Below are 44,482 nucleotides of genomic sequence, written 5' to 3' on the forward strand. Positions count from 1 at the left end.
TTGTTAGTTCGGTTTGTTCCGAACCAATATTAATTTTGCACCTTCAAAAATCCATCTATGGAAAAAACGAAGGAAGAAATAATAGAAACTTTAGGGCTTCATTTAGAGAAGGAACACAACTTGCCTCCCCTGGCCGCCCGCATATATGCAATACTCATTTTAACCGATGAGGACGGAATCACCTTTGAGGATTGTTTGGAAAAACGGGGTGCAAGCAAAAGCTCTACCTCTACCTCTTTGAACCTTTTATTAAACATGGGCCTGGTTACCTACTTTACCAAACCCAGTGATAGAAGAAGGTATTTCACCACTGCCAAGAAAAAGAACTTCTTTCTTTCTAAGCTTCAACAAAACTTGAGTCGTATGGAAACCGAAAAAAGTATAATCACCTTGGTTTTGGGCTATCATAAAAAAAATAGCCCTAAAAAATATGAAGAAGGTCAAGTAAGAACCAAAGTGTATCTGGATTATGTAAGCGATAACGAAAAAATCCTTAAAAAATCCATCAAAAAATTAGAATCCATTATAGATGAGTAATCTCTCCAACAGTCATAAACCCAACAATAACCCTAACAACCTTAGTTTGTTCATGAAAACAAAAACAATCAAATCAATAATAGTAGCAACAGGTGTGCTCTTGTTCATGTCCTGTGGGGGTAAAAACCAACAGCAAGCCACTGTGCCGCAAGCGCCCTCGCTCAAAGTGAGTACGCTTAAAAAACAGGATATTACAATATATAATTCGTATTCCACCAATATTCAAGGTCTACAAAATGTAGAAATCTGGCCAAAGGTTGCTGGATTTGTTCAAAACATATATGTAGAAGAAGGACAAAAAGTAAAAAAAGGGCAGTTGCTCTTTAAACTGGAAACACAAACGCTTTCCCAAGATGCCGAAGCTGCAAAAGCGGCGGTAAATTTGGCACAGGTGGAAGTGGACAAGCTGGTTCCCTTGGTTGAGAAAAACATTATTAGCGAGGTGCAATTGGAAACCGCTAAAGCTCAATTGGAACAGGCAAAAAGCAACTATAACAGTATTGCCGCCAACATCGGCTATTCCAATATAGTGAGCCCGGTAAACGGGTACATTGGTGAGATTCCCTATAAAGTGGGCGCTTTGGTAAGCAGCACTATGGGGGAGCCACTTAGCGTGGTATCCGACATTAGTAGCATTCGTGCATACTTTTCCATGACCGAGAAACAATTGTTACAAATGAAGAGTGAAATGGCAGATAAAGGAGCTCCCATTTCATCTGAAAATACTCCGGAAGTAGAGCTTGTGATGGTCAATGGTGAAACCTATCCGCAAAAGGGAAAAATTGCCATGGTGAACAACATTATCAACCCAACCACAGGAAGTGTAACCCTTAGGGCGGATTTTGACAACCCCAACCAATTGTTGAGCTCTGGCAGTACGGGAACCATAAAGGTGCCGTCTACCTACGAAAATACTTTTGTTATCCCTCAATTTGCCACGGTTGACCTCCAAGGAACCAAAATGGTATTTATATTGAATGATGACAACTCGGTAAATACAAAACCATTGAACATTGTCGCACAAACCGATAAGGAGTTCATCGTAAACGAAGGTTTGGAAGAAGGAAGCACCATCGTAACCGAAGGAGTGTCCAAACTAAAAGATGGTCAAACCATCAATCCCGTAAAACAATAATTGCCATCAATCATTTATAGAACAAATTATATATGTTCCAAAAATTTATAGATCGTCCTGTACTTTCCACTGTAATATCCGTAATTATTATGATATTGGGTATTCTGGGGCTTAGTACTTTACCCGTAGAACAGTATCCGGAGATTGCTCCGCCAACCGTTCAGGTTAACGCCAATTATACCGGAGCAAATGCCGAAACAGTACTAAAAAGTGTAGTGATTCCACTTGAAGAGCAGATCAACGGTGTGGAGGGCATGACCTACATGACCTCATCCGCCAGTAACGATGGGGCAGCCAACATCAGCGTATTTTTTGAACTTGGCGTTGACCCCGACATTGCAGCGGTAAATGTTCAAAACCGAGTTGCAAGGGCCAACAGCTTGTTGCCGCAAGAAGTTATAAACACAGGGGTAACTACCCAAAAGGCCCAAAACAGTGCATTGCTATTTTTCTCCATTTACTCTGAAAATGAGGATTACGATGCCACCTTTGTGGAGAACTACGCCAAAATAAACCTGGTTCCGCAATTACAACGGATCAAAGGAGTTGGTAACGTTAACGTATTTGGGGCCAAAGATTATTCCATGCGGATATGGATCTCTCCTGATAAAATGGCTGCATACAATTTGGTGCCAGCCGATATCCAAGCGGCATTAAGAGAACAGAATACCGAAGCGGCAACCGGTAAAATTGGAGAAAATGCTGATGGTATTTTTGAATATGTGATGAAATACAAAGGACGGCTCTCCGAAGTAAAAGAATATGAAAACATTATTCTAAAAACTACTGAAGACGGAGGGTTTCTTCGCTTAAAAGATGTTGCCGAAATCGAGTTGGGAGCACTAAGCTACGTTAGAAAAAACTCCGGTATGGGAAACCCCGGTGTTGCTGTGGGGGTTTACCAAACATCTGGATCCAATGCAAAGGAAATCATCGACGAAATTGAAACCATCTTGGAAGAATCCAAAGCAGATTTTCCAAAAGGGTTGGATTATGTAATCCCCTTCAACTCCAAAGATTTCTTGGATGCCTCCATCGATCACGTTGTAAAAACATTGATCGAGGCATTTATCTTGGTGTTTATTGTGGTGTTCCTCTTCCTTCAGGATTTTAGATCTACACTTATTCCCGCCATTGCGGTGCCCGTGGCCATTGTGGGTACTTTTTTCTTCCTGCAATTGTTCGGATACTCCATCAATATGCTCACTCTTTTTGCTATGATTTTGGCCATTGGTATTGTGGTGGATGATGCCATTGTGGTGGTCGAGGCGGTACACGCTAAGTTGGAAGAAGGAGCCGACTCTGCGAAAACCGCAACCAAAAATGCCATGAGCGAGATATCTGGGGCCATTATCTCCATTACCTTGGTAATGTCGGCGGTATTCATCCCGGTTTCCTTTATCAAAGGGTCTTCAGGTGTTTTCTACCAACAGTTTGGTATTACCCTTGCCGTTGCTATTTTAATATCAGCCGTTAATGCGTTGACATTGAGTCCTGCCTTGGCGGCATTGTTCCTAAAGCCCCATAATCCAGAAAAAGGTAAAAAATCCAATTTCTTGAACCGTTTTTTTAAGGCTTTCAACATTGGTTTTACGGCCATGACAAATAAATACACCAATACCATTGGTACTTTGGTGAAAAGAAAATGGATAACCCTTGCTCTCTTACTTGGTTTTAGTGCACTGGCCATATTCCTGTTCAAATCAACCCCCTCTGGTTTTGTGCCAGATGAAGACCGTGGGATGATCTTTGTTAATGTGAGCATGCCTCCGGGAACAACCATTGAAAAAACAGAGGAGACCATCATGAAGCTGGATTCCATTTATGAATCCATGGACGTGATCGACGCTAGAATGAGTGTGGCCGGGTTTAGTTTATTGAACCGAGTAAGTGCTGGGTCTTATGCATTCTCTATCATGAAGCTGAAAGATTGGAGCGAAAGAGATGCAGATTCTTTGTCCGTTAATGCGACCATGCAAAAGCTGTACGGAATTACGGCAGGTTTCAATGATGCCGAGATCATTTACTTTACGCCTCCAAGTATTCAAGGTTTTGGTACCAGTTCCGGTTTTGAGGTACAGCTTCAGAGCAAAACGGGCGAAGACTGGAATTCCATCAACGATGTAAAAAACCAATTTTTGGGAGCACTCAATGCCAGACCGGAAATTCAGTATGCCATTTCGCAGTTCGACCCCGGTTTTCCACAGTACAATTTGGACATTGACATGGAGAAGGTGAAAATGGCCGGGTTGACAGCAACCGATATTTTCAATTCGCTCCAAGGTTATTTTGGAGGTATTTATGCTACCGATTTCAACAAATTTGGTAAGCAGTACCGTGTTATGATCCAGGCCAAACCCGAAGATCGGGCCAACGAGAACTCTTTGAACCATATTTTTGTTAGGAATGCCAATGGCGAATCCGTCGCTGTAAGCCAGTTTGTGGACCTAAAGAAAATTTATGGTCCCGAGGTTGTGCAACGATTCAACTTGTTGAGTTCCGTAAGCATAACAGGAGTTCCCAATCCGGGCTACAGTACCGGTGATGCCATTACCGCTATTGAAGAAGTGGCCGCCCAAGTATTGCCAACTACCTACACCTACGATTACTCCGGCCTTACAAGGGAAGAAAGCAATGCCGGTTCACAGACCATCCTCATATTTATATTGAGTTTGGTGTTTGTTTATTTCTTGCTGAGTGCACAATACGAAAGTTATATACTACCGCTTTCCATTTTGTTGTCGCTGCCCTTTGGTATTGCAGGAGCCATTCTTTTCATCAACTTGGCAGGCTTGCAGAACAATATCTATTTCCAGATTGCCCTGATCATGTTGATTGGTCTGTTGGCCAAAAACGCCATTTTGATCGTGGAGTTTGCCCTGCAACGTAGACGGGCAGGACTATCCCTTTTTGATGCTGCCGCAGATGGGGCACGTGCCAGGCTCCGCCCAATTTTGATGACATCTTTCGCCTTCATATTTGGTCTATTGCCATTGGCACTTTCATCAGGAATCGGAGCCGTAGGAAACCAATCCATAGGTGTAAGTGCTGTTGGGGGTATGCTGGTCGGAACCATTTTGGGAGTTTTTGCGGTACCTGTGCTCTTTGTAGTGTTCCAAGCGCTGCAAGAACGCATATCGGGAAAACCGGAATCCATCAAAGTAAACAATGCTTAATTACAAAGCTTAAAAAACATGAAAATAAAATCCATATATAAATTCATCCTGTTACTCTCGGTACCGTTATTGCTACAATCTTGTTTTGTGGCAAAAAACTACGCTAGACCAGAGGTAGAAACTGAGAATCTATACAGAACGGACAATCTGCCGCAGGACAGTGTTTCCATGGCAGATGTGTCTTGGAGAGACTTGTTCAATGATGAACAGTTGAAATCGTATATTGAAGAAGGGTTAGAGAATAATATTGACATTAGGATTGCCCTGCAAAACGTAATGGCCGCCGAAGCTTACCTTAAACAAGGAAAAGCCGGATATTATCCAACCCTTTCAGGAACGGCCAGCTTCACACGGACAAAAAACTCGCGAAACAGTCAGTTTGGTAGCTTTTTTACAAGTGCCCTGGAGCAGTACGAACTCTCCGGCGCCCTCTCGTGGGAAGCCGATGTTTGGGGCAAGATCAGAAGTAATAAAAGAGCTTTTGGTGCGGCCTATCTACAGGGCGTTACCGCGCATCAAGCCGTAAAAACGGAATTGGTGGCGAACATAGCCAGCACCTACTATCAATTAATGGCATTGGATAAACAATTGGAAGTTGCCAAACAAACCTTGGAAGCCAGAAAAAACAGTCTGGAAACCACCATCGCCCTAAAAGATGCCGGTCAGGTGACCGAAGTTGCGGTAAAACAGACCGAAGCACAAGTCCATACCACCGAAATTATTGTAATCGATCTGGAGAACAACATCAAACTTTTGGAAAACGCCTTTAGTATGCTATTAGGTGAAGGACCACAAAAAATACAGCGTGGCGACTTGGACAATCAAACCATTGATACAGAATTGAGCACCGGGGTACCTTACTTGTTACTTGCCAATCGGCCCGATGTGATGCAGGCAGAATATGGCCTCATTAATGCATTTGAATTGACCAATGTGGCCAAAAGTAGTCTATATCCCTCTTTGAGTTTATCCGCTTCGGGAGGTTTTCAGAGTTTGGAGTTTGATAATTGGTTGGATGCGAGCTCACTCTTTTCAACTTTGGTAGGTTCTTTGACACAACCCCTCTTTAACGGAAGACGGTTGCGCACCCAAGTGGAAGTTGCCAAGGCCCAACAAGAACAAGCATTGTTGAGCTATAAACAAGCATTGCTCACGGCAGGAAGAGAAGTGAGCGACGCCCTTTATACTTATAAAGCGGAAACCCAAAAAATGGAGGCCCGTTCCAAAGAACTCGAAGCCTATTCAACAGCCGAAGATTATTCCGAAGAGCTTTTGAACAATGGTCTCGCGAATTATTTGGAAGTATTGACCGCACGTCAAAATGCATTGAACTCCGAACTCAATTACGTAGATACACAATACGCCCAACTTAGCGCCATTGTGGAACTGTACAGGGCCCTTGGGGGAGGCTGGAAATAAAAACGTTTACATTGGGGGACAAAAAGGACATATTGGCCTATGCCATTGAAAACTTCACAAAGTTTGGGAGCAAAAGGTTCTCCATGGATGAACTGGCCAAAAATCTGGGTATTTCCAAAAAAACCCTCTACAAACATTTCAACAGCAAAGAAAAGCTGGTAAAGGAAAGTCTTGGGTATTACTTAGACAACATTCGGGCCAATGTGGACAATTACATGCTCGAAAATCCCAACGAGGACCAACCCCTTACCACGGTAATATTTATATATAAGCAAGGGTTGATCACCTTTCAGGAAATCAACCCCGCTTTTCTGCACGGGCTCCACAAATATTATCCCAAGGCTTATGAAATATACGCCCAAGTAAAAAAGGACATTGTATGGAATATTGTATGCCCCCTTTTAAAAAAAGCCCAAGAATTGGGGCAAGTCAGAAACAATGTCAATGTTGAATTGGTCTGTACATTATTTTTGTCCCGAATGGAGGAGACCGTGTATTCAAAGGCCAATCTATTCGATGAATATAGCATCCACGAGTTGCTGGACCATATCATTATCAACAATCTACGGGGTATTCTCACATTGGAATATCTTCAAAAAAGCCCCTTACAATAGTACTCCTTCCTATCAATTTTCTAAATAAACCCCCTCAATTTTAAGATATCCCTCTTTAAATGACTGATTTTTAAGTTTTTAGCATTGATTTTGCCAAAATCATAGTCTAATTTTAAGTTCTTCTAAAAACTAAAAACCAATGGGGACTACAACTAACATCAACAGACGCGATTGGATAAGAAAAAGTGTGCTCACCACAGGTGGTGCAATGGCCTTACCCTATATTGGATTGGCCGAAACGCCAAAGGCTCCATTAACCTTGGACGTCGAGGGCAACGCAATCTATAGTCCATTCTTTAAAGAATATTTGCCAAAACCTGAAGCTGTCTTGCCAGAATTGGCAGCAAAATTAAATGCCAACGAGAACCCCTACGGTCCATCCCCTATGGCACTGGAAGCATTTAAGGATTCAGCTTCGGGAGGAAATAGATATGCATGGAAGGAATTGTTCCAACTAGTGGACAAAATTGCCAACTTTGAAGGTGTTGAGAGCAAAAACATAATGATGGGACCCGGCTCTTCCGATTTATTGGAAAAAACGGCCATGGTGCTCTTTATGAACGGTGGGAACGTTGTCTCTGCAGACCCAGCTTATATGTCGCTCATTAGAGTGGCCGAATCTGTTGGTGCTTCATGGAAGCCCGTTCCATTAAAAGATGACTGGTCGCACGACCTTAAGGCCATGGAGGAAGCTATTGACGACCAAACCAAATTGGTTTATATATGTAACCCGAACAACCCCACAGGTTCCTTGACAGATCATAAGGAACTGGTGGATTTCTGTTCCAGAGTATCGGAAAAAGTTCCCGTTTTTGTTGATGAAGCCTACTTATGGTTCTTGGATGAAGGAGCCAAAAAGAGTATGGTCTCCTTGGTAAATGAAGGTAAAGACGTGATTATTGCCAGGACTTTCTCCAAAATACATGGAATGGCCGGCCTACGTATTGGATACATTGTTGCCCTGGAGGAAACTTTGGGAAGATTACAAAAAATAACTAGAGGAGGCATGGGAATTACATTGCCCTCTGTTTACGCCGCCATGGCCGCCATGGACGATACTGAGTTTATAGATAAATCTCGTACCCTGAACGCTGATTGCAGGGAATATGTTTACCAAAGCCTCAAAAAATTGGGCATCACTTCCTATGTCCCCTCTTCAACAAGTTTTATCATTTTCCCTATTGAAATGGAGGGCAGGGCGTTTTTGGAACAAATGACCGAGCTAAAAGTGGGGGTTCGCGCTTTCCAATTTATGGACCAAAACTGGTGCCGTGTTAGTATGGGAACCATGAACGAAATGAAAACCTTTACCGCAGCACTCAATAAAGTGTTGGCATAGTGGAGGTAGGAATTCAAAAAACCATTGTATTTCTTTTTTTCATCTTTATTGGGGTTTTACTAAAAGTAAAATTCAAGTCCAAAGAAGAGATTACAGGAATAAAAAAGGTAATTCTAAACCTTGCGCTGCCCGCTACCATTTTTATCGCGTTGTTGGGGGTAAAGGTAGAGTTGCATCTATTAATATTGCCCCTGTTAGCGCTTGGACTTAACCTATTGTTGTTTTTTGCCATGCCCCTTATTTTGCCCCTAATGGGCATCGGCAAAGGAACATCGGAGTTCAGAACTGCAAAACTATTGGTTCCCTCGCTTGCGCCAGGTCTATCCTCTTTCCCCTTTATTTTGGAGTTTTTAGGAGAGGAGTATTTGGCAAAGGCCGCCATGTCCGACCTTGGAAACAAGGTTTTTGTACTCTTCTTTCTGTACTTGGTCGCCATGAACTGGCACTACAACCTTCAATCCACCCAGAAAAAGAATGGTGGAACCAAACTAAAGCCCTTGATCAAAGCAATGGTTTCGGAACCTGTAAACATCTTTATTGGAGCAGCTTTGGTTTTGTTGGTCTTTGGGGTCAGCATGAATTCGCTTCCCTTTTTCTTAAGCGAGACCCTTGAAAAGCTAAGTCTGATCATGACGCCTTTGGTGCTCTTATTTATTGGATTGGCGGTCAAAATCAAAAGAAAACAGTTCTTCCAGATTTTTTCCCTGTTGTGTATCCGCGCAGGATTGGTTTTATTGATTTCATGGATTTTCATGACCATAACAGGAATTGAAGCTCGAAATGAAATTTTGTTGACCATAGCCTTTGGCCTAAGTGCCTGTAGTTTTTGGCCCTACGCACATATCGCTGCAGTAGATAGTATGGAGGTGGACAAAAAATCCAAGAAAAAAACATTCAGCAGTGATTTTGGTGTGGCCATATTGGCATTGTCATTCCCATTGTCCACCATCTTGATCTTGGCAACTTTAAATAGCGGTTCTTTCTTTATGAATCCATTAAATTTTTTCATGATGGGCGTTGTGCTCATAACAGTTGGTTTTGTGATTCCATTGATCAGTGGTGTAAGCAAAAAAAAATGGTCCGAGCAAAAATTAATCGATCATGAAATAAATTCTGCTTCCACAGAAAAAGCTGCCTAGGTTTTCTGAAAAAAGTTATTTTTAAATCCCTAACTTTCAAAAAATCAGGAAACCATGAAAGTACTGCTCACTAATATTTTAGCCCTTTTTGTCGTTGGAGTGCTATCTGCTCAGCAACCAAAAGTCAATCAACACCGACTAGAAAAGAGAATATTTAATCTTGCTGAATTTGGACTGCAGGAAAATGGAGAAACGGAGCGTGTTGCCTTTAGTGATGCGGATATCGATGCCCGAAATTGGGTGATCAAAACCCTAAAGGGTTTTGGTATGAGGGTGAAGGTTGATGCTGCAGGAAACATTATTGGAACAAGGCAAGGAACAGATTCCTCAAAAAAGCCAATTGCTTTTGGCTCCCATATTGATAGGGTGCCCAATGGTGGGAATTATGATGGCTGTTTGGGTTCTATGGCGGCTTTGGAAGTGATTGAAACCCTTAACGAGAACAATATAGAAACCAACCACCCGCTGGAAGTAATCATTTTTCCGAATGAAGAAGGTGGTGTGATGGGGAGCAGAGCCATGGCAGGAAACCTTGGGAAATCGGCCCTTTCGGTGGTAAATTCTACGGGATATTCCATGGGTGATGGCATTATGCGCATTGGGGGAGATACCACGAATCTGGAAGAGGCCAAACGCAAAAAAGGTAGCCTAGCAGCCTTCTTGGAACTTCATATTGAGCAAGGAGGCAAACTCGAAAAAGAAAAATTGGATATTGGCATTGTCGAAGGTATTGTTGGCCTTAATTGGTGGGATGTTGTCTTTACAGGCTTTGCCAATCACGCAGGCACCACGCCCATGGATGCGAGGCAAGATGCACTGCTGGCGGCAGCCAAATATATTGTGGCCGTAAATGAGGTCACCAATAGTTTTGAAGGTTCTCAAGTAGGCACAGTGGGTCGGATTAAGGCCGAGCCAGGTGCTCCAAACGTAATACCTGATAAGGTCATTGCAAGTTTAGAGATACGTGACCTATCCTCCGAAGTGATTCAAAAGGTATACGAGGCTATCAAGGAAAAAACGGAGAAGATAGCCAAAGCTTCCAATGTGTCCGTGGAATTTTTGCCCTTGGACACAACAGCGGAACCTGCCTTGACCAATACAAGCATTCAAAAGGAAATCGAGGCATCAGCAAAGACCCTTGGATTAACCTATAAATATATGCCCAGTGGCGCTGGCCATGACGCTCAAGACATATCAAGATTCGCACCTGTTGGGATGATTTTTGTGCCGAGCAAGGGAGGTATCAGCCACTCGCCCAAAGAGTTTACTTCGGCAGAAGATATGGCGAATGGTGCCAATGTGCTTCTGCATTCCATTTTGTCCTTGGACAAGAAGTTAGATTGATTTGTTCAGTCTTCTGTTCTTAAAACTATTTGGCGAGTAGCGTTTGCAATCAAACCGATGCTTAACCAATAAGTAGCCAAAATCAATGGTCCCGATAGGTAAAACGGGGCCTTGAACTTGGCAAAAGCCAATAGAGTGTCCGAAAGCATAAAAAACAATACCCCCATGGCCATACATGCATGCGTATTGTTCCTTTCACGCAGGTACAAACCCACCCCTTGCAATGCCATAAACGTGATTATCCCCACATAAATGGAAACGGGCAGTAGCAAATCTCCCAAACCTGGCCTTAACCAGAAGAACAATACCCCGCCTATGCCAAAGAGTATCAAAGAGGGAATCCAATTTTTGTAAAATCCCTTATACTGGATAAATGCCACAGAGAAAAAGATATGGGCCAATAAAAATGCAACAAGGCCCAACAAGAAATAGTCTTCAAAGAGCAACAGAAGATCCCCTAACAAACATAAAACCAAGGCAATAGTTACCATTCTGCCCAATGGTACGTAACTCTTTTTTGGGGTAAAGAATAGTAAAGTCATCATCAAAATCGTGGTCAACGGCTTGAATAGCATAAAAAGTTGCTTGTGTTCGTAAAGACCAAAGTAAATGGCCAAAACGGCACTAATTACAATCAATATATTGATTGTTCCTGCTGCTATTCGGGATCCGGTTACCATTCCCTAAATGGTTTCTTACTTAACTGGGAATTGTAGTATTGGATTTGACCGGTTACTTCCTCGCCCAACCATTCGGGCTTTTCAAAACGTTCGTCTTCATGGTTGAGTTCCACTTCTGCCAAAATTAGGCCTTTGTTCTCGCTCAAAAACTCATCCACTTCATACAAATGGTTTCCAAAGGGCACCTCAAAACGTATTTTTTCCAAAATGCCTGCTTCGCACAGATCAATGAGGTTGGTCGCTTCCGCAGCAGTAATTTCCGTTTCCCATTCAAATCTTGTGGTTCCCGATTCGTTGCTGGCCCCTTTTACGGTTAAAAAACCTTTGTCTCCCCTAATCCTTACCCTTACTGTCCTATCAGGGTCTGTATTCAAGAATCCCTGCACTATTCGGGTTTGGGATGTGGCCTTCTGCTTAAACTCATCAGATTTAACTAAAAACTTTCGTTCTATTTCCAAATGTTCCATCAAACTAAATATACCCTAAATTTGAAAATGGACTTCGATTTTCCGTTAAGAAAAATTATTCATGTGGACATGGATGCTTTTTACGCATCTGTAGAACAGCACGACAACCCGGAACTAAAAGGGAAACCCATTGCCGTTGGTGGAGGTTCCAAACGCGGTGTGGTATCGGCCGCGAGCTATGAAGCCAGAAAGTTTGGGGTGCGAAGTGCCATGGCGGGTACCATTGCCCGAAGAAATTGCCCTGAACTTATTTTTGTAAAACCCCGTTTTGATCGCTACAAAGAGGTTTCAAAGCAAATTAGGAACATCTTTTTTGAATATACGGATTTAGTGGAACCCCTCTCTTTGGATGAGGCTTATTTGGACGTTACCGAGAACAAAAAAGGAAATCCATCGGCCACCCTGATCGCGCAAGAAATACGTAACAAAATCTTTGACAAAACAGGATTAACGGCTTCGGCTGGAATCTCTATAAACAAGTTTATAGCCAAAGTTGCCAGCGATTACAACAAGCCCAATGGGCAGAAAACGGTAAACCCCGAGGAAGCCCTTGTATTCTTGGAAAACCTGGACATCCGAAAGTTTTATGGTGTGGGCAAGGTAACTGCCGAAAAAATGTACCGCTTGGGCATTTTTACCGGACTGGACCTAAAGCAAAAGCCCGTGGAGTTTTTAGAAAAGCATTTTGGCAAAAGCGGCAGCTATTACTACAATGTGGTACGGGGAATACACTTGAGCAGTGTAAAGCCCCATCGGATTCCAAAATCGGTTGGTGCCGAACGCACGTTTTTTGAAAATCTGAGCAGTGAAATCTTTATGCTGGAAAAATTGGGGCATATAGCCTCGGAGCTGGAAAGAAGACTTCAAAAATCGAAAATAGCGGGCAAAACAATCACCCTAAAAATTAAGTATAGCGATTTTACCTTACAGACCCGCAGCAAAACACTGCCCTATTTTATTGCAAGCAAAGACCTTATTTTGGAAACTGCCAAAGAGCTGTTGTACCAATCATCTTTAGAAAATTCCGTGCGCTTGTTGGGCATTTCTTTGGCCAACCTGAATACGGAAAAGAAAAAAGAGAGTGAGAAAAAGGAGTCGGTACTCGTTCAGCTCAAATTTGATTTTTAAAAAAGAAGCTGTCTAAAAGGTCAAAAAAAATGACAACCTAAAGCTTTCAGACAGCCTCCTCTACAATTTAATTTTTAATATCCGTATCCACGGGTTTTACCGCTGGCTTTTTGGGATTGCCATCGGCATCAATTTCTATGATGTTATCAAAACCTAGTTCATCCAATTTGTCTATAATTTCAGTCCTATCACCCACCATAAACCAATTGACCTTTTCTGGTTGTACCACTTTATTGCTCACTTTTATGATATCGTCCACAGATAAATTTCTCACATTTTGATCATACTTCTGGTAATAATCGTCCGGTAAACCATATCGGACCAAATTCCTGATCGAACTGTTGACCGAGCTGTTGGTTTCCCATTGCCCGGGCAATTTCAACACCTGATTGGTTTTTACTTTTTCGAGTTCTTCACTGGTTGCGGGTCGTGTAGAGGTAAATTCGGATATTTCCTTTCTTATCTCGGTCACGGATTCAGCCGTTTTATCCGTTTGAACCGGGGCATACACAATAAATGGGCGCTCTTCTTTGGAACCAATCACAAAACCTCCGGCTCCGTAGGACCAGTGTTTATCTTCCCTTAAATTCATATTGATTCGGGACGTAAAATCACCTCCAAGAATATTTACCATTTGCTCCAAGGCTATCTCGGAAACATCCCCGTATTTTTCGGTTAAATGCCCTGCAAGGATTACGGATTGCTGCGACTCTGGTCTGTTCATCAAGTACAGGGTATTTTTTGTATTGGTCTTTGGCTCGTTAAAAACAATGTTGGGCACATCTCCCTTTTTCCATTTGCCCAGCGTTTTTTCCAATTTGGACTTCAACTCGTTCATCTCCACATCCCCGGTAACAATTAAGGTGGAATTATTGGGTTTAAACCAAGTATTGTAGAACGCTACAACATCTTCCCTGGTCAATTTGGAAACCGTATCCTCGTAACCTGTACCGGTATATGGGCTGCTGTACGGATGATCTTCCCCATAAAGGTATTTGTTCATTACCCGTAAGGCCATGGAGATGGGTTGTGATTTTTCTTGTTTTATATCATTGATCTGCTCTTTTTGAAGCCGTTCAAATTCCTTTTGCGGGAAAACGGGGTTGAGCACAACATCCATAAATAGATCCAAACTGGCATCAAAGCTCGGCTTTAATGTGCTCATGTATACGTTTGATTCATCTTGGCTGGAAAACGTGTTCAAAGATGCTCCTAGCAACTGGAGCTGTTCATTGATTTCCAAGGCATCCTTGTCTTTGGTTCCCTCATCCATCAAATTCATGGCCAACTTGGCCGTTCCGGGGCTGGATAAGTGATCGGTCTTGTAACCTGCATCGGCCACCAAGTTTATCACTATGGTCGGTACTCCATCGCGCTGGGCCAAAACCACATTGAGTCCGTTGGATAATTGGGTGCGTTGCAGTTCTGGGAATTTTGAGCTTTCTGGCGCTCCCAGTTCTGGCAATTTGCTTCTGTCCACTGAAGACGCTACGACATCGTATTCCGGAAATGGTTTGCACACCAAAATGTGCTTTCCTTTGGTAAGCCATTTGGCCGCGGTTTTCTTTAAATCTTCAATGGTCGCTTCTTCCACATACTTCAACTTGGTTTTATAATAGGATGCATCGCCATGGTAGGTTTGATTGGATGCCAGGATATCCGAAACCCCTCCGAAGCCTCCTATACGCTCCAAACCTTTGATAAAATTGGCAAAGTAATTCGCCTTTACCCTTTTGAGTTCTTCTTCTGTTGGACCCTCTTTAATAAATTTATCGATTTCGGCCTCAAGTTCTTGCTCCAGTTTTTGGGGATCCTCTCCTTCTTTTACATTTAAATACGTAATAAATCTACTCGCTATCTCACTCGAGGCCTGAAAAGAAACGGCGGCACTTGCCGATTGATCTTGATAAATGAATTTTTGATATAATCTTGAGTTTTTTCCACTGGTAAGAATGGCGGAAATTAAATCAAAGTGAAGGTCTTCCTTAAATCCGAACGGAGGTGTATTCCAAGCAAAGAGCACCCTAGTCTCAGGAACACGGTCTTCATATTCCTGACGGGAATCGTATATTTTGTTTGGAATATTGACCTCTTGGCGTTCCACAGTCGGGCCAGATGGAATATCTCCAAAATATTTGATTACTTTTTGATGAACCTCCTCAGCATCAACATCACCAGCTATGGCAACCACTGCATTGGCTGCACCGTAGTAAGATTTGAACCATTCCTGGACATCCTCCAGAGAAGCGGCATTAAGGTCTTCCATTTCCCCGATTACGGTCCATGAATAGGGGTGCCCTTTTGGATACATGGCTTTGGTCAAATAATCCCACTGCATGCCGTAGGGTTGATTTTCCCCTTGTCTCTTTTCGTTTTGCACCACACCTCTTTGTTCATCCAACTTTTCTTGGTCAATGGCCCCCAATAAATGTCCCATCCGGTCAGATTCCAGAAACAACACTTGATCTAAGGCAGAAACAGGTACGTTTTGAAAGTAATTTGTCCTATCCGTGTTGGTGGTACCGTTTAGGTCGGTCCCGCCAATACTTTCCAACGCTTGGAAATAATCGGTGTTGTAGTTTTCGCTTCCATTGAACATCAAATGCTCAAATAAGTGGGCAAAACCACTTTTCCCGGGTTTTTCATTTTTAGACCCTACATGATACCACACATTTACGGCAGCGATAGGGGCTTTATGGTCTTCGTAAACCAAAAGTGTAAGGCCGTTTTTTAAGGTGTACTTTTTGTAATCGATGTCAATATCATCTGCTTTGAACTGAAAACCCTGCCCATAGTTCATGGGAGCGAAGAGTAGGCCAACAATAAGGGCCAGAAGTAACTTTTTCATTTTAGGTAGTGTTTTAATTATTTGATTGATAAAATTGTATATACAATATAGGAAAATATTCACAATCAGCTCCATATTAAATAGTTAGCATTTGTTTAGGTTTTTAATAAAGCTAAGATTGCTAACTTAAACCCATATAATATTTTACGGTGGAACTGTAGTTTACATAATTTCTTTATTAATTTGTAAAAGCATCCCCGTTAAAACAACCATTACATCTTTTCTATGCAGCGAAGCGATTTGCACCAACATATTATTACCACGGCGGGCAATCTTTTTTATTACCAAGGATACAATTCAACAGGCATCAACGAGATCATATCAAAATGTGATATTGCCAAAGCAACGCTGTACAGCCATTTTAAATCCAAGGAGGATATTTGTGTTGCTTACCTTAAACAGCGGCATGGTGCCTTTATGAACAGTTTAAAAGACTACGTGAACCAACGAACAGAAAGTAAAAACCAACTGCTGGCCATTTTTGACCTTTTGAGGGATATGTACCTAGAAGAAAATTTTCAGGGGTGTTGGGGCATTAAAACGCTTGGGGAACTTTCCCCTGATCAAACCACTATTTTAGGAGTGATTCAACAACAAAAAAAGGAATTGTTGCTGTATTTAGGAGAGGTCGTCGGAGGTAACATTGCCAATCTATCCAAAGCGGAAACGGAAAAAATATCGAGCGGTCTTTATCTTTTGTACGAAAGTGCCGTTACCGAGAGCCACCTGTTCAAAAACGATTGGCCCATTTTTATGGCCAAAAGCATTGCTCCCTTGCTTATTACAGACATGGATTTAAAATAATCTGCAAAAAAAGAGTAGTGCGCAATGTTTCCACTGCGCACCCTTAAGTTTGTTGATCAATACTATTTAGAAATTACAGTTTTCTATTTCGGTTACACGCAAGGTGTTTACCATACCTTTTTCTTTGATCGGCATTGCCGCTAGGCTCACTAGCATATCCCCAACATCCAAAAATCCTTTTTTACAAGCTATTTGGTTTACATCCTCAATGGTCTGATCGGTAGATACAAATTTGTCGTAATAAAATGCTTTTACTCCCCAAAGTAGATTCAACTGTGTCAAAATCCTTTTGTTGGATGTAAAAACAAGAATGTGCGCAGCAGGCCTCCAAGCTGAAATTTGGAATGCGGTATACCCGCTATTGGTCAATGTGGAAATGGCCTTGGCCGAAATTTCGTTGGCCATCAGTGCTGCATGGTAGCAAACAGATTTTGTAATGTATCTATTGGTACGAATGTGAGGTGGATTCTGGGGTACTTTGATCAAGCTAGAGCCTTCCACACTGGTTACTATACTTGCCATTTTCTCAATAACCTGAACCGGATAGTTCCCTACCGATGTTTCACCAGAAAGCATTACGGCATCGGCACCGTCCATTACCGAGTTGGCCACATCGTTCACTTCCGCACGAGTTGGTGTTAAACTGGTAATCATGGTTTCCATCATCTGGGTGGCAATTATTACCGGTATTCTTCCTTTTTTGGCACTTAGTACCAATTGTTTCTGAATCAATGGAACTTCCTGTGCCGGAATTTCCACACCTAAATCCCCACGTGCGACCATAAGTCCATCGGAAGCCTTCACAATCTCCTCTATATTTTCAAGGGCTTCAGGTTTTTCTATTTTAGAAATAACCGGGATTTTGTGTTCGGTGTGTTCCTTGATCAAGTTATGAAGGTCGTATATGTCTTGAGCGTGTCTCACAAAGGACAAAGCCATCCAGTCCACATCTTGACTTATTGCAAAAATGGCATCTTTAATGTCTTTCTTTGTTAGGGCTGGCAAAGAAATATCTGTATTGGGCAGGTTTACTCCTTTCTTGGATTTTAATGGTCCCCCTTGTATTACCGTTGCTACGACTTCATCCTCTCCATTGGTAGACTTTACTTCAAAAATAAGTTTGCCATCATCCAATAGAATACGCTCTCCCGCTTTTACATCCTTTGGAAAGCTTTTGTAGTTCATGTAAACCCTTTCGGCTGTTCCTTCAAAAGGCTCACCTGTTGCAAAAGTTACTTCATCACCGGGGGAAACAATTACTTCTCCGCCCATTACCCCCACTCTTAGTTTGGGCCCTTGTAGGTCGGCAAGTATGGCGGTGTTGATTTCCAACTCCTCATTAAGTTCCCTTATCATTTTAATTCGCTCAGCAACATCTTCGTAGGCGGCGTGGGAAAAGTTAATTCTAAAAACATCCACTCCTGCCAGGATCATTTCCCTTAGGGTCTCCTTTTTACTGGTGGCAGGGCCAAGGGTTGCTACAATTTTAGTCTTCTTTCTAGTTGGCATTGTTAAAAGATTAAATTTCTTTTTGATTTTAAGTTTTGTGTTTCTAATGGATACGCTGTTATCACCTTGGTTATTTGGTTGATTGATTTTAATTTTTCCGAAAAAAAGATTTCTTCATCTGCTGCATCAACTTTTAGAAAATAATCCACATCTTTCCGCTCTTTCACCAAATAATCTGTTCTTCTTGAAATGTTGTTCCCAAACAAACCCTCCGAAGGCATCACTTCTTCAATTTCGCACTTGTTCGAAATCAGTGTCCAATACACATCGTTCATTTCATCGTCCCAATCGAATATGGAGAAAGACATATTTTCATTGAGATGAAGGTCTTTTTTCATCCGTTTCAAATATAGCCCACAGGTGGAATTTATGGCATAGGTAATGGCATAATCTTCCAAATCACAGTGTATGGCGATGAGCGAAAAACTGTCATCATATAGATCAGCTGATATCTTGTGCGTTGTTAACATGCCCATAACACGAACGGTAAATATAGGCTTAATCCTAATGAATGCCTAGTTAATACAAAACAATACACTTACAAAAACGAGCGAAAACGTTTGAGTTTACCTTTATTTAAAATTACTGGTTCTCTATCTTGCTCTGCAATGCAAAATAGGCTCGTTTGGATGCCTTTTCTTCTGCCTTTTTCTTGGATGTGGCCCTAGCTTTTGCCAACATTCTATCCCCAATGGTAAGTTTTACGGCAAAGTGTTTGAGCTCATCGTTACCTGTATCCTCGTACACATTGTAATTAAAGGGTTTCTTTTCTTTTTGGCACCACTCGATCACCAAACTCTTGTAACTGATTACCTTGCCTTCGAGCTGCTCAATATCCACATAAGGCTCTATCACCCTTTCATCAATAAATTTTTCGCAGTAATTGTATCCTTTGTCCAAATATATGGCCCCTATCAGTGCTTCAAAAACATTCCCATGGATATTTTCGCCAAAATGCGCTTTGGGAATCCTGCTTTCCACAAATTTTAATAGTCCCAGGTCTTTTCCTAATTCGTTCAGGTGCTTTCGGCTCACTACTTTGGATCGCATTTTTGTGAGATAGCCCTCATCGCCCTCGGGTACTTCGTTGTACAAATATTTTGAAATGATGGTACCCAACATGGAGTCTCCCAAAAACTCCAAACGTTCATAGTTGACAGGATTTCCATTGCCGTCCTTTTGGTTCATGGAACGATGAAGGAACGCAGTCTTGTAAATCTCTATGTTCTTGGGCTTAAATCCAAGAATTCTTTTGATTCCCAAAAAAAAATCCCCATCCGCGTTTGGATGGGAATTGAATATTTTGGAAGTAAGTTTCATGTTACAAAACTACCCTATTTTTTTGAATAACACACAAGCATTGTGTCCTCCAAAGCCAAATGTATTGCTCATGGCAACCTTTACCTCTCGTTCTTGGGCCTTGTTCAAGGTCAAGTTGAGCGAAGGGTCTATTTGATCATCCACAACGCTATGGTTAATGGTAGGTGGAACCAAATTGTTTTCCATTGCCAAAATGGATGCAATGGCCTCAATGGCTCCCGCTGCACCCAACAAATGTCCGGTCATGGACTTGGTGGAGTTAATGTTGATCTCTTTGGCATGGTCTCCAAACACTTTGGATATAGCTTTCAATTCGGCAACATCTCCAAGTGGTGTAGAAGTTCCGTGCGTATTGATGGTATCAACGTCTTCCGGTTTAAGTCCGGCGTTCATTAAGCAGTTTTCCATCACTTTTACCACTCCTATCCCCTCTGGATGTGGTGCGGTCATGTGGTAAGCATCGCTGGAGAGTCCTCCACCCAATACTTCTGCATATATTTTTGCCCCTCTAGCTTTGGCATGCTCATATTCTTCCAGTATAAGCGCTCCTCCACCTTCTCCCAACACAAATCCATCGCGTGTAGCGTCGAATGGCCTGGAGGCTGTTTCTGGGCTTTCGTTTCTAGTGGAAAGTGCGTGCATGGCGTTAAACCCGCCCATACCTGCAAGGGTAACGGCAGCTTCACTACCTCCGGTCACAATAACATCACAGTGACCCAAACGAATATAGTTGAGGGCATCGATCATGGCATTGGCGGAAGAGGCACATGCAGAAACCGTTGTATAGTTGGGTCCCATGAATCCATGTTTGATGGAAATATTTCCCGGTGCTATATCGGCAATCATTTTTGGGATAAAGAATGGATTGAAACGTGGTGTGCCATCGCCCTCGGCGAAATTAATCACCTCATTTTGGAAAGTTTCCAATCCGCCTATTCCCGCTCCCCACACAACGCCTACCCTAAACTTGTCCACAACGTTCAAGTCGATTCCAGAGTCTGCTATGGCCTCATCCGAGGACACCAGGGCATATTGGGCAAACTTATCCAGTTTCCTGGCTTCCTTCCGATCAAAATAATCTGAAGGATCATACCCCTTAAGCTCGCAAGCAAACTTTGTTTTAAATTTTTCGGTATCGAAATAAGTAATGGGGGCAGAACCGCTCTTACCGGTCCGTAGTCCTTCCCAATAAGCTTCCAAATTGTTACCTATGGGCGTTAGCGCTCCCATTCCGGTAACCACAACTCGCTTTAACTGCATTGAACTATTTTTTTTACCCTTTAGACCTAAATTATAAAAAAAATTATCCATGTGATAACCACCACATGGATAATTTAAAATCTTCAGCGATATATCATATAATTACTTAGCTTCTTCGATGTAGCTAATGGCCTGACCAACAGTGGCAATGTTCTCTGCTTGGTCATCTGGTATTTGAATATCAAATTCTTTCTCAAACTCCATGATAAGTTCAACAGTGTCCAAGGAATCCGCTCCTAAGTCGTTGGTAAAGCTAGCTTCTGCAACTACTTCATTTTCATCTACACCTAGTTTATCAACGATGATAGCCTTTACTCTTGATGCAATGTCTGACATAATTATTGTGGTTTTAAAAATTTAAATCGTTGGCAAAAATATAAAACTTTGGATTAAATACACCATTTGTCGATAAAATGTGCTCCAAATTAAACATCTTAAATTACTGTACCTTACTTTAGCCGACGTAATTTAGTCCAAAATCATATCAATTCCTAACGAATGAAACGAATTGTAATCTTTGCATCGGGCAGCGGATCGAATGCAGAAAATATTATTTCCTTTTTTCGTGAAAAACCAGAAGTGACCGTAGCTGCGGTGCTCACCAATAAGAGCTCGGCCAAGGTTCTTGAACGTTGCGACCGTCTTGGGGTTCCCGCCTTTTACTTTAATAAACCCGCCTTTAAAGATTCTGATGCGGTCTTAAATATTTTACAAGGACTTAATACAGATTTAATTGTGCTTGCCGGTTTTCTTTGGAAGATTCCATCAAACCTTATTAATGCCTTCCCCAATAAAATTATTAACATTCACCCTGCCTTGTTGCCCAAATACGGTGGAAAAGGCATGTATGGGGAAAGAGTGCACCAAGCCGTAAAGGAAAACAACGAAACCGAAACGGGCATTACCATACATTATGTAAATGAAAATTATGATGAGGGCGCCATTATCTTTCAAGCTAAAACCACAGTGGAACCTTCGGATAATGCAGAAGCTATTGCCCAAAAAGTACACCAATTGGAATACCAGCATTTTCCTAAAGTGATTGAAAAAGTTTTATCCTAAATGGCCAAGAAGAAAAAGTTTTATGTAGTCTGGAAGGGCAAGCATCCCGGCATTTTTGAGTCCTGGGCCGATTGCAAAGTCCAAATTGATGGCGTAAAGGGGGCTCAGTACAAATCGTTCACCACTTTTGAAGAAGCCAAAAAGGCCTTCAACAGCAATTATTTAGAGTATAAAGGCAAATCCAAGGGCAAAAAAGAACTTAGTCAGGAAGAGCTGCTAAAAATCGGCGACCCCAACTACAACTCCATTGCCGTGGACGCAGCATCGAGCGGCAACCCGGGAAAAATGGAATATCGCGGTGTGGACACCAAAAGTAAACGGGTTCTTTTTCATCAAGGGCCTTTTGAGCAAGGAACCAGCAACGTAGGGGAATTTTTGGCATTGGTGCATGGTCTTGCCTTTTTAAAACAACAAAAAAGCGACCGCATCCTTTATTCCGATTCCAGAATAGCAATAGGATGGGTGCGAAAGAAAAAGTGTGGCACCAAGCTGAAAAAAACAGCCAAGAACTCCCAACTTTTTGAGCTGATAGAAAGGGCCGAGGAATGGCTCAAAAAGAACCGGTTCAACACTCCGATCGTAAAATGGGAAACCAAGGCCTGGGGCGAAATTCCGGCCGATTTTGGAAGAAAGTAGCTGTGAGACACTATACACATCCTCCTTTGAACTTGATGCTTGTACTTGTCTTTCTGTTCTTTTTTCTCTGTTCTATCTTCCCTTTTGACACTAATTTCACGAATCATCACGAATAGGTTTGCTCTTGAACTTGATGCTTGCACTTGAACTTGAGCTTGTTCCACTCTTTTTCTTAAATCCTTTGCCAATGATTCCAAATGGAATATCAAAGCGTATATTTGCAGCAAAAATTAGGGAATGGGCAAATTACTGATCGTGGGAACCTTGGCTTTTGATGCCATTGAAACACCGTTCGGGAAAACAGGAAGAATTTTTGGGGGGGCAGGCACCTTTATCGGTTTGGCAGCTTCACAATTTAAAATAGACTCCGCGATTGTATCCGTAGTGGGAGATGATTTTCCACAAACTTACATGGATATTTTAAAAAATAGGGACATCGACCTATCCGGGGTCGAGGTGGTAAAGGGCGGCAAAACCTTTTTTTGGGAAGGAAAGTATCATAACGACCTTAATTCACGAGACACTTTGGCCACCGAACTTAACACCCTGGCCGACTTTAATCCAATTGTACCAAGTGATTACACCGATGCAGATATTGTGATGTTGGGCAATCTTCACCCAAATATCCAGTTGAGTGTAATTAATCAGATGGAAAAACGACCAAAACTCATAGTTTTGGATACCATGAATTTTTGGATGGACAATACCTGGGACGAATTGATGGCGGTCATTGCCAAAATCGATGTCATTGCCATAAACGATGAAGAGGCAAGGCAAATGACCAACGAATATTCCTTGGTCAAGGCTGCGGCAAAGATTCAGGAAATGGGCCCAAAATATGTGGTGATCAAAAAAGGGGAGCACGGAGCGCTTTTGTTCCATAAAGAAAATATTTTCTTTGCCCCTGCTCTTCCTTTGGAAGAGGTTTTTGACCCCACTGGAGCGGGAGACACCTTTGCCGGCGGTTTTGCAGGGTATTTGACCGAGGCGGAGAACATTTCTTTTGAAAGTATGAAGAATGCCATTATCCATGGATCCAATTTGGCCTCCTTTTGTGTGGAAAAATTTGGCACCGAACGGATGGTGGATTTAAAAAAGAGCGAGGTTGACGCCCGTTTGACACAGTTTAAAGAATTGACACAGTTCAATATTGAATTAACATAAATGTTCGCCCTGAAAAATTTCGGGGCTTTTTTATTTGGTTTGTTATGAGTGATCCCATTAAGCACGAATGCGGAATATCGTTGATCCGTTTGCTTAAACCTCTGGAGTACTACAAAGAAAAGTACGGCACCGCTTTTTACGGTGTGAACAAAATGTACCTGATGATGGAGAAACAGCACAACCGCGGACAGGATGGTGCCGGTTTTGCCAGCATTAAAATGGACATGGAGCCCGGGGAAAGGTACATGAGCCGCGTACGATCGGCCCAACAGCAGCCCATTCAGGATATTTTTGCCCAAATCAACAGCCGTATCAATACCGCGTTGACCGAGCATCCTGATCGTGAAGACGATGTGGCTTGGCAAAAAAAGAACATTCCCTACATTGGTGAACTTTTGATGGGGCACGTTCGCTACGGCACCTTCGGAAAAAACAGTATTGAGAGCGTACACCCATTTTTAAGGCAGAACAACTGGATGCACCGCAACCTTATTGTTGCCGGAAACTTTAACATGACGAATGTTGATGAACTCTTCCAAAACTTGGTGGAGCTGGGGCAGCACCCCAAGGAAAAAGCCGATACCGTTACGGTAATGGAAAAAATCGGTCACTTTTTGGATGATGCCGTGGCCAAGCTCTACAAACAGATCAAGAAAGAAGGATATACCAAAAGAGAAGCATCTGCATTGATTGCAGAACGTTTGAACGTAGGCAAGATATTGAGGAAAGCCTCAAAAAATTGGGATGGCGGGTATGCCATGAGCGGACTTATTGGCCATGGTGATGCCTTTGTAATGAGAGACCCTGCTGGAATACGCCCAGCTTATTACTACCAAGATGATGAAGTTGTGGTCGTGGCTTCGGAACGTCCGGTAATACAAACGGTCTTCAACATTAATTTTGATGATGTAAAAGAACTGGACCCCGGACATGCCATTATTATTAAAAAAAATGGTTCCATGGCACTCAAACAAATTTTGGAGCCTACCGAGCGTAAGGCCTGTTCTTTTGAGCGCATCTATTTCTCCCGTGGCAGCGACAAGGAAATCTATCAAGAAAGAAAAAAATTGGGGAAACTGGTATTCCCTGAAATATTGAAGTCCATAGACAACGATTTGGAGAATACGGTTTTCTCGTATATCCCAAACACAGCAGAAACGTCTTTCTTTGGAATGGTAAAAGAGGCCCAGAACTACCTCAACAAGAAAAAGGAAGAACAGATTTTGGCCTTGGGATCAAAAATGACCGGGGAAGAGCTTCATAAAATATTGAACATTAGACCACGAATAGAAAAAGTGGCCATTAAAGATGCGAAGCTCAGAACCTTTATCACCCAAGATAGCAGCAGGGATGATTTGGTGACACACGTTTACGACATTTCTTACGGTTCGGTAAAACCTACGGACAATTTGGTTATCATAGATGACAGTATTGTTCGTGGAACTACCTTAAAGCGAAGTATCCTCAAAATCTTGGATCGCTTATCCCCAAAGAAAATAGTGGTGGTGTCCTCCGCTCCGCAAATACGTTATCCGGATTGTTACGGTATTGATATGGCCCGATTGGAAGATTTTGTAGCATTTAGAGCGGCATTGGCCTTACATGAAGAGCACGGTACCACTCATAAAATAAAGGAGATTTATGAAAAATGTCTCACACAGACCAATCCCTCAAATAAAAATGCGGTAAACTATGTACAGGAGTTCTATGCCCCGTTCTCTTCCAAGCAGATTTCCAAGAAAATTGGTGAGATTTTAAGCCCCGAAGGCATCAACGCAGAAGTGGAGATCATCTATCAGACCATTGAAGGCCTGCACAGTGCTTGCCCCAAAAATCTTGGCGATTGGTATTTTACGGGCAATTATCCAACTCCCGGAGGCAACAGGGTGGTCAACAAGGCTTTTGTCAACTTTTTCGAGGGCAAGAACGAAAGGGCTTATTAAGTAATCGAGAAAAAGGCAAAAGTGCAGTTCATCGATGAAACTAGTAGAACAGCGGGTTTTTATACAATGGCAAATCTGCAATCCTACTTTAGTGTCTGCCATAGCATAAGTAGGTTAAGTTCATGGTAAGATTTGGGGCAAAAAAGGTGGAAGCTATTCCACCTTTTTTATTTTCTGTATACTCGTAAACCTTTCACCCCCCTTAATTTTCTTGACATTTATCAATAATCAGGCCGTGTTGTACACTTCAACGCATTTAAGGGAGTTTCATCTAAAAGCTTGGGCACAAAAACATCACTTGGCTTACTTTTGAATCACCATAGCATAAGTAGGTTAAGTTCATGGTAAGATTTGGGGAAAGAAGCCGGAGCATGCTCCGGCTTCTTTATGTTTGACTGCCAAGGTTTTAACAATTTTATCGATGAACTGCACAATTTCTTTTTCTTCATAAAAACAAAATATTTTTTAAAACCCTTTGTTATTTCTCACAATACCAGTATTTTAGTCTCGCCATAGCATAAGTAGGTTAAGTTTATGGTAAGATTTGGGACGAAAAGGGTGAGGACTTCCTCACCCTTTTCTATTTTATAGAAGCAGAAACAAAAAAAGCCGTGCACCAAGTGCACGGCTTTTTTATTTAATAATGAGCTAATTCTTATTTGCTAGCCGCGTAATTCTCAGAAACTTTTTCCCAATTGATTACATTAAAAAATGCTGAAATATAATCTGGTCTCAAGTTTTGATAATGCAAATAATATGCATGTTCCCATACATCCAATCCCAAAATCGGGTAACCACCACAACCTACACCGGGCATAATCGGGTTATCTTGGTTAGGAGTGGAACAAACTTCCACTTTTCCTCCTTTGTGTACGCACAACCATGCCCAACCTGATCCAAATTGGGTAGCGGCGGCAGTGGAAAATTTTTCTTTGAAAGCATCAAAAGAACCAAAAGCCTCGTCAATTGCAGAAGCCAATTCCCCTGAAGGTTTTCCGCCTCCGTTTGGCGACATTACTTCCCAAAAAAGGCTGTGGTTAAAAAATCCGCCTCCGTTGTTTCTAACAGCGGCATTGGACATGTCCAAACCAGAAAGGATATCCACGATTCCCTTTCCCGCCAAATCTGTTCCTTCAATGGCTCCGTTCAATTTAGTGGTGTAGCCATTGTGGTGTTTGGTATGGTGGATTTCCATGGTCCTAGCATCTATATGAGGTTCCAATGCATCGTATGCATACGGTAATTTAGGTAATTCAAAAGCCATAATTATTTTTTTTAGGTTATTACTTTATTCACGTAAAAATACAAGTTTTAACATTTATATTCCGCTAAAAGCATGTTAACATCAGGTAAGGAATCCTTATTTTGCAGGAAAAACATCCTTGGAGGGGTCTAATTTTAAAATATATAGCGCATCTGCAGGTTCGGGCAAGACCTATGCCCTGGCAAAAACATACCTTACATTATTGCTGTCCAACGATGCTGCCGTAAAATTTCGCCAGATTTTGGCCATTACCTTTACCAACAAAGCGGTGGACGAGATGAAAACCAGAATCTTGGACAATCTTTACGCCTTTGGTCAGGTTTCGGTGCCCGAAAAGCAAAAGGATCTTTTCCGATCACTTTGTGATGAACTTAATTTATCTGAGGAACAATTGCGGCAACGATCCCAACTCATTCTAAAACGGATTCTGCACAATTATTCCTTTTTTGAGATTTCTACCATAGACAAATTCAACCATAAGATTATAAAAACATTTGCCCGCGATCTGCACCTGTCCCAAAATTTTGAGGTAGAGCTCAATACTGATTTACTATTGGAAGAAGCCGTGGGAAGATTGTTGGAACGAGCCGGAAACGATGAAAAACTTACCGAAGTCTTGATTGCCTTTTCACTCGAAAAAATTGATGATGACAAAAGTTGGAACATCGCCTACGATTTGGTGGAAATCGGGAAACTCCTTTTTCAGGAAAACCATGCGGAACATGTGGAGCCGTTACGTGAAAAATCAATTGGGGATTTTCAGGACATTCAAAAACGAATCGCTTCCGAGAGCAAAACTATTCAAGAAAAGGTAAAGCACCTGGCTCAAACCGTACTTCAAGAAATGGAAAATCAAGGGTTTGATTTTGCGGATTTTCCATATAAAACCTTGCCCAATCATTTTAAAAAAATGGTTGACGGAGAACTCGACCCCAAGAAACTATATGCTGCCAAAACCTTGGAACCCAATCTAGTGGAAGGTAAATTGCTCAAATCCAGCGACAAAAGGGACGTTACCCATTTGGCCGCAACCATTTTGGAACACTATCTCGCAATAAAACAATTCATTTATCGGCATCGTTATCTGCAAAACATTTATGGCAACATTGTGCCAATGACGGTATTGAACGAAATCGCCAAGGAAATCAAGAATATTGAGTTGGACAGGGATATTGTTCCTATTTCTTCCCTGAATGCCATCCTCTCCAAAGAAATCAAGAATCAGCCTGTACCTTTTATATATGAACGGATGGGCGAAAAATACCGTCATTATTTTATAGATGAGTTTCAGGACACCTCCAAAATGCAATGGGAAAACTTGGTGCCCCTCATTGGCAACGCCTTGGAAAGCGAGGACGAAAAGCATGAACGTGGTTCCCTTTTTTTGGTAGGCGATGTAAAACAGGCCATTTACCGCTGGCGTGGCGGCAGGGCGGAGCAGTTCCTCGACCTGATCAATGGAAAATCGCACCCATTTGTAGTGGAACACAGTATTCATTCGTTGGACACCAATTGGAGGAGTTATGACGAAATCGTGAGCTTCAACAATAGTTTTTTTACCGAAGTGGCGCCTGTGCTCAACAATGAAGATTATCGGAACCTATTCTTAAACGACTCCCATCAAAAAACGAACGACAAGCCAGGAGGCTACATCCAAATGTCCTTTTTGGATAAAGATGTGGAGGATAAGAACGAGGTGTATTGCTCGGAAACGCTTAAGCACATCCAGCACATCATTTCGGAAAACCATGCCTATGCCGATATCTGCGTTTTGGTTCGGGATAATAAAAAAGGAATGTTGCTGGCAGATTTCTTGGCGCAGTACAACATTCCCATTATTTCTTCGGATGCGTTACTGTTGAGCAAAAACGAAAAGGTCACTTTTTTAATTTCCATCCTTAGGATTTTTGAAAATGTAAAAGACCGAGAAGCGGCCTACCTTATATTAATGTATCTGTCACCCAATGAAAACGGCAAGCACGACTTCATTTCCAAACACTTGGAAAATATTGAAACCTTCTTGACCAGTGCATACAGTTTCAATATAATTGAATTAAGGGGAGAACCTGTGCTCACCATTTTGGAAACCGCCATTGTACAGTTTGAGCTTTATAAAGGTTCCGTTGCGCATATTTCCTTTTTAATGGACGAAGTGCTCGATTTAGAAAAAAGGGAAGGGCCCAGCGTATATGCTTTCCTTAATTATTGGGAAGTAAAAAAAGAATCCCTCTCCATTGCGGCTCCCGATGGTGTGGATGCCGTAAAAATTATGACCATCCACAAGGCCAAAGGTCTTGAATTCCCATTTGTGATTTTTCCGTTTGCCAATGCAATTCTGGACGATAAACGTAAGAAAAAGAAAGCTTGGGTGCCAGCCACTAGTGCTGATAAAACTTTAGGGTTGGATGAATTCCTCATAAACAACAATAAAGATATGTTGGAGTACAATGAGGTGGCCCAGCAAAAATACCTGGACGAAGAGCAAAAAACCTTGTTGGATTCCATGAACGTACTCTACGTGGCACTTACCCGACCTGTTAAAGGGTTGTTTGTGATTACAGAAGCAGGTAAAGAAGTTGCTTCTGTTGAGTCTACTTCTTCCTACGCCGACCTTTTTCAGTTATTTGTTCAACAAAAGAACATACCTGAAAACCAGAACGGGGTTTATACCATTGGAACTTTTCCATCAAAAGAAATAGCAAGTTCACCTTTGGAATCCAACGAAAAATATATCTCCTACGTTACCCGCCCCAAAGAAGATGCGGGGTTTACGATTTCCACCAAATCGGGCCGTTTGTGGGACGATGAACGCATGGAAGCCATTGAAATGGGGAATGTAATCCACTTTGCGTTGAGCCAGATTGAAACTGTAAACGATGTTGATTCGGTTTTGGAACGATTGGAAATTGAGGGGCATTTTCCCAAAGAGGCCACGAGCGACATCAAACAAAAAATTATGGCTGTTGTAAATCATCCGAAGTTGAAAGACTTGTTCTTGGACAACCTTCACATATTGAACGAGCAGGAAATCTTGACCACTGATGGACATTCCCTTCGGCCCGACAGAATTACAATTGATGGGAACCAAGCGACCATCATAGATTATAAGACAGGTAAACCATCACAAAAGCACAAGGAGCAAATCGCAAATTATGCCGATATTTTAAAAGCAATGGATTTTGAAATCAAACAATCCATCATTGTTTATATTGACCAAGAAATAGACCCTATTTTTGTAAAAAGTTAAATCAAAGATATGTACGGAAAAATAAAAGAACATTTGGCCAAGGAATTGAAGGAGATTGAAGAAGCTGGCCTATTTAAAAAAGAACGAATTATTACCTCGTCACAAGGAGCGGTCATAAAAATCTCCACAGGGAAAGAAGTCATTAATTTTTGTGCCAACAACTATTTGGGACTTTCCTCCCATCCGGGTGTGATCCAAGCCGCAAAGGATACGATGGATACCCACGGTTTTGGAATGTCTTCGGTACGTTTTATTTGCGGAACGCAGGACATCCATAAAGAATTGGAACAGAAAATCGCCAATTTCTACGGTACCGAGGATACCATATTATATGCAGCCGCTTTTGATGCCAACGGTGGCGTATTTGAACCCTTGCTCACAGCAGAGGATGCCATTATCTCAGATTCATTGAACCACGCATCCATTATTGACGGTGTTCGTTTGTGCAAAGCAAAGCGATATCGCTACACGAACAACGACATGGCCGACCTTGAGGAAAAACTCAAACAAAGCATTGCCGATGGAGCACGCTTTAAAATTATAGTAACCGACGGAGTGTTTTCCATGGACGGACTGCTCTCCCCTCTGGACAAAATATGTGATTTGGCAGATAAATATGATGCCATGGTCATGATAGATGAATGTCACGCTACGGGCTTTATTGGGGAAACAGGCCGCGGTACCCTGGAAGAAAAAGGCGTCATGGACCGAATCGACATTATTACAGGTACACTCGGTAAAGCTTTGGGCGGGGCCATGGGCGGTTATACCACCGGAAAAAAGGAAATTATTGAAATGCTCCGTCAGCGTTCCAGACCTTATTTGTTCTCCAATTCCTTGGCACCCGCTATTGTTGGAGCATCCATTAAGGTATTTGAGATGTTGGACAAGGATACTTCTTTGCGGGATAAGCTACAAAGCAATACAGAATACTTTAAAAAAGGAATAAAAGATGCAGGCTTTGATATTATTGACGGTGATTCTGCCATAGTACCGGTAATGTTGTACGATGCCAAATTATCACAAAATATGGCCGATATGCTCTTGGAAGAAGGAATTTACGTGATTGGTTTCTTTTATCCCGTAGTTCCTAAAGGCAAAGCGAGAATTCGTGTACAGCTCTCAGCAGCCCACGAAAAAGAGCACTTGGACCATGCGATTAATGCATTTATAAAGGTAGGAAAATCGTTAAATGTCATCTAAATTCGTCGAAATGCAACAAATCTTCTGGCAAATGAGTCAAAAAAAAAGAAATTTAGATTTTGTTAATAAGTCTTAACAACTTACATTTGCTGCTGATAAACACTTAAACTTAAAATTTTGAGCATGAAACATCTTAGCAAATTATTGGTTGTTGCTCTTGTATTTGTAGGGATCAACAGCATACAAGCGCAAGACGAAAATAATCCCTGGCAAGTTAGCATAGGGGTAAATGCAATAGACGCTTATCCTACTAACGATAGTGACAATCCTTTTTCCAGTACTACTTTATTTGATGAGTACTTTAATGTTTCCGATCATTGGAACATTTTACCATCTGTTTCTTATGTTTCTGTTTCCAAGTATATTGGAGATGGTTTCTCTGTAGGAGCAAGAGGTTCTTTGAATAGAATCGAAAAATTAGGAGACTTCGAAGTTGACGATTTGTCTCACTATGCTATAGATGGTACGATTAAATACAACATTCTTAAAAACACTACTATTGATCCTTTCGTAGAAATAGGAGGTGGTTACACTTGGGTTGATGAAATCGGAGCTGGAACCGTTAATGGTGGTGTAGGTGTTAACTTTTGGTTTTCAGACAACCTAGGTTTTACACTTCAAACTCAGTACAAGCATGCTTTTGAAGATTACTTGGTTAAGCATTTCCAGCACATGGCAGGTATCAGCATCAAGTTTGGTGGTACAGACACTGACGGTGATGGCATCTACGACAAAGACGATGCTTGTCCAGAAGTTGCTGGTTTAGAAGCATTCAACGGATGTCCTGATGCTGACGGCGATGGTATCGAAGATGCTAAAGATGCTTGTCCTAACGAAGCAGGTTCAAAAGAAATGAACGGATGCCCTGATAGTGATGGTGATGGTGTTGCCGATAAAGACGACGCTTGTCCTAGCACTCCTGGTCTTCCTGCACTGGCTGGTTGTCCTGATGCTGACGGTGACGGTGTTGCCGACAAAGACGACGAGTGTCCTAACGAAGCAGGCCCTGCTGAAAACGACGGATGCCCTTGGCCAGATTCTGACGGTGATGGTGTTCTTGACAAAGACGATCAATGTCCAGAAATTGCCGGTACTGTTGCTAACAACGGTTGCCCAGAAGTAACTGAAGAAGTTCAGAAGCAATTGAACGATTACGCTAGAACTATCTTGTTCGATACTGGTAAATCTTCCATCAAAGCAGAATCTACTTCTGTAATGGTTGACATCATCCAAATCTTGAACGAGTATCCTAACGCTAAGTTTACTGTTGAAGGACATACTGACAGTGTAGGTAGTGAAAGCTTGAACCAAAAACTTTCTGAAGAAAGAGCTAACTCTGTTAGAGATTTCTTGATCGACAAAGGAATCGATTCAAGTAGACTATCTGCTATCGGTTACGGTGAAGCTAAGCCAATTGCCACCAACAACACAAGAGCTGGTAGAGCACAAAACAGACGAGTTGAAATCAACTTGGTAAAATAATAAGAAACAAAGTTTTCTTGAAAAAGGCTCCGCAAATGCGGGGCCTTTTTTATTTTTAGTCAATGCATGATAATTTCCTAAAATATGTGCTGGACGACCTCCACAACAAACAACTGGATATAACCCAGTGTACCTATGTGCTTCCCAGCAAAAGATCGGGTACATTTTTAAAAAAACACATTTCCAACAGGCTGAAAAAAAACATATTCAGTCCACAAGTATTGTCCATTCAAGAATTCATCGGCAACCTATCTGGTTTGAACCAAGCATCAAACATTGATTTGTTGCTCCTCCTGTTTAAAGTCTACAAAAAATCGCAAATTGACGAATCGGATGACTTTGCCTCCTTCATTAATTGGGGACAAACACTTTTACAGGATTTCAACGAAATTGATGGTTATCTAATACCGGCCGAAGACATTCTGAACTACTTATCTGCCATCAAGGAAATCAATCATTGGTCCGCGAGCAAAGAGAAATCAGAACTGGTCGAGAATTATCTGCAACTCTGGAAGAACCTAGAAACCATCTACTATGATTTTTATGTTGCTTTGCTCGTACAAAAAAGAGGCTACCAAGGAATGATCCAACGTGAAGCGGTGAAAGCAATTCAAAATGGTAACCACCGAAAAACTGATGCCGGCCCCATCATATTTATTGGTTTCAATGCACTCAATGCAGCAGAATCCACCATTATTCAACATTACTTGGAGCAAGAAAATTCGCATATATATTGGGATATTGATGCTTACTTTCTAAACGACCCCATTCACGATGCGGGATTGTTTGTAAGAGACTATCAATACAACTGGCCCTATTACAAACACGGACACAAAATTGAGCCGCAGAACAATTTTCTAACAAAAAAGAATATCACCATCACTGGAGTGCCCAAAAGTATATCCCAAACCAAATATGTGGGCCAATTATTGGAGTCCATGGGGCAACAACAAGATATTGACCTTACAAAAACCGCTTTGGTACTTGCTGACGAAACTTTGCTCAATCCTATGCTCAATGCCATTCCCAACAACGTCCCTGAAGTGAACATTACCATGGGGATGCCTTTGAACAAAACGGTGTTATATTCCTTTTTTGTGAATTATTTAGAGTTGCACCTCAACGTTTCCGAGCGAGGATGGTTTTTTAAACGTGTGTTGGAATTTATCTCCAATCCCTACGCTTTGGTACTATCTTCGGAAGATCAAGGGAATTTTGCACAGCGAATGCCCAAAGACATTAAAGAAGGTAACTTGCTCTACATTAACGCAGAGATACTATCAAAATATCCAAAAGCACAAGATTTATTATCCATCATATTTCCGTCGGCAGAAATCTCCCCTATGGAATGGATAAACAACTGTTTGCTTCTCATCAAGCGATTAAAAACCATCTATCAAGACGAGAAAAACCCCTTGGAACTTGAATACCTGTATCGATTCTATGCGCTATTCAATCAATTGGGTCAATATTTGGACAAAGTGGATTTTATGGGCAAACTCAAATCCATCAAAAACCTCTTCAAACAATTGGCCAATATGGAAACCTTGGATTTTATAGGCCAGCCATTGACCGGCTTTCAAATTATGGGAATGTTGGAGAGCAGAAACCTCGATTTTGAAACAGTGATCATAACTTCGGTAAACGAGGGCATATTACCATCAGGAAAATCGAACAATTCATTTATTCCCTTTGATGTAAAAAGGGATTATGGCCTACCCACCTACAAAGAAAAGGATGCCATCTACGTGTACCATTTTTACCGATTGATTCAACGAGCGAAAAACATATACATTACCTACAACACGGAGCCCGATGTGCTGGAAGGCGGGGAAAAAAGCCGATTGATAACACAGTTGTTAACGGACGAAAATCTAAAATCAAACATTACCCATACCATTGCTTCGCCCAAAATTTCCATTGAGTCGAAACCGCCCATACAAATTGAAAAGGGCATTCAGTTTATGGAAGATTTAAAGGTTTTTGCCCAAAACGGTTTTTCGCCCACATCTTTGACCAATTACATTAGAAACCCTATTGATTTTTACACTCGGAATATTTTAAAAATCAATGACTTGGAAGAAGTGGAAGAAAATATTGCGACCAACACTTTCGGAACCATCATTCACGATAGTTTGGAGCAACTCTACACCCCCCTTGTCAATGAGTTGTTGACGGAAGAAAACGTAAAAGGCCTAAAAACACAGGTTGCCGGTGTGGTTAAGCATCATTTTGAAAAAAATCTTTCTGGCGTTGATGTATCCAAAGGCAAATTCCTGTTGGTGTATAATGTCATCATAAAATACCTGCACAATTTCTTGGACGATGAACTAAAGCAGGTAAAACGGCACCAAATCAAAATTTTAGCGCTGGAAGAACGCTACGAAGAATTTATTACCATTCCAGGGCTAGACTTCCCCATCAAATTAAAAGGGACTTTGGACCGTGTGGATGAGTTCGATGGAACCACTAGAATCATTGATTATAAAACGGGCAGGGTAGAACCCAAAAACGTAAAAATAACGGATTGGGAAGCCCTTATTACCGATTATGACAAGAGCAAGGCGTTCCAATTGCTCTGTTATGCCTACCTATATTCCAAAAAACACGGTATAAGTGACGTACAGGCGGGAATCATCTCATTTAAAAATTTGAGCCAAGGATTGTTCCCGTTTTCAGAGGACAAGAACACCCTGATAAATGCCGATACACTGGCCACCTTTGAAAATTACCTGCACCTATTGATTGGGGAAATTTGTGATGCCACAGTTCCCCTCATGGAAAAAATCGACTGAATTATTTTAAATCGGGTCGTGTAGGGCGTACTTCAATTTTACTTGGCAAGGTACGTGGATGCATGGTAAGCAAATCGATGACCAATTTACCAATGTCCTCGGGCTGAATTTTCCAAGCATCTTTTTCCGATGGTTCGTTGTCGTTAAAGTGGCTGGCCACGGAACCGGGCATAATCGTGGTTACCTTAATGTTGTACCTTCTCAAATCCAGCATGGCAGCCTGTGTAAAACCGACCACTCCAAATTTTGTGGCGTTGTAGCCCGCTGCGGTGGGGAAAAAGTTGGTTCCCGCCAAACTGGCCAAGGTCATGTAATAGCCTTCGGATTTTTTCAAGGCCTCGACGGATGCTTTTAGTGTATGGTAAACCCCGTTTAGGTTGGTATCGATCATTTGATGCCATTTTTCGTCCTCCATTTCATCAATAGGGGCAAAATGCCCTACACCTGCATTGGCCATGACTACGTCCAATTGTCCCCATTTGTCGAGTATCGCCGCTACGGCCTTTTTCTCATCATCCAACTTGGCCACATCGGATACCAAACCCAATACTTTATCTGGATTGTTCAAGCTTTTTACGGCAGCGTCGGCACTCTTTTGGCTTCTACCGCTAATGGCCACCTTCATGCCCTGCTCCAACAAGCATTCGGCAATACCGTATCCTATCCCTTTGGTTCCTCCTGTGATGTATGCTACTTTTCCTTCTAGTTTCATGTTGATTTGTTTTGAAGTAAAGTTCAAAAAAGCAAGTGCCAAATACAAAAAATCCATCCTAAAGGATGGTTAATGTTTGAAGGGAGAAACCAGAAAAGACCAATTATGTAGTTTTCCTACAAAAAATGCTACATTTATGATGCATCCAAACAGATAGTGGAGAAGATTCCTGATATCCAGCACAGTTACCGTGACCTTTAATTAACACGGTTAGTCCTTTTATAGCTATGACGACTTGGACAAAAGGGAATATAAATATTCAAAGAAGCTTTAAATGAAAAGAAAATGGATAAAGCAGAATTAGAAAAACTACATGCTGATTTACTAATCGCTTGGAATAAGCAAGATGCAACCAAAATGGCATCATGCTTTACTGACAATGGAATATCTATAGGGTTTGACGGGAGTCAATACAATGGTAAAAAAGAAATAAAAGCTGAAATTGAGAAAATATTTGAGCACCATCAAACCGCAGATTATATTTGGAAGGTTAAAGAAGTCCGTTTTTTGAACTCAGAAATTGCTATCCTTCGAGCCATTGTTGGTATGAGACCTCCCGGACAAGAAGAAATTAATCCAGCAGCTAATGCTATCCAAACCATAACAGCAATAAAGCAGAATAACGTTTGGAGAATTGAGCTTTTTCAAAACACACCAGCACAATTTCACGGCAAACCAGAAAAGGTAGAAGAGCTAACAAAAGAGTTAAGTGCAGTATCCGAAAAATAAAATAAGCATGAAAGCAGAATTTGAAGCAGGAATTAATATTGCGATAAAGATTCCCAAAAGTAAATATGAGAAAAGCGTTACTTTTTACAGGGACATTCTAAAGTTGAAAGTCGAAGAAATACCCATTGATAATCCAACCGTTTCAAAAACACACAAAGTAAAATTCGGAAACAATATAATATGGTTGGACTGTGTGGACAACTACACACATTCAGAAACTTGGTTACAGCTTACGGTTCCCGATGTAGAAGTAGCGACAAACTATTTGAAATTAAACGGTGTGGGAACATGTGACGAACTCGAAGAGCTTCCAGAAAATATGCATTGGATTCAAGACCCGGCAGGAACTGTATTCAACCTGCAAAAAAGAGAAATCAAACAATCTGAATAAAAAACGATCCGCTAACATCAATATCGGCAAACCGAAAGTGAAGTGCCTATACTTGACCGTCACCAAAAGCCACACAATACATCAATCACACCCAAACCCATACCGTCCCCAATATTATCAATCCCCAACGGTTACAGGAATATGGCGTAGGTATTTTTGAGGCTGTAGCTACAAAATCAGCGCTTAAAAAAGCCATAAAGAAAAAGTATATTACCGTAAATGACAGCATTGCCACGACGGCTACTTTAATTACCGGAGGGGAGCACATCAGTTTATCCATTCCAAAAGAGACCAACCCAAAGAAACAGCTCATTATTCCGCTTACTGTATTGTTTGAAGATGACTATTTAGCTGTCATTCACAAACCTGCGGGCATTGAAGTGAGTGGCAATAAGTTTATGACCATAGCCAATACCTTACCGCAAAATCTTAAGCCCAGTACACTATCGGATGTTACCACACCGCAACCCGTCCACCGTTTGGATTATGCAACTACGGGTATTGTTTTGGTCGGGAAAACGAGCGGCAGCATCCGAGCCTTGAACAAAATGTTCGAGGAAAAAACCATTGCAAAAATCTATTATGCCGTTGCCATTGGTAAAATGAAAAGCAGCGGAACCATAACATCAGAAATAGACGGGAAACCGTCAGAATCAGATTATAAAGTAATCAAATCCGTACCCTCGGAACGGTTCGGTATCCTTAATTTGGTGCAATTGCATCCCAAAACGGGCAGAAGACACCAATTACGCAAGCATTTGTTCGGTTTGGGACATCCTAAAGAATACACATTAGAAGACTTAATTTTGAAGGGCAGAGGTCTGTATTTACATGCTTATTCGTTGGAGTTTAGGCATCCGTTTACCCAACAAAACATCTATATTAAAGATGAGATTCCTGAGAAGTTTGGGAGGATATTCAGCTAAGCCAAATAAAAAAGCACCCCGCTTGTGAGGTGCTTTTCTTTTTTTAGAGAATAACGTGCCGATAACTATCGGGAAAACCAGTGGCCTTTCCGAAAGCCTTCATTATTGTTTAAGTTATATCCGATTTTTCGTACATTTAAACTGACTCATTTTGCGTGTTTGGAAGGCAGTCGGATTTTACACCTAAAATTTAAGTGAATTTCTAGACACCCAAACCTTACTGCTTATGGCTAATTATTTGAGAGCACTGATGCTCATAATTTCTATTGTATTTATTGCCTGTTCCTCCAATGGCGAAGATATTGATTCACTGGAAAATGATAGTACACCTCCTACCATAGACCTTACATTCGAAGGTTTTCCCAATATTACAGAAGGCTCTCCCTTTGTAGTAAGTGATAAAATAGAAATTACAATATCAGCTCAGGATGCTAACGGCATAAGTAAAATCGAAGCCTTTTTCAACAATGAAAAAGTAGGTGAGGATACATCTGCTCCTTTTTCCATTACCATTGATGTTTCACAATACGAATCAAAATCCCTTGCAGGAAAATATAAGAATTATACCTTGAAAATTGTTGCGACAGATAAGGCAGGTAACATTGCTTCGAAAGAGCAGATAATCAATGTGGACAATGAAATACCCGTAATCAGTGATGTTTCTTTGGTTTCTGATACAGTTTTGACCGGCAGCACGAATCCATTTTCGTTTTTGGTTTTGGATAATGAAGAGTTGGAATCCATAATGTTCTATCTTAATGGCGAACTACATACACAAATTGAAGTTGAAGGTCCGTACGAATCAAACATTGATACTTCAATTTTGCCGGAAGGTCCAAACACACTTAAGATAGAGGCCAATGATGTTGCCGGCAATACAGCTACCTTCGAAGTTAATTTTATAACAGATAATTCAGGGCCGGAGGTTTCATTCGAAAACCTGACGGATGGAGTTATAATCGATGAAATTTTACAATTGAATCCGACAGTAACAGATGACTATTCTGGAGTGGTTTCAACGGAAATTAAGTTCAATAACGAGACTCTTATCGTTGTGGATTCCGAAATACCAATCAATTATGAATTTGACCCCGAAGGTTTTGTGGTTGGGGACGGGACTTTTGAAATCATCGCGATTGACGGGATGGGAAATACATCCTCTATAACATTAGGGGCTAACATCCACCGCAGGCTTATTGAAGTTAATATTCCCGAAAATCGTATCAGCCCATACATTACAGCTGCGGTTATATTCGTTTCCCGCATGGACGGGTCGGTCGTTGTCTGGGAAGAAGTTAACCCAGAGGACCGTCAAATTACATTAAGTGTAGCGGAATCTTTCGACATGTCCACCGAGTTTATGGTTTCCTTCTTTTTGAAGGACAACGGCGGTATGGCAAGTATAACAACGCATCAAAATCTGACAAGGGGTAATCCAGGGGTGCTTAACTTATCAGAACCGGTTAGAAGAGAAGGAACTGGTACAGGCACTCAGGTGCCTATCGTCAATTTCCTTTCCAACGATGTGCTAATAGGTGAAAGTGGTACCTCATATAGCTTTTTTCAATCGATGGACGATTCACCAGCGAGTTATACAGCTTATCTTGACACAGCCCAAGGCTTTCTAAATTTTTCAACTGCAGAGAATCCCCTAAATTTTGATTCTTTTGACCAGATATATTTATTCGATCTATTCACTTACGAAAATGTTTTAATACCTAATCCTCCAGCTCCGGGTTATGTTTTGGACAAGGCCAATTTGCGTAGTGACAACCTTGAGAGCAAGCAACTCGTGGTTAACTCGCCAAATCCATTAGCTAGCACAAACTCGATTTTGCGTATAGCCGGGGCTCTATCACAGGAGGATGATGTGTCCAACAAGTATCACGAGATGTTTGTTTGGAACCGGGTAGGGATTTTGGATTCCCCTATGGATTATCTCCTGAATTCAACATTCTATTCATATAGGCATGCCCTTCAATTTGGAAATTATTATACTGAGCGTAAAGGAAGTCCCTTGGCTACTTACACGATACCGGATGTTTCGTTAGACTATGCCATTTCCAATAACCAGATCAACCTCTCTGTACAGGGAACCGATCATGTAGTTGGTAGAGTAGAATGCGTGGATTTCGATAATCTGACCTATGTTTGGAACATTACATTTAGCAGTCAGGAAATGAGTACGGTTATTGTCCCGGAATTGCCCGTAAGTATTTCTCATCCTGTAAAATCAGTCCATCAGAGTGGTAATATTAAAGTGGAGAAGGTAGAACTGATTTCCTATGGTTCAATTTCTTCCTATGAACAATATATTGAAGGGGTAGTAAAGAACCAAAGCAATATTTTTGAAGCTACGGATTGGTATCAATTAGTATTCAAGTCTAGGACTGGTGACTTTAATACCCCAAGCAGAGATTTTCTATTTCAGTAAGCATTGATTTCCTACTCCTTAGAGACGGGTCAAAATTACTGACAACAAGGAAATAAAGAACGTGTGTTCTTTATTCACCCAAATCTTATTATCCTCAAATGGCATGCAGACTTAATGATTGTTTAATTAAAGAATTATTTTAAAGTATTATAAAGCAGCCTTTTTTTTGAACCGCTTTTCTATTTCAAAAATTCTGTTGTCATTCGGCCCCAATTGTGATCTCTTTTATTTGTTTCGTTAATTCACCTTTTATGGGACTTAGATTCCTAAATATAATATTGAAGCTAACGCATGTAATAGATGTGATCCTTTTTCAAAAGATTATTCTACAAAAGATTAAAAGGTATTGAAATAGGGCGATTTGTATCAAATAATACCATGGTTAATTTAAAACCAGATTTGCGTGCAAATAAAAAAAGCTTCAAAAGTCAAAAACTCTTGAAGCCTTGTAAAAACTGGTGGAGAATACCGGATTCGAACCGGTGACCTCTTGCCTGCCAGCAAGAGGATTACCATATCAATCCAATACAAATAAATATATAATAAATTGTTTTTCAGTATTTTATATAATTTCGTATTCATTTAATTTCAAATAAAATCACCCATTTGCGTGCAAATTGCGTGCAAATTTTTTTTACCTTTGATTAGGATGAATACCAATATAAAACTTTCTTTAGATACGCGTAGGAAGAAAAAAGATGACTCCTATCCTATTATTTTACGATTAACCCATTTTCGAAAAACAACTTCCATAAGCTTAGGTCAATCAATAAAAAAGGAATTTTGGGATAATAAAAACGAGAAAGTTAAAAGAGCATTCAAAGGAACTTCATCAGTTAGTAAACTAAATAATCAACTCTTAAAAGAAAAGACCAGAGCGGTCGACATAATTAATGACCTGAACGAAAAGGACGAGCTTAACTTTTTATCCATTTTGCAGCTTAAGAAGAAGATTGTAAAAACCGCATCATTGGATTCATTTTTTAAGTTTAGCGAGGATATTGTCGATGAGTTAAAAGCAGCTGAACGTTATGGTAATGCAAACACATACTACGCGGTAATTAAGGTATTGGAGAAATTCGCTGATGGAAATGATATCAAATTCAACGAAATCAATTATGATTTTCTCAAAAGATTTGAGAACTGGCACTTTTCCAAAGGTAATTCTGTTAACAGCCTATCGACGTATATGAGAACAATCAAAGCGGTCTTTAACAAGGCCATTAAGTCTGATGTTGTTTCTAGAGATGCTTATCCTTTTACACATTATAAGATTAAAACTACTCCTACAGAAAAAAGAGCGCTTGACATTAAAAGCATCAAATCAATTATGCTTTTAAAACTGGAAGAAACGGATAGTCTGTTTCACTATAGAAATTACTTCCTTGCCTCTTATATGCTTTATGGTATTTCCTTTATGGACTTGGCTTTTTTAAGGGTTCAAAATATCATTGACAACCGAATTAAATTCCAAAGAAAAAAAACGTCAAAGCCTTATGATATTAACATCACGCCTCAGTTAAAGGAAATCCTCTCGTTTTATCTTAAGGATAAAGAGAGGTCTGAATTTATATTTCCAATCATTAAAAGAGCCACATTTGAACTTCAATATAAAGACGTCTTATGGGCACGAAAGAGATATAATAAAGGGCTTAAAGAAATTGCAAAAAAATGCAAGATAGAGCAGCGGTTGACCTCATATGTATCTCGTCATAGTTTTGCAACCCAAGCTATGCTGCAGGACGTTCCCTTACAAGCTATTTCTTCCATGCTTGGCCATAATCGACTATCAACTACTCAAATATATCTGAAGTCCCTGCCGAATAATATACTAGACAATTATAATCAGAAATTGGTTAAACTGTAGCCTTAACCCTTCCTAGTCCCAAATCCTTACTCACAACTTCAGCGCATGGATCCTGGCCTATTTTTGTAGCGTTTGGGAAGATAAGCGTTGAACAAAAATAGGATAGGGCGCTGTCCTACTTTTGGCCATTATCCTCCAGCCATTTTTGATATAGTTCCTTTGCCTCTGGGCTTTCTTCAAAGAATGTCCTGTAGTGTTCAATTGCATCATCTTGACCTTCTACATATGCAACCTGTTCTTTCTTGGATATCCTTGACACCTTGTAGATTGAAAAACCAAGGACCAAAAGGACCGTGACCAACAACCCCCAAGTAAGTTTTATGGCCCAACTGGGCAAGAGAACGGACCGCTCTACTTTATGAAGAATCCTTTCCATCAGTCTTTGTTGTTCCTTAATGTCGTTTTTTTGTTTGTTGCCATACTCTTTTAGAAGAGCATTTAATTCGCTGGTATCTGGCCTTAATGGAAGGTTTTTGAAATCCTCATGAACCTTTTCCAATCGGCCGATACTCTTTTCAAATCCGTTGATCTCTTCGGTCAACAGTTCCGCTATCTCGTCCAGTTTTGCCATGTTGTTGTGTTTAGATTCCTATTCCAGTGTCCCTGACCACCTTGATGGCCAATTTGATGGTTTTCTTTATGATGGTCTGGGTCAAACTCGTTGGGACATTGACTGTCCTACCCAAAAGCTGCATGCTCTTGTCCTTGGCGATTCGTTGTGCCATGTTCCTTTCAAAGTTCATTTGACGTGCGATCCTGCCCATGGACATGGACCGGTGCACCTCGCTTCCCTTTAGGTTGGTTCCCTTGTACTCAAAACGGAAACCCTGTAGCCTGTTCTGCCTATTGATGCTCGGGATGACCCTTACATTGTTCTGCTCCATGGATTTGATATACTGGTCAAAATCCCTTGGCCGGTCCCTCGCCATGACCTTTTCATGGATCTTCTGTATTTCCGATCGGACATGTTGCATCCGGTACAGTTTTTCCTGCTGTACTTCCCTTACCGTGGTCAGATCCATCTGTTTGGCCACCCGTTCCGCCACTTGTTGGCTCCGCTTTCCAATAAAACTGTCATTGTAGGCCTTGCCCTGAAAGTTTATCCGGTTGGCGTACAGATGGACGTGCACATGTTCCTTGTCCCTATGGACAAAGGCAACGGCCTGGTGCTGTTTGAGGTTCATTTCCTTGAGGAACCGCTCGGTCATTTCCTTGAGCTGTTCCCTTTGCAGTTTCCTGCCGTCCTCGATGGTGGGACTGAGCACAAAGCTGAGCGTGTTCTTCCGGCACAGTTCGTTCTGCTCTTGGATGACCTTGAACTCCTCGGTGATCTCCCGTGGGGTCTCCCCTGCCAGATATTGGCTGTGGATGATCTCCGATCCTTTCTCCTGGTTCATCCCGTAGCTCATGGAGGCCGAAGTGTGCGATATGGACTTTCCCATGCCTATCATTTCTTGAAATTTAAAAGGTGTTGTCGTATCTCTTTGGCCAGCTGGGCCGTTTCTTCTGCCAATCTGGGGTTCCGCTTGCGGAACATATTGGTGATCAGCTTGAAGTTCCGTTGGTATTTGACCAATAGCTTATAGGCCTCTATCTGTTCGTCCGTCATGCGCTCCACGATACGGTCTTCGAAGGCAGCACGGCGGCAGTATTCACTGATTGAAAGACCGCTCTTTCGGGCCTTGACCTTCAGCAGTTTCTTCTCGTAGACCGAGCACCGGAACTGGACGAACTCTTTCTTCATTTTCACATCATCTTTTGCGACCTTCGGGAGCAAAAGCAAGATTTGTCATGACAATGACACATCTTGAATTCGTTTCCGAACTTCATCCTTCGCGCTTTTTACCTTCCATTCGTTCATATCCTTGAAACCTTCATAGAGAGAGGACATATTCCTACTGTTCGGGC

36 protein-coding genes are annotated in these 44,482 nt (G+C 41.4%); 23 read left to right on the forward strand and 13 right to left on the reverse strand.

Going from position 1 to position 44,482, the window contains the following annotated elements; translation table 11 throughout:
* The first annotated feature begins 57 nt into the window (after positions 1–57).
* From AC13CC_RS07395 to AC13CC_RS07430, 8 genes are all read left to right on the forward strand, one after another.
* The gene (locus AC13CC_RS07395) at positions 58–537 is read left to right on the forward strand and encodes a GbsR/MarR family transcriptional regulator (RefSeq protein WP_482876034.1); all 480 of its coding nucleotides are present in this window, start codon (positions 58–60) and stop codon (positions 535–537) included.
* Between the two features lie 52 nt (positions 538–589).
* Positions 590–1,672: an efflux RND transporter periplasmic adaptor subunit gene (locus tag AC13CC_RS07400; RefSeq protein WP_326279583.1), complete on the forward strand. Its 1,083-nt coding sequence runs from the start codon at positions 590–592 to the stop codon at positions 1,670–1,672.
* 32 nt (positions 1,673–1,704) lie between these two features.
* On the forward strand, positions 1,705–4,848 hold the full coding sequence (locus AC13CC_RS07405) for an efflux RND transporter permease subunit (RefSeq protein ID WP_482876037.1): 3,144 nt from the start codon (positions 1,705–1,707) through the stop codon (positions 4,846–4,848).
* 18 nt (positions 4,849–4,866) lie between these two features.
* Positions 4,867–6,267, forward strand: coding sequence for an efflux transporter outer membrane subunit (locus tag AC13CC_RS07410; RefSeq protein WP_482876039.1), 1,401 nt, complete (start codon positions 4,867–4,869; stop codon positions 6,265–6,267).
* An 11-nt stretch (positions 6,268–6,278) separates the two neighbouring features.
* On the forward strand, positions 6,279–6,881 hold the full coding sequence (locus AC13CC_RS07415) for a TetR/AcrR family transcriptional regulator (protein ID WP_482876040.1): 603 nt from the start codon (positions 6,279–6,281) through the stop codon (positions 6,879–6,881).
* 139 nt (positions 6,882–7,020) lie between these two features.
* Complete coding sequence (locus AC13CC_RS07420) at positions 7,021–8,220, forward strand: pyridoxal phosphate-dependent aminotransferase (RefSeq protein WP_482876042.1); 1,200 nt, start codon at positions 7,021–7,023, stop codon at positions 8,218–8,220.
* Complete coding sequence (locus AC13CC_RS07425) at positions 8,220–9,359, forward strand: AEC family transporter (RefSeq protein WP_482876044.1); 1,140 nt, start codon at positions 8,220–8,222, stop codon at positions 9,357–9,359. Before AC13CC_RS07420 ends, AC13CC_RS07425 begins: the two co-directional genes overlap by 1 nt.
* Before the next feature lie 54 nt (positions 9,360–9,413).
* Positions 9,414–10,703, forward strand: a complete 1,290-nt coding sequence (locus AC13CC_RS07430) for an allantoate amidohydrolase (RefSeq protein ID WP_482876046.1) — start codon at positions 9,414–9,416, stop codon at positions 10,701–10,703.
* 5 nt (positions 10,704–10,708) lie between these two features.
* Here AC13CC_RS07430 and AC13CC_RS07435 read toward each other — a convergent pair whose 3' ends face one another.
* Positions 10,709–11,383: a lysoplasmalogenase gene (locus tag AC13CC_RS07435; RefSeq protein ID WP_482876047.1), complete on the reverse strand. Its 675-nt coding sequence runs from the start codon at positions 11,381–11,383 to the stop codon at positions 10,709–10,711.
* On the reverse strand, positions 11,377–11,850 hold the full coding sequence (locus AC13CC_RS07440; RefSeq protein WP_326279598.1) for a CYTH domain-containing protein: 474 nt from the start codon (positions 11,848–11,850) through the stop codon (positions 11,377–11,379). The genes AC13CC_RS07435 and AC13CC_RS07440 overlap by 7 nt, the downstream gene beginning before the upstream one ends.
* Before the next feature lie 27 nt (positions 11,851–11,877).
* On the opposite strand from AC13CC_RS07440, the gene dinB reads away from it, so the two are divergent.
* Complete coding sequence (dinB, locus tag AC13CC_RS07445; protein WP_482876048.1) at positions 11,878–12,978, forward strand: DNA polymerase IV; 1,101 nt, start codon at positions 11,878–11,880, stop codon at positions 12,976–12,978.
* A 67-nt stretch (positions 12,979–13,045) separates the two neighbouring features.
* Here the strand turns inward: dinB and AC13CC_RS07450 are convergent, their stop codons facing one another.
* Complete coding sequence (locus tag AC13CC_RS07450) at positions 13,046–15,826, reverse strand: M16 family metallopeptidase (protein WP_482876049.1); 2,781 nt, start codon at positions 15,824–15,826, stop codon at positions 13,046–13,048.
* Positions 15,827–16,051: 225 nt separating this feature from the next.
* On the opposite strand from AC13CC_RS07450, the gene AC13CC_RS07455 reads away from it, so the two are divergent.
* Positions 16,052–16,630, forward strand: a complete 579-nt coding sequence (locus tag AC13CC_RS07455; RefSeq protein WP_326279604.1) for a TetR/AcrR family transcriptional regulator — start codon at positions 16,052–16,054, stop codon at positions 16,628–16,630.
* Between the two features lie 66 nt (positions 16,631–16,696).
* On the opposite strand, the gene pyk is transcribed toward AC13CC_RS07455, so the two are convergent.
* The 5 genes from pyk to AC13CC_RS07480 all read right to left on the reverse strand — a co-directional run bounded on the left by pyk (position 16,697) and on the right by AC13CC_RS07480 (position 21,055).
* The gene (gene pyk, locus AC13CC_RS07460) at positions 16,697–18,139 is read right to left on the reverse strand and encodes a pyruvate kinase (protein WP_326279606.1); all 1,443 of its coding nucleotides are present in this window, start codon (positions 18,137–18,139) and stop codon (positions 16,697–16,699) included.
* 2 nt (positions 18,140–18,141) lie between these two features.
* On the reverse strand, positions 18,142–18,615 hold the full coding sequence (locus AC13CC_RS07465; protein WP_326279608.1) for an IPExxxVDY family protein: 474 nt from the start codon (positions 18,613–18,615) through the stop codon (positions 18,142–18,144).
* A 106-nt stretch (positions 18,616–18,721) separates the two neighbouring features.
* Positions 18,722–19,459, reverse strand: a complete 738-nt coding sequence (gene rnc / locus AC13CC_RS07470; protein ID WP_326279609.1) for a ribonuclease III — start codon at positions 19,457–19,459, stop codon at positions 18,722–18,724.
* 9 nt (positions 19,460–19,468) lie between these two features.
* On the reverse strand, positions 19,469–20,719 hold the full coding sequence (gene fabF, locus AC13CC_RS07475) for a beta-ketoacyl-ACP synthase II (RefSeq protein WP_326279611.1): 1,251 nt from the start codon (positions 20,717–20,719) through the stop codon (positions 19,469–19,471).
* Between the two features lie 102 nt (positions 20,720–20,821).
* Positions 20,822–21,055 (reverse strand): acyl carrier protein, encoded by a 234-nt coding sequence (locus AC13CC_RS07480; protein WP_009778413.1) that lies wholly within the window; start codon positions 21,053–21,055, stop codon positions 20,822–20,824.
* Positions 21,056–21,217: 162 nt separating this feature from the next.
* Between AC13CC_RS07480 and purN the strand changes: the two genes are divergently transcribed.
* The 4 genes from purN (at position 21,218) to AC13CC_RS07500 (ending at position 25,524) form a co-directional block, all read left to right on the forward strand.
* Positions 21,218–21,781: a phosphoribosylglycinamide formyltransferase gene (gene purN / locus AC13CC_RS07485; RefSeq protein ID WP_326279649.1), complete on the forward strand. Its 564-nt coding sequence runs from the start codon at positions 21,218–21,220 to the stop codon at positions 21,779–21,781.
* Complete coding sequence (locus AC13CC_RS07490; RefSeq protein WP_482876053.1) at positions 21,782–22,417, forward strand: ribonuclease H1 domain-containing protein; 636 nt, start codon at positions 21,782–21,784, stop codon at positions 22,415–22,417. It abuts the gene before it with no gap.
* A gap of 237 nt (positions 22,418–22,654) precedes the next feature.
* Positions 22,655–23,581 (forward strand): PfkB family carbohydrate kinase, encoded by a 927-nt coding sequence (locus tag AC13CC_RS07495; protein WP_482876054.1) that lies wholly within the window; start codon positions 22,655–22,657, stop codon positions 23,579–23,581.
* Between the two features lie 44 nt (positions 23,582–23,625).
* Entirely contained in the window at positions 23,626–25,524 is a 1,899-nt protein-coding gene (locus AC13CC_RS07500) for an amidophosphoribosyltransferase (RefSeq protein WP_326279655.1), read from the forward strand.
* Positions 25,525–26,179: 655 nt separating this feature from the next.
* Here the strand turns inward: AC13CC_RS07500 and AC13CC_RS07505 are convergent.
* The gene (locus AC13CC_RS07505) at positions 26,180–26,788 is read right to left on the reverse strand and encodes a superoxide dismutase (RefSeq protein WP_326280324.1); all 609 of its coding nucleotides are present in this window, start codon (positions 26,786–26,788) and stop codon (positions 26,180–26,182) included.
* Between the two features lie 118 nt (positions 26,789–26,906).
* On the opposite strand from AC13CC_RS07505, the gene AC13CC_RS07510 reads away from it, so the two are divergent.
* From AC13CC_RS07510 to AC13CC_RS07525, 4 genes are all read left to right on the forward strand, one after another.
* Positions 26,907–30,035 (forward strand): UvrD-helicase domain-containing protein, encoded by a 3,129-nt coding sequence (locus tag AC13CC_RS07510; RefSeq protein ID WP_482876056.1) that lies wholly within the window; start codon positions 26,907–26,909, stop codon positions 30,033–30,035.
* A gap of 9 nt (positions 30,036–30,044) precedes the next feature.
* Complete coding sequence (gene kbl, locus AC13CC_RS07515) at positions 30,045–31,238, forward strand: glycine C-acetyltransferase (protein ID WP_482876057.1); 1,194 nt, start codon at positions 30,045–30,047, stop codon at positions 31,236–31,238.
* Positions 31,239–31,361: 123 nt separating this feature from the next.
* Positions 31,362–32,720 carry an OmpA family protein gene (locus AC13CC_RS07520; protein ID WP_326280330.1) on the forward strand — a complete coding sequence of 453 codons (1,359 nt, stop codon included), beginning with the start codon at positions 31,362–31,364 and terminating at the stop codon, positions 32,718–32,720.
* A gap of 62 nt (positions 32,721–32,782) precedes the next feature.
* The gene (locus tag AC13CC_RS07525; RefSeq protein WP_482876059.1) at positions 32,783–35,515 is read left to right on the forward strand and encodes a PD-(D/E)XK nuclease family protein; all 2,733 of its coding nucleotides are present in this window, start codon (positions 32,783–32,785) and stop codon (positions 35,513–35,515) included.
* A gap of 1 nt (position 35,516) precedes the next feature.
* Here the strand turns inward: AC13CC_RS07525 and AC13CC_RS07530 are convergent, their stop codons facing one another.
* A complete protein-coding gene (locus tag AC13CC_RS07530; RefSeq protein ID WP_326280335.1) occupies positions 35,517–36,227 on the reverse strand; it encodes an SDR family oxidoreductase in 711 nt (236 codons plus the stop codon).
* 285 nt (positions 36,228–36,512) lie between these two features.
* On the opposite strand from AC13CC_RS07530, the gene AC13CC_RS07535 reads away from it, so the two are divergent.
* The 5 genes from AC13CC_RS07535 (at position 36,513) to AC13CC_RS07555 (ending at position 42,574) form a co-directional block, all read left to right on the forward strand.
* Positions 36,513–36,956, forward strand: a complete 444-nt coding sequence (locus AC13CC_RS07535) for an SgcJ/EcaC family oxidoreductase (RefSeq protein ID WP_482876061.1) — start codon at positions 36,513–36,515, stop codon at positions 36,954–36,956.
* 7 nt (positions 36,957–36,963) lie between these two features.
* Complete coding sequence (locus AC13CC_RS07540) at positions 36,964–37,347, forward strand: VOC family protein (RefSeq protein ID WP_326280339.1); 384 nt, start codon at positions 36,964–36,966, stop codon at positions 37,345–37,347.
* A gap of 329 nt (positions 37,348–37,676) precedes the next feature.
* A complete protein-coding gene (locus AC13CC_RS07545) occupies positions 37,677–38,273 on the forward strand; it encodes an RluA family pseudouridine synthase (protein WP_482876063.1) in 597 nt (198 codons plus the stop codon).
* Between the two features lie 226 nt (positions 38,274–38,499).
* Positions 38,500–40,707: an Ig-like domain-containing protein gene (locus AC13CC_RS07550; protein WP_482876064.1), complete on the forward strand. Its 2,208-nt coding sequence runs from the start codon at positions 38,500–38,502 to the stop codon at positions 40,705–40,707.
* A 649-nt stretch (positions 40,708–41,356) separates the two neighbouring features.
* On the forward strand, positions 41,357–42,574 hold the full coding sequence (locus tag AC13CC_RS07555) for a site-specific integrase (RefSeq protein WP_090292201.1): 1,218 nt from the start codon (positions 41,357–41,359) through the stop codon (positions 42,572–42,574).
* Between the two features lie 115 nt (positions 42,575–42,689).
* Here AC13CC_RS07555 and AC13CC_RS07560 read toward each other — a convergent pair whose 3' ends face one another.
* From AC13CC_RS07560 to mbpA, 3 genes are read right to left on the reverse strand one after another with little or no spacing between them, the layout of a single operon-like run.
* Positions 42,690–43,145 (reverse strand): DUF6730 family protein, encoded by a 456-nt coding sequence (locus tag AC13CC_RS07560; protein ID WP_116216542.1) that lies wholly within the window; start codon positions 43,143–43,145, stop codon positions 42,690–42,692.
* Between the two features lie 10 nt (positions 43,146–43,155).
* Positions 43,156–44,016: a relaxase/mobilization nuclease domain-containing protein gene (locus AC13CC_RS07565; RefSeq protein WP_474995837.1), complete on the reverse strand. Its 861-nt coding sequence runs from the start codon at positions 44,014–44,016 to the stop codon at positions 43,156–43,158.
* A gap of 5 nt (positions 44,017–44,021) precedes the next feature.
* A complete protein-coding gene (mbpA, locus tag AC13CC_RS07570; RefSeq protein WP_482876069.1) occupies positions 44,022–44,351 on the reverse strand; it encodes a mobilization protein MbpA in 330 nt (109 codons plus the stop codon).
* Positions 44,352–44,482 lie beyond the last annotated feature (131 nt).

It is taken from the genome of Flagellimonas sp. L-11 (assembly GCF_056857735.1).

Coding starts and splice junctions, on each gene's coding strand:
- AC13CC_RS07395 (WP_482876034.1), top strand. CDS start 58: ATGGAAAAAACGAAGGAAGAAATAATAGAAACTTTAGGGCTTCATTTA.
- AC13CC_RS07400 (WP_326279583.1), top strand. CDS start 590: ATGAAAACAAAAACAATCAAATCAATAATAGTAGCAACAGGTGTGCTC.
- AC13CC_RS07405 (WP_482876037.1), top strand. CDS start 1,705: ATGTTCCAAAAATTTATAGATCGTCCTGTACTTTCCACTGTAATATCC.
- AC13CC_RS07410 (WP_482876039.1), top strand. CDS start 4,867: ATGAAAATAAAATCCATATATAAATTCATCCTGTTACTCTCGGTACCG.
- AC13CC_RS07420 (WP_482876042.1), top strand. CDS start 7,021: ATGGGGACTACAACTAACATCAACAGACGCGATTGGATAAGAAAAAGT.
- AC13CC_RS07430 (WP_482876046.1), top strand. CDS start 9,414: ATGAAAGTACTGCTCACTAATATTTTAGCCCTTTTTGTCGTTGGAGTG.
- AC13CC_RS07435 (WP_482876047.1), bottom strand. CDS start 11,383: ATGGTAACCGGATCCCGAATAGCAGCAGGAACAATCAATATATTGATT.
- AC13CC_RS07440 (WP_326279598.1), bottom strand. CDS start 11,850: ATGGAACATTTGGAAATAGAACGAAAGTTTTTAGTTAAATCTGATGAG.
- dinB (WP_482876048.1), top strand. CDS start 11,878: ATGGACTTCGATTTTCCGTTAAGAAAAATTATTCATGTGGACATGGAT.
- AC13CC_RS07450 (WP_482876049.1), bottom strand. CDS start 15,826: ATGAAAAAGTTACTTCTGGCCCTTATTGTTGGCCTACTCTTCGCTCCC.
- AC13CC_RS07455 (WP_326279604.1), top strand. CDS start 16,052: ATGCAGCGAAGCGATTTGCACCAACATATTATTACCACGGCGGGCAAT.
- pyk (WP_326279606.1), bottom strand. CDS start 18,139: ATGCCAACTAGAAAGAAGACTAAAATTGTAGCAACCCTTGGCCCTGCC.
- AC13CC_RS07465 (WP_326279608.1), bottom strand. CDS start 18,615: ATGGGCATGTTAACAACGCACAAGATATCAGCTGATCTATATGATGAC.
- rnc (WP_326279609.1), bottom strand. CDS start 19,459: ATGAAACTTACTTCCAAAATATTCAATTCCCATCCAAACGCGGATGGG.
- fabF (WP_326279611.1), bottom strand. CDS start 20,719: ATGCAGTTAAAGCGAGTTGTGGTTACCGGAATGGGAGCGCTAACGCCC.
- AC13CC_RS07480 (WP_009778413.1), bottom strand. CDS start 21,055: ATGTCAGACATTGCATCAAGAGTAAAGGCTATCATCGTTGATAAACTA.
- purN (WP_326279649.1), top strand. CDS start 21,218: ATGAAACGAATTGTAATCTTTGCATCGGGCAGCGGATCGAATGCAGAA.
- AC13CC_RS07490 (WP_482876053.1), top strand. CDS start 21,782: ATGGCCAAGAAGAAAAAGTTTTATGTAGTCTGGAAGGGCAAGCATCCC.
- AC13CC_RS07495 (WP_482876054.1), top strand. CDS start 22,655: ATGGGCAAATTACTGATCGTGGGAACCTTGGCTTTTGATGCCATTGAA.
- AC13CC_RS07500 (WP_326279655.1), top strand. CDS start 23,626: ATGAGTGATCCCATTAAGCACGAATGCGGAATATCGTTGATCCGTTTG.
- AC13CC_RS07505 (WP_326280324.1), bottom strand. CDS start 26,788: ATGGCTTTTGAATTACCTAAATTACCGTATGCATACGATGCATTGGAA.
- kbl (WP_482876057.1), top strand. CDS start 30,045: ATGTACGGAAAAATAAAAGAACATTTGGCCAAGGAATTGAAGGAGATT.
- AC13CC_RS07520 (WP_326280330.1), top strand. CDS start 31,362: ATGAAACATCTTAGCAAATTATTGGTTGTTGCTCTTGTATTTGTAGGG.
- AC13CC_RS07525 (WP_482876059.1), top strand. CDS start 32,783: ATGCATGATAATTTCCTAAAATATGTGCTGGACGACCTCCACAACAAA.
- AC13CC_RS07530 (WP_326280335.1), bottom strand. CDS start 36,227: ATGAAACTAGAAGGAAAAGTAGCATACATCACAGGAGGAACCAAAGGG.
- AC13CC_RS07535 (WP_482876061.1), top strand. CDS start 36,513: ATGGATAAAGCAGAATTAGAAAAACTACATGCTGATTTACTAATCGCT.
- AC13CC_RS07540 (WP_326280339.1), top strand. CDS start 36,964: ATGAAAGCAGAATTTGAAGCAGGAATTAATATTGCGATAAAGATTCCC.
- AC13CC_RS07550 (WP_482876064.1), top strand. CDS start 38,500: ATGGCTAATTATTTGAGAGCACTGATGCTCATAATTTCTATTGTATTT.
- AC13CC_RS07555 (WP_090292201.1), top strand. CDS start 41,357: ATGAATACCAATATAAAACTTTCTTTAGATACGCGTAGGAAGAAAAAA.
- AC13CC_RS07560 (WP_116216542.1), bottom strand. CDS start 43,145: ATGGCAAAACTGGACGAGATAGCGGAACTGTTGACCGAAGAGATCAAC.
- AC13CC_RS07565 (WP_474995837.1), bottom strand. CDS start 44,016: ATGGGAAAGTCCATATCGCACACTTCGGCCTCCATGAGCTACGGGATG.